General features: G+C 55.3%; 55 protein-coding genes (1 of these 55 only partly in view). 23 read left to right on the forward strand and 32 right to left on the reverse strand.

Annotated features, from left to right (window positions below; genetic code table 11):
* Window positions 1–518: the 5' portion of a prolyl aminopeptidase gene (pip, locus tag Q8W32_RS09200; RefSeq protein WP_305414643.1), read on the reverse strand. The gene continues 451 nt to the left of window position 1, outside the view; the window shows 518 of its 969 coding nt (coding positions 1–518); its start codon is at window positions 516–518; its stop codon lies beyond the left edge, outside the window.
* Between the two features lie 473 nt (window positions 519–991).
* On the opposite strand from pip, the gene Q8W32_RS09205 reads away from it, so the two are divergent.
* A complete protein-coding gene (locus tag Q8W32_RS09205; RefSeq protein WP_303434147.1) occupies window positions 992–2,389 on the forward strand; it encodes a uracil-xanthine permease family protein in 1,398 nt (465 codons plus the stop codon).
* A 115-nt stretch (window positions 2,390–2,504) separates the two neighbouring features.
* On the forward strand, window positions 2,505–3,239 hold the full coding sequence (locus tag Q8W32_RS09210) for a TetR/AcrR family transcriptional regulator (RefSeq protein ID WP_303434148.1): 735 nt from the start codon (window positions 2,505–2,507) through the stop codon (window positions 3,237–3,239).
* Here Q8W32_RS09210 and Q8W32_RS09215 read toward each other — a convergent pair.
* The 9 genes from Q8W32_RS09215 to xdhA all read right to left on the reverse strand — a co-directional run bounded on the left by Q8W32_RS09215 (window position 3,181) and on the right by xdhA (window position 14,104).
* Window positions 3,181–5,001: a hybrid sensor histidine kinase/response regulator gene (locus Q8W32_RS09215; protein WP_305414644.1), complete on the reverse strand. Its 1,821-nt coding sequence runs from the start codon at window positions 4,999–5,001 to the stop codon at window positions 3,181–3,183. The genes Q8W32_RS09210 and Q8W32_RS09215 overlap by 59 nt on opposite strands.
* A 2-nt stretch (window positions 5,002–5,003) precedes the next feature.
* Complete coding sequence (locus Q8W32_RS09220) at window positions 5,004–5,636, reverse strand: response regulator transcription factor (RefSeq protein WP_303434150.1); 633 nt, start codon at window positions 5,634–5,636, stop codon at window positions 5,004–5,006.
* 214 nt (window positions 5,637–5,850) lie between these two features.
* Entirely contained in the window at window positions 5,851–7,038 is a 1,188-nt protein-coding gene (locus Q8W32_RS09225) for a urate hydroxylase PuuD (RefSeq protein ID WP_303434151.1), read from the reverse strand.
* Between the two features lies 1 nt (window position 7,039).
* Window positions 7,040–8,365, reverse strand: coding sequence for a guanine deaminase (guaD, locus tag Q8W32_RS09230; RefSeq protein ID WP_303434152.1), 1,326 nt, complete (start codon window positions 8,363–8,365; stop codon window positions 7,040–7,042).
* Window position 8,366: 1 nt separating this feature from the next.
* On the reverse strand, window positions 8,367–8,702 hold the full coding sequence (gene uraH, locus Q8W32_RS09235) for a hydroxyisourate hydrolase (RefSeq protein ID WP_305414646.1): 336 nt from the start codon (window positions 8,700–8,702) through the stop codon (window positions 8,367–8,369).
* 27 nt (window positions 8,703–8,729) lie between these two features.
* Window positions 8,730–9,254 (reverse strand): 2-oxo-4-hydroxy-4-carboxy-5-ureidoimidazoline decarboxylase, encoded by a 525-nt coding sequence (uraD, locus tag Q8W32_RS09240; protein WP_305414647.1) that lies wholly within the window; start codon window positions 9,252–9,254, stop codon window positions 8,730–8,732.
* Window positions 9,251–10,162, reverse strand: a complete 912-nt coding sequence (gene xdhC / locus Q8W32_RS09245; protein ID WP_305414649.1) for a xanthine dehydrogenase accessory protein XdhC — start codon at window positions 10,160–10,162, stop codon at window positions 9,251–9,253. Before xdhC ends, uraD begins: the two co-directional genes overlap by 4 nt.
* Entirely contained in the window at window positions 10,159–12,558 is a 2,400-nt protein-coding gene (gene xdhB / locus Q8W32_RS09250; RefSeq protein ID WP_305414650.1) for a xanthine dehydrogenase molybdopterin binding subunit, read from the reverse strand. The genes xdhC and xdhB overlap by 4 nt, the downstream gene beginning before the upstream one ends.
* A complete protein-coding gene (xdhA, locus tag Q8W32_RS09255; RefSeq protein WP_305414651.1) occupies window positions 12,551–14,104 on the reverse strand; it encodes a xanthine dehydrogenase small subunit in 1,554 nt (517 codons plus the stop codon). Before xdhA ends, xdhB begins: the two co-directional genes overlap by 8 nt.
* A 441-nt stretch (window positions 14,105–14,545) precedes the next feature.
* Here xdhA and Q8W32_RS09260 point away from each other — a divergent pair, with 441 nt between their 5' ends.
* The 4 genes from Q8W32_RS09260 to Q8W32_RS09275 are packed head-to-tail and all read left to right on the forward strand — an operon-like array spanning window position 14,546 to window position 19,517.
* Window positions 14,546–16,111, forward strand: coding sequence for an ABC transporter ATP-binding protein (locus Q8W32_RS09260; RefSeq protein WP_303434158.1), 1,566 nt, complete (start codon window positions 14,546–14,548; stop codon window positions 16,109–16,111).
* Window positions 16,108–17,211 (forward strand): ABC transporter permease, encoded by a 1,104-nt coding sequence (locus Q8W32_RS09265; protein ID WP_303434159.1) that lies wholly within the window; start codon window positions 16,108–16,110, stop codon window positions 17,209–17,211. The genes Q8W32_RS09260 and Q8W32_RS09265 overlap by 4 nt, the downstream gene beginning before the upstream one ends.
* Window positions 17,212–17,215: 4 nt before the next feature.
* Window positions 17,216–18,142 carry an ABC transporter permease gene (locus Q8W32_RS09270; protein ID WP_305414652.1) on the forward strand — a complete coding sequence of 309 codons (927 nt, stop codon included), beginning with the start codon at window positions 17,216–17,218 and terminating at the stop codon, window positions 18,140–18,142.
* Window positions 18,143–18,149: 7 nt separating this feature from the next.
* Window positions 18,150–19,517 (forward strand): 8-oxoguanine deaminase, encoded by a 1,368-nt coding sequence (locus tag Q8W32_RS09275; protein WP_303434161.1) that lies wholly within the window; start codon window positions 18,150–18,152, stop codon window positions 19,515–19,517.
* A gap of 126 nt (window positions 19,518–19,643) precedes the next feature.
* Here Q8W32_RS09275 and Q8W32_RS09280 read toward each other — a convergent pair whose 3' ends face one another.
* On the reverse strand, window positions 19,644–19,817 hold the full coding sequence (locus Q8W32_RS09280) for a hypothetical protein (RefSeq protein ID WP_305414654.1): 174 nt from the start codon (window positions 19,815–19,817) through the stop codon (window positions 19,644–19,646).
* On the opposite strand from Q8W32_RS09280, the gene Q8W32_RS09285 reads away from it, so the two are divergent.
* Window positions 19,816–20,094 (forward strand): hypothetical protein, encoded by a 279-nt coding sequence (locus Q8W32_RS09285; protein WP_305414656.1) that lies wholly within the window; start codon window positions 19,816–19,818, stop codon window positions 20,092–20,094. The two genes, Q8W32_RS09280 and Q8W32_RS09285, sit on opposite strands and share 2 nt — an antisense overlap.
* Window positions 20,095–20,304: 210 nt before the next feature.
* Window positions 20,305–21,918, forward strand: a complete 1,614-nt coding sequence (locus Q8W32_RS09290; RefSeq protein ID WP_303434164.1) for a BCCT family transporter — start codon at window positions 20,305–20,307, stop codon at window positions 21,916–21,918.
* A 163-nt stretch (window positions 21,919–22,081) separates the two neighbouring features.
* Here the strand turns inward: Q8W32_RS09290 and Q8W32_RS09295 are convergent, their stop codons facing one another.
* Window positions 22,082–22,372: a DUF1330 domain-containing protein gene (locus Q8W32_RS09295; RefSeq protein WP_303434165.1), complete on the reverse strand. Its 291-nt coding sequence runs from the start codon at window positions 22,370–22,372 to the stop codon at window positions 22,082–22,084.
* A gap of 89 nt (window positions 22,373–22,461) precedes the next feature.
* On the opposite strand from Q8W32_RS09295, the gene ribBA reads away from it, so the two are divergent.
* Window positions 22,462–23,568: a bifunctional 3,4-dihydroxy-2-butanone-4-phosphate synthase/GTP cyclohydrolase II gene (ribBA, locus tag Q8W32_RS09300; RefSeq protein WP_303434166.1), complete on the forward strand. Its 1,107-nt coding sequence runs from the start codon at window positions 22,462–22,464 to the stop codon at window positions 23,566–23,568.
* Between the two features lie 68 nt (window positions 23,569–23,636).
* Here ribBA and Q8W32_RS09305 read toward each other — a convergent pair whose 3' ends face one another.
* From Q8W32_RS09305 to Q8W32_RS09335, 7 genes are all read right to left on the reverse strand, one after another.
* Window positions 23,637–24,371, reverse strand: a complete 735-nt coding sequence (locus Q8W32_RS09305) for a GntR family transcriptional regulator (protein ID WP_303434167.1) — start codon at window positions 24,369–24,371, stop codon at window positions 23,637–23,639.
* 76 nt (window positions 24,372–24,447) lie between these two features.
* Entirely contained in the window at window positions 24,448–24,867 is a 420-nt protein-coding gene (pcaC, locus tag Q8W32_RS09310) for a 4-carboxymuconolactone decarboxylase (protein WP_303434168.1), read from the reverse strand.
* Window positions 24,868–24,948: 81 nt separating this feature from the next.
* A complete protein-coding gene (locus tag Q8W32_RS09315) occupies window positions 24,949–26,397 on the reverse strand; it encodes an NAD-dependent succinate-semialdehyde dehydrogenase (RefSeq protein ID WP_305414657.1) in 1,449 nt (482 codons plus the stop codon).
* On the reverse strand, window positions 26,397–26,903 hold the full coding sequence (locus Q8W32_RS09320; RefSeq protein ID WP_305414659.1) for a flavin reductase family protein: 507 nt from the start codon (window positions 26,901–26,903) through the stop codon (window positions 26,397–26,399). The genes Q8W32_RS09315 and Q8W32_RS09320 overlap by 1 nt, the downstream gene beginning before the upstream one ends.
* Before the next feature lie 11 nt (window positions 26,904–26,914).
* Window positions 26,915–28,393, reverse strand: coding sequence for an aldehyde dehydrogenase (locus Q8W32_RS09325; RefSeq protein ID WP_305414661.1), 1,479 nt, complete (start codon window positions 28,391–28,393; stop codon window positions 26,915–26,917).
* Complete coding sequence (locus Q8W32_RS09330) at window positions 28,390–29,226, reverse strand: alpha/beta fold hydrolase (RefSeq protein ID WP_305414663.1); 837 nt, start codon at window positions 29,224–29,226, stop codon at window positions 28,390–28,392. Before Q8W32_RS09330 ends, Q8W32_RS09325 begins: the two co-directional genes overlap by 4 nt.
* Window positions 29,227–29,241: 15 nt before the next feature.
* On the reverse strand, window positions 29,242–29,841 hold the full coding sequence (locus tag Q8W32_RS09335; protein ID WP_303434173.1) for an amino acid synthesis family protein: 600 nt from the start codon (window positions 29,839–29,841) through the stop codon (window positions 29,242–29,244).
* Window positions 29,842–29,988: 147 nt separating this feature from the next.
* Here Q8W32_RS09335 and Q8W32_RS09340 point away from each other — a divergent pair, with 147 nt between their 5' ends.
* Entirely contained in the window at window positions 29,989–30,798 is an 810-nt protein-coding gene (locus Q8W32_RS09340) for a helix-turn-helix domain-containing protein (protein WP_305414665.1), read from the forward strand.
* Window positions 30,799–31,113: 315 nt separating this feature from the next.
* Here the strand turns inward: Q8W32_RS09340 and Q8W32_RS09345 are convergent, their stop codons facing one another.
* Window positions 31,114–32,148, reverse strand: coding sequence for an LLM class flavin-dependent oxidoreductase (locus Q8W32_RS09345; protein ID WP_305414667.1), 1,035 nt, complete (start codon window positions 32,146–32,148; stop codon window positions 31,114–31,116).
* A gap of 369 nt (window positions 32,149–32,517) precedes the next feature.
* Between Q8W32_RS09345 and Q8W32_RS09350 the strand changes: the two genes are divergently transcribed.
* The 3 genes from Q8W32_RS09350 (at window position 32,518) to Q8W32_RS09360 (ending at window position 35,341) form a co-directional block, all read left to right on the forward strand.
* Window positions 32,518–33,477 carry a glycine betaine ABC transporter substrate-binding protein gene (locus Q8W32_RS09350; protein WP_305414669.1) on the forward strand — a complete coding sequence of 320 codons (960 nt, stop codon included), beginning with the start codon at window positions 32,518–32,520 and terminating at the stop codon, window positions 33,475–33,477.
* A 201-nt stretch (window positions 33,478–33,678) separates the two neighbouring features.
* Window positions 33,679–34,176: a xanthine phosphoribosyltransferase gene (gpt, locus tag Q8W32_RS09355; RefSeq protein WP_303434177.1), complete on the forward strand. Its 498-nt coding sequence runs from the start codon at window positions 33,679–33,681 to the stop codon at window positions 34,174–34,176.
* Between the two features lie 436 nt (window positions 34,177–34,612).
* Window positions 34,613–35,341 carry a hypothetical protein gene (locus Q8W32_RS09360; RefSeq protein WP_303434178.1) on the forward strand — a complete coding sequence of 243 codons (729 nt, stop codon included), beginning with the start codon at window positions 34,613–34,615 and terminating at the stop codon, window positions 35,339–35,341.
* 67 nt (window positions 35,342–35,408) lie between these two features.
* Here the strand turns inward: Q8W32_RS09360 and Q8W32_RS09365 are convergent, their stop codons facing one another.
* The gene (locus Q8W32_RS09365) at window positions 35,409–35,885 is read right to left on the reverse strand and encodes an NYN domain-containing protein (protein ID WP_303434179.1); all 477 of its coding nucleotides are present in this window, start codon (window positions 35,883–35,885) and stop codon (window positions 35,409–35,411) included.
* A 144-nt stretch (window positions 35,886–36,029) separates the two neighbouring features.
* Complete coding sequence (locus tag Q8W32_RS09370; protein WP_305414671.1) at window positions 36,030–37,058, reverse strand: AraC family transcriptional regulator; 1,029 nt, start codon at window positions 37,056–37,058, stop codon at window positions 36,030–36,032.
* A 275-nt stretch (window positions 37,059–37,333) separates the two neighbouring features.
* Between Q8W32_RS09370 and Q8W32_RS09375 the strand changes: the two genes are divergently transcribed.
* From Q8W32_RS09375 to Q8W32_RS09385, 3 genes are all read left to right on the forward strand, one after another.
* Window positions 37,334–38,473: an aldo/keto reductase gene (locus tag Q8W32_RS09375; RefSeq protein ID WP_305414672.1), complete on the forward strand. Its 1,140-nt coding sequence runs from the start codon at window positions 37,334–37,336 to the stop codon at window positions 38,471–38,473.
* Between the two features lie 298 nt (window positions 38,474–38,771).
* Complete coding sequence (locus tag Q8W32_RS09380) at window positions 38,772–40,109, forward strand: YHYH protein (RefSeq protein WP_305414674.1); 1,338 nt, start codon at window positions 38,772–38,774, stop codon at window positions 40,107–40,109.
* An 87-nt stretch (window positions 40,110–40,196) separates the two neighbouring features.
* Window positions 40,197–40,751, forward strand: a complete 555-nt coding sequence (locus Q8W32_RS09385; protein WP_305414676.1) for a hypothetical protein — start codon at window positions 40,197–40,199, stop codon at window positions 40,749–40,751.
* Window positions 40,752–40,758: 7 nt separating this feature from the next.
* Here the strand turns inward: Q8W32_RS09385 and Q8W32_RS09390 are convergent, their stop codons facing one another.
* The 5 genes from Q8W32_RS09390 to doeB2 form a co-directional block, all read right to left on the reverse strand.
* A complete protein-coding gene (locus Q8W32_RS09390; RefSeq protein ID WP_305414678.1) occupies window positions 40,759–41,178 on the reverse strand; it encodes a PH domain-containing protein in 420 nt (139 codons plus the stop codon).
* Window positions 41,179–41,406: 228 nt separating this feature from the next.
* On the reverse strand, window positions 41,407–42,780 hold the full coding sequence (locus Q8W32_RS09395; protein ID WP_305414680.1) for an NAD-dependent succinate-semialdehyde dehydrogenase: 1,374 nt from the start codon (window positions 42,778–42,780) through the stop codon (window positions 41,407–41,409).
* Between the two features lie 63 nt (window positions 42,781–42,843).
* Window positions 42,844–44,106: an ectoine hydrolase gene (gene doeA, locus Q8W32_RS09400; protein ID WP_305414682.1), complete on the reverse strand. Its 1,263-nt coding sequence runs from the start codon at window positions 44,104–44,106 to the stop codon at window positions 42,844–42,846.
* Window positions 44,103–45,341 carry an aspartate aminotransferase family protein gene (locus Q8W32_RS09405; RefSeq protein ID WP_303434187.1) on the reverse strand — a complete coding sequence of 413 codons (1,239 nt, stop codon included), beginning with the start codon at window positions 45,339–45,341 and terminating at the stop codon, window positions 44,103–44,105. The genes doeA and Q8W32_RS09405 overlap by 4 nt, the downstream gene beginning before the upstream one ends.
* Window positions 45,342–45,396: 55 nt before the next feature.
* A complete protein-coding gene (gene doeB2, locus Q8W32_RS09410; RefSeq protein ID WP_303434188.1) occupies window positions 45,397–46,566 on the reverse strand; it encodes a N(2)-acetyl-L-2,4-diaminobutanoate deacetylase DoeB2 in 1,170 nt (389 codons plus the stop codon).
* A gap of 391 nt (window positions 46,567–46,957) precedes the next feature.
* Here doeB2 and Q8W32_RS09415 point away from each other — a divergent pair, with 391 nt between their 5' ends.
* Both Q8W32_RS09415 and Q8W32_RS09420 read left to right on the forward strand, forming a co-directional pair.
* Window positions 46,958–47,281, forward strand: a complete 324-nt coding sequence (locus Q8W32_RS09415; protein ID WP_305414685.1) for a hypothetical protein — start codon at window positions 46,958–46,960, stop codon at window positions 47,279–47,281.
* Window positions 47,282–47,393: 112 nt separating this feature from the next.
* Window positions 47,394–47,567 (forward strand): hypothetical protein, encoded by a 174-nt coding sequence (locus Q8W32_RS09420; RefSeq protein WP_303434190.1) that lies wholly within the window; start codon window positions 47,394–47,396, stop codon window positions 47,565–47,567.
* Window positions 47,568–47,764: 197 nt separating this feature from the next.
* Here the strand turns inward: Q8W32_RS09420 and Q8W32_RS09425 are convergent, their stop codons facing one another.
* The 4 genes from Q8W32_RS09425 to Q8W32_RS09440 all read right to left on the reverse strand — a co-directional run bounded on the left by Q8W32_RS09425 (window position 47,765) and on the right by Q8W32_RS09440 (window position 50,717).
* Window positions 47,765–48,154: a hypothetical protein gene (locus Q8W32_RS09425; protein ID WP_305414687.1), complete on the reverse strand. Its 390-nt coding sequence runs from the start codon at window positions 48,152–48,154 to the stop codon at window positions 47,765–47,767.
* Window positions 48,155–48,616: 462 nt separating this feature from the next.
* The gene (locus Q8W32_RS09430) at window positions 48,617–49,282 is read right to left on the reverse strand and encodes a cysteine hydrolase family protein (RefSeq protein ID WP_303434471.1); all 666 of its coding nucleotides are present in this window, start codon (window positions 49,280–49,282) and stop codon (window positions 48,617–48,619) included.
* Between the two features lie 13 nt (window positions 49,283–49,295).
* Window positions 49,296–49,694: a RidA family protein gene (locus tag Q8W32_RS09435; RefSeq protein WP_303434472.1), complete on the reverse strand. Its 399-nt coding sequence runs from the start codon at window positions 49,692–49,694 to the stop codon at window positions 49,296–49,298.
* Between the two features lie 111 nt (window positions 49,695–49,805).
* A complete protein-coding gene (locus Q8W32_RS09440) occupies window positions 49,806–50,717 on the reverse strand; it encodes a LysR family transcriptional regulator (protein ID WP_303434473.1) in 912 nt (303 codons plus the stop codon).
* A gap of 106 nt (window positions 50,718–50,823) precedes the next feature.
* Between Q8W32_RS09440 and Q8W32_RS09445 the strand changes: the two genes are divergently transcribed.
* From Q8W32_RS09445 to Q8W32_RS09465, 5 genes are read left to right on the forward strand one after another with little or no spacing between them, the layout of a single operon-like run.
* Complete coding sequence (locus tag Q8W32_RS09445; RefSeq protein WP_303434474.1) at window positions 50,824–51,564, forward strand: 5-oxoprolinase subunit PxpA; 741 nt, start codon at window positions 50,824–50,826, stop codon at window positions 51,562–51,564.
* Window positions 51,561–53,345 carry a branched-chain amino acid ABC transporter ATP-binding protein/permease gene (locus tag Q8W32_RS09450; protein ID WP_303434475.1) on the forward strand — a complete coding sequence of 595 codons (1,785 nt, stop codon included), beginning with the start codon at window positions 51,561–51,563 and terminating at the stop codon, window positions 53,343–53,345. The genes Q8W32_RS09445 and Q8W32_RS09450 overlap by 4 nt, the downstream gene beginning before the upstream one ends.
* A 34-nt stretch (window positions 53,346–53,379) precedes the next feature.
* Window positions 53,380–54,537: an ABC transporter substrate-binding protein gene (locus Q8W32_RS09455; protein WP_305414689.1), complete on the forward strand. Its 1,158-nt coding sequence runs from the start codon at window positions 53,380–53,382 to the stop codon at window positions 54,535–54,537.
* Window positions 54,538–55,269: an ABC transporter ATP-binding protein gene (locus Q8W32_RS09460; protein WP_305414690.1), complete on the forward strand. Its 732-nt coding sequence runs from the start codon at window positions 54,538–54,540 to the stop codon at window positions 55,267–55,269.
* Window positions 55,269–56,156, forward strand: a complete 888-nt coding sequence (locus tag Q8W32_RS09465) for a branched-chain amino acid ABC transporter permease (protein WP_303434478.1) — start codon at window positions 55,269–55,271, stop codon at window positions 56,154–56,156. The genes Q8W32_RS09460 and Q8W32_RS09465 overlap by 1 nt, the downstream gene beginning before the upstream one ends.
* Window positions 56,157–56,295: 139 nt before the next feature.
* Here Q8W32_RS09465 and Q8W32_RS09470 read toward each other — a convergent pair.
* Window positions 56,296–56,881 (reverse strand): DUF3127 domain-containing protein (locus Q8W32_RS09470; RefSeq protein ID WP_305414691.1); only part of this gene is annotated, 586 nt, incomplete at its 5' end.

A 56,881-nucleotide genomic window follows, 5' to 3' on the forward strand; every position in this document is an offset into this window, starting at 1 on the left:
GCCTGGAATTTCTCGAATTTTTCCGGGTGCATTTCCGACACGCCATACTGGTAGTACCAATCCAGCTCGGCTTGAGTCAGCGTATAAATGCCGCGTAATACCAGTTCAGACACCCGCTCAGGATGGGTTTCAGCATAGGCCAGTGCCAGGGTCGATCCCCAGCTGCCACCAAACACCTGCCACGTTTTAATGCCGAATGTTGCTCGCAGCCGCTCGATATCAGCAACCAGATGCCAGGTGGTATTGGCTTCCAGACACGCATGAGGGGTGGAGCGTCCGCAACCACGCTGGTCGAACAGCAGCACGTCGTATTTGGCCGGATCAAACACCCGACGATGGTGATCACTGCAGCCTCCACCCGGCCCACCATGCAGAAACACCGCCGGTTTTGCCCCTGGTGTCCCCACCCGCTCCCAATAAATCTGATGGCCATCACCGACGTCGAGCATGCCGCTGTCATAGGGTGCAATGGCGGGGTAATAGCCGCGCAAGCTGTTGTTTGCCGAAGAGATGGTCATAGTCGTCCTTCCGTTGGGGTCAGCAGGCTAAACCTGGCATGGCCGGAGGTTACAAAAAAAGGCCCGGCAAGATGTCTGGCATCGATGCTGCAAGCCCTGGTACTTACAAGATTACCGCAGCCAGCGGCCCCAGCCAAAGCGGCGAGGTCATATGAAACCACGGCCCAAAGCCCATTTCTGTGCGCTTTTGGGGACAGTGTCTTCTCTCAGGGCATAGTGCGGAAGATCAGCCTGTATGTCTGCGGATACGCGGTTCTTGCCGGGTGCGGCAATATTTTGCTAACTGATTGTTTTTAATGAAATAAATGATTTTTACCCACAATTCTGACCGATTGGCCAGTTTTTTGCTTTTTATTCAGCAACTTGACCGATTGGTCAGCAAAGTATTCCGACAGTATGCATCTTTACCAACATCTGCTCCTTCAGCCCGGTTCTGCCAATGGCTGACGGCAATCATCCTCAGGGAGATAACCATGTCCGACCATCAATCCAATGATCTACTGTATCCACTGGATGCCAGGCCTGGCGCTCTGGAATCCAGCTTCGCCGCCATCCAGCATGTACTGGCCAGTTTTGTCGGTATTATCACGCCAACGCTGATTGTCGGTGGTGTTTTGGGGCTGGGTGAACATATTCCGTACCTGATCAGTATGGCGCTGATGGTCTCCGGCGTTGCCACGGTGATCCAGGCACGTCGCCCATTTGGTATTGGTGCGGGCATGATCTGTGTACAGGGAACCAGTTTTGCGTTTTTAAGCTCGGTACTGGCGGCCGGTTTTATTGCCAAGGGCAAGGGCGGCGGCCCAGAAGAGATTCTGTCGCTGATTTTTGGCGTGTGTTTCCTTGGTGCCTTTGTTGAAATTTTCCTGAGCCAGTTCCTGCACAAGCTGAAGTCGGTGATTACGCCGCTGGTGACGGGGATTGTTATTACCATCATTGGTGTCAGCCTGATCAAGGTTGGCATGACGGATTTGGCCGGTGGCTTCAAATCACCGGATTTCGGTAGCCCGGCGAACCTGGCATTGGGTGGACTGGTGCTGCTGAGTATTATTGTGCTGAACCGCTCTTCCAACAGCTGGATTCGCTTGTCGTCTATTGTAATCGGCCTGGTTATCGGGTTTGTCGCCGCCGCATTTATGGGCAAAATCAGCTTCGACAACCTGGCCAGTCTGCCGGCTTTCAGTATTCCGGTACCGTTCAAATATGGCTTCTCATTCGACTGGACGGCGTTTGCTCCTATCGCACTGATTTACCTGATCACCGCCATTGAATCCACCGGCGACCTGACCGCCAACTGCATTGTGTCGCATCAGCCTATCAAGGGTGAGAGCTACATCCAGCGAGTCAAGGGCGGCGTCCTGGCCGATGGTATTAACTCCTTGCTGGCAGCTCTGTTTAACAGCATGCCCAACACCACTTTCAGCCAGAACAATGGCGTGATCCAGCTGACCGGCGTTGCCAGTCGCTACATTGGTTATTACATCGGTGCGGTACTGTTTATTCTGGGTATGTTCCCGATTATTGGGGGCGTGCTGCAGAATATTCCCAAGCCGGTACTGGGTGGCGCTACGCTGGTGATGTTTGGCACCGTGGCTGCCGCAGGGGTCAAGATTCTCGCCACCGAACACCTGGATCGCCGCAAAATGCTGATCATGGCGGTTTCGTTTGGCATGGGTCTGGGCGTGATCATGACACCTAACCTGCTGGCTGAAATGCCCAAACTGGTGCAGAGCATCTTTGGTTCTGCCATCACCACAGGTGGTCTGGCCGCAATTATCATGAGCGCCCTGCTGCCGGAAGAGAAAACCACCGCTGCAGCGCAAGCCACCATGACAACCGCAACAGAGAAAACCGCTGGCACTGTGTCCTGATTCGAAGATATCGACGACATGGACTGTTAAGATAAGGCCGCCTCTGGGCGGCTTTTTCAGCTCTGCCGCATTTCAGGCTACAATGCCGACACTTTCGATAGAATCAGATAATCTCATGTCTTTAAATATTACGTCCCACGGCCATGAAAAAACCGCCGGTGACATCCGCCAGCGTAACGAGAAAATGATCCTCGCCGCCGCCGAGCAAGAATTTGCTGCTTTCGGTTTCAAAGGCGCCAGCATGCGCGAAATAGCCAATCGTGCCGAGCTACCCAAGGCCAATATTCACTATTATTTCAAAAACAAACTGGGCCTGTATCTGGCGGTCCTGAGTGACATCATCGATCTTTGGGATGGCACCTTCAGCAAAACCATGAATGCCGACGATAACCCGGCCGAAGCGTTGCCAAACTATATTCGCAAGAAAATCGAGTTTTCCTACCAGTATCCACTGGCGTCCAGAATCTTCGCCACCGAGATCATCAGCGGCGGCCCCAATCTCGAGGATTATTTCAGCAACGGCTATGCCGAATGGTTTGAATCCAGGGTGGAAGTGTTTCGGGAATGGCAACGACGCGGCAAAATAAGCGCCAATATCGACCCGGCGCATCTGATCTTTTTACTCTGGTCCAGCACCCAACACTACGCTGATTTCCATATCCAGATCGCCTCGGCCCTGGGTAAAAGCGAACTCACCCCGGCCGACTTTGATGCCGCAACCGATACCCTGACGCATATTATTCTGACAGGTTGCGGGGTCAGCGAGCCGGGAACAGCCACACTGGGCAAGGTCAGTCTTCCTGCTGGGCCAGCCGTTCCTGATGCCGTGCCAACACCCGGGATGCCTTGATTCTCAGCCTTGGCGGTTTGATTGGCTTGTGCAGAAAATCCAGCTGTTGCCAGATAATCTCCTGGGCCACTTCCTCACTGGTATCGCCAGTGATGATCAGTGCGGCAACCCCGGGCAAGGTTTGCCAAACCCGCTGTACCAGCTCACAACCGCTGTATGACCCAGGCATCCGGTAATCAACCAGCATTAACGCAGGCTGATAACCCTGCTCGATGGCTGCCAGGGCATCCTCTGTCGTCACAAAACCGGAACAGTCACTGCCCCAGGATTGCAGCAAATCGGTCATGGCATTAACAATGGCGGCCTCGTTATCCACCACCATAACCGCCAGCCCCTTGAACACATCCTGATTCAGAGCACTGGATTCGCGGTTCTGATCCAGCACTGCGTCTTCCGGTAACGACTCCGCCAGCGGCAGCGTTACCACAAACTCCGTCCCGGCACCCAGTACCGAGTGCACCTTTACTGGCAGTTCCAGCAACAACAGAATCCGCCGGACAATCGCCAACCCCAGCCCCAGGCCTTGATGCCGGTCGCGCTCCTGATTGTGTACCTGAAAAAATTCATCAAAAATACGGCGGCAATTCTCGGCGGTAATACCGATGCCGGTATCCCGGACATGTAACTGCAAGTGATCTTCTGGCCCAAGGGTACAATAGATATCGACCTTGCCCTGTTCGGTATAACGGAACGCATTCACCAGCAAGTTGGTTAATACCCGCTCCAGTAAAACCGGATCGGTCCTGACGGCACAATGGCGACAACCAATCTGGAACGCCAGGCCCCGGATCTGCGCTTCAAGCTGGAACTGGGGTTCCATCCTTGCCAATAATTCATCGAGATAAAATACCACCGGATTGACTGCCACCACCCCGGCATCAAAACGGGAAACGTCAAACAAGGCATCCAGCAACTCATGCAAGGAAGCCACCCCCTTCTGGATATTGGCCAGCCCTTGCTGCTGCTGTGGGGTAGTAACCAGAGCAGCCAGCGATTCACTGTACAGACTGACCGCCTGCAGGGGCTGGCGCAAATCGTGACTGGCAGCGGCAAAAAAATGGGACTTCTCGCGGTTGGCGGTATTGGCGCGCTCGGTTTCCTGCTGCAGGTCTTCGATCAGATCAAGGTTTTCGTATTTCAGCTGGATCGACTGATCAATCACCCGGTGAACAGTACTGCTGAAGCTGAACGTTGCCAGCAGGTAAACAACCCCGCCAAACCCCATCCAGCCGTAAAACCATTCGTCCTCCAGAAACATGCGCCCCAATAACGGCAGCATCAGAGGGGAGGCGAACAAGCGGTAAGACACTGGCCGCGATGACAGCGACACCAGACTGCCTGCAATCATGCTGACAAACGTCAGAATCAGAAATGCGACATTCTTGATCTCCGTGCCATCAAAAAAATGCCAGCCCCCGGCACCCCAGATACAGCCTGTCAGAAAGATCAGCAGCATTTGCTGACGGTCGTAATTCCTCAGTCTCTGGCTATTGCTATTGACCTTGTCCGGCTTGTACAAGCCAAAATGCAGCAGCCGAATCGCCAGGATCGCAACCAGGGCGCTTTCCCACAGCAGTAGTGAATTACTCTGGCGGTCGGCCCAGAAAATAAGTAGCAAGGGCATGCTGCCGAACAGGTTGCCGATCAGAATCATCGGCGTGTTACGCCGGACGATCAGAATTTTTTCGGCTTCAACCTTGATGTTGAGCGCGTTGTCGTTGTTTTCGGCATCATCGACAAAGGGATGGGTGTGGAAAAACATGTCTAGTCCAGGCCCAGTTGTTGAGCCTTCTTGATGGATTCGGAACGGCTTTTGGCACCCAGCGCCATAAAAATAGCGCTGATATGGCTTTTGATGGTGGCCACACTCAGACTCAATTGAGCAGCGATTTCGATATTGGAAAGCCCCTTGCACACCAGTCGCAAGACCTCGAGTTGACGTGGTGTCAGGTTGTGCAGCGAGGCCCATTGTTGATCCGACAGCGAGGCCAGATCCTGTTCGGCATCGATCTCGGTGCAATACACCAGCTTGCCATCGAGCACATCCTGGATGGTTTCGATGATTTTTTTGCCCGAAGAGGATTTTGAAATAAAGCTCATTGCTCCCAGCTGTTTGGCCCGCTGGATATCTGCCGGGTCTCGGGAAGCGGAAACAATAATAACAGGGGTCAGGTTGCTCTGGTCCCGCAGGGCTTGCAGCAGATCAAAGCCATCAATAATGGGTAAGCGCAGATCAATCAGGGCAATATCGTAATCCCCCTTGCGCAAGTATTTAAGGGCATCCTGACCATTGTGCACTGACTCAACATCGGCCTGCAGATCCGAACCCATCAAGACACTCTTGAGTCCATCCACAAACATTTGATGATCATCAACCAGAAGGATTTTTATACTCATATATTATAATTTTTACCCATGAGTACAACATTATGGGGTATTTGCTCGCTGAAGAACGGTATTGGCGGTCACTTTAAACATAACAAGCGGGAAAATGAACAGAGTGCCCAATGTTGCAAGCCATTGCAGAGACGACAAACAAAGGCACAACAAGGCAACAACGACACCCATGCCGAAGCACAGGTGCCGGTTTGTACCAGACGGATCAAGCCCGTTATTGCTGCTCCAGCCAGCGTCCCAGTACTTCCCGTTCGGCATCGGTCATCCCGCTTTTGTTCATAAACGGCATATCGTGGGTATGCACCGCCCGCGCCAGGATCCGGTCTTTCATGGCCTTGATCTGGTCGAGGTTATCGAACATCACTCCTCCCGGTGATACCTTGAAAATATCATCGCTCGGGTTGGCAGCATGACACGCGGTACAGTGCTGTCCGACAATGCCTAACGCCTGTACGTCGGTGACCGCTGGCCCTCCGGTTCCGGCACTGACACTCTGTTCAGAAGGCTTGCTTACCCAGGCAATGACCATACAGCCAGCCAGGGCCGACACCAGAATCATCGGTTTCACCACACCGTGATGGCGCAGGTTGAAAAAGTGTCTGGCCCAGGCACCCATCAGGGCCAGCCCTCCCAGGATCAACCAGCCGTATTCGTGGCCATAGGTCATCGGGAAGTGGTTGCTGAGCATGATAAACAGCACCGGAATAGTGGCGTAGTTGTTATGGGTAGAGCGCAATTTGGCCTTGTAGCCATATATCGGATCCGGCGACTGCCCTTTCTCTGCCGCCGCTACCATGGCCCGTTGTGAGGGCATGATGGTGGTAAAAACGTTGGCCGCCATACAGGTACCGATCAATGCCCCGACATGGATATAAGCCGCACGATCCCCCAGTACCTGGCTCAAGGCCCAGGCCATTGCCGTCAGCAAGACCAGCATCACCAGACCAAAGATCAGCCCGTTTTTGATCAGCGGAGTACGGCAGGCGACTTCGTAAATGGCAAAACCGATCAGCAGTGAACTGACGCCAATACCAATGGCCTGCCAGCTGCTCAGATCGGCTTTGTTACTGTCGATCAGATAACTTTGTGCACCCACGTAGAACACCACAATCAGCAGCAGCATGCCGGTGATCCAGGTGGAATAGGCTTCCCATTTGAACCAGTGCAGGGTCTTGGGCAGGGTTTCCGGAGCGTTGCGATACTTGGCGACTTCGTAAAAACCACCGCCATGAATCGCCCACAGGTCACCCTTGATGCCTTTGTCGAGTTTCCACTGCGGCGGATTTTCCAGCGAGTTATCCAGCCAGACAAAATAGAACGATGCGCCAATCCAGGCGATGGCGGTCAGCACGTGCAGAAAACGTATCAGCAGATGTAACCAGTCGATGATGTAAGCATCCATATCAGTTTTCCCCTTGAGGCACGTGATCCGAATCTCGTTGATGAGCCAGTTGGCCCAGAATATAAGTAGCGGCAATCACCCGATCGTCGCCCAGGGTGTTAAGCACAAACAGCTGCTCTTTCAAGTTGCGACAGTGCTGGCTGCGAAAAGACAGAAAGTCGGTCGCGTGTGGGTCCATCACGATAAAATCGGCCTCCATACCAGGCTGGAAGCTGCCGATCCTGTCATCCAGCGACAGCGCTCTGGCACCGCCCAGCGTGGCCAGATACAAGGCCCGGAACGGGTCAAGGTTGTGCTGGTTCAGTTGCTGGATCTTGTAGGCATCGGCGAGGGAATCAAACGCAGAGAAACTGCTCCCACCCCCGACATCCGAGCCAATGCCGACCCGGATACCGCAGGCGTCCATTTTTTTCAGATCAAACAGGCCGGAACCCAGGAACAGGTTGGACGATGGGCAATGGGCGATTACTGAATCGCTGTTGGCCATCCGCTGGCATTCGTCGTCACAGAGGTGAATACCGTGGGCAAAGACACTGCGTTTGCCCAACAACCCGGCTTGATCGTACACATCGAGATAATGCTCAGAATCCGGAAACAGGCTCTGGACCCAGGCCAGTTCATCGCGGTTTTCCGACAAATGCGTATGCAGATACACACCGGGAAACTCCTGCAGCAAACGTCCCGCCTGCTGTAGCTGCTCTGGGGTACTGGTGGGGGCAAAACGAGGCGTCACAGCGTAGCTGAGACGGTCAACGCCGTGCCATTTTTCAATCAGGGTTTTGGACTCCTGATAGCTACTGGATGCGGTATCGAGCACCGCATCCGGCGCGTTCCGGTCCATCATCACCTTACCGGCAATCATGCGTAGCTGGCGTTGCTGCGCCACGGTAAAAAAGGCATCTACCGATTGTGGGTGCACAGTGCCAAACACCAGAGCGGTGGTGGTGCCATTACGCAGCAATTCGGTGACAAAACGCTCGGCAATCCTGACGCCGTAGTCGTAATCCACAAACTGGCTTTCCACCGGAAAGGTATGGGTCTCCAGCCAGTCCAGCAGTTGTGTACCGTAGGCGGCGATCATCTCGGTTTGGGGGTAATGAATATGGCAATCAACAAAGCCCGGCATCAGGATCTTGCCACGGTAGTCGACGACGTTTGCGCCATCATCCCAAAGCCCGGGCAACTCGGAATACGCCCCGGCCTGAGTGATCAGCCCGGCATCGTCCACGGCCAGTAGCCCGTCGTCGATATATTGCCAGGCGTCCTCTCCGGCAAACTGCGGGTCGGCGGTAAAAAACAGCAGCGAGCCACGAAATACTGTGCTCATATCAGGAACCCCGGTACGTCGAGTAACTGAACGGACTCAGCAGCAGCGGAATATGAAAATGCTGCGCCGGGTCTTCAACGCGGAAAACGATTTCCGCAAAAGGGTAAAACGCGCTCTGCGACTGGCGGGCAAAGTAGTCGTCAAGCTCAAAACGTATACGGTAAACGCCCGCGACCAGAGCCGGTTTGTCGTCCAGCCAGCCGGGAATACGGCCGTCGTCGTTGGTCTGCCCTGCACTAACGGGTGTCCAGCTATCCTGCTCCTGACGACTCAGTGTGACCGGAATGGCGATACCCGGCTTGCCCAGCGCGGTATCCAGTACATGGGTGGTAATCATGATGTTGAATCCTGTTCGGTGTCTTGGTTAGTCGGTCAGGCCGAGTAATTTGTTAATTCGTAGCCGGGTAATCTTGGCTTGTTCATCCGCGGCATTCTGAATCTCGGTCCCGCGGTCGTTGTGCAAGCGGGCCTGTAACAAGGCCAGCATCTCGGCCGCACTTTTGCCGCTGGCACAGACGATAAAAATAAATCCATAACGGTCTTCATAAGCCTGGTTGCCACTGGCCAATGCGTTGATCACGCTGTCGTCGGCCTCGTCAACCCGGGATTGCTCCCCGGCGGCCAGGGTTTTGGTGCTGGCGTATTTCTGTTTCAGTGAGCTGACGTCACCGATTTTTGGGTGGCCTTCGAAGGCTTGCAGATAGTCGGCTTCTTCCAGCCCTTGCCAGTGATCGGCTGCAACCTGATGCAGCTGCTCGACAGAGGCAAAGGGACGGCTGGCGACCATGGCATCCATCCAGCGGGCGGCCACACAGCACTGGGCAAAGGCCAGCCGGGCGTCAGCGGCAGGTAACCTGTTCAGTTCGGTCAGGGTCAGTGTCTTACTCATTTGCTCGGTGCCTCATTGGGTGCCAGGGGCGTCAGAACGGTCACATCCTGCGTCTGTTTGTCCTTGCGCATCAGTTGCTTGAGGGTCGACAGTGGCACACCGGTGGCCCGTGTGTTCGGACGTTGCCCGGTCTGCAGGTCTGTCTGGTACTGCTGAATCAGCTGCCCGGCAATCGACACCGCCACTTCCATGGGTAACTTGCCAGCCACTTCCTCCAGCCCGACCGGGCATTGCATGATTTCCAGCTGTTGTTCCGTCATGCCGCTGTGTGTCAGGCGATAACGGAAGCGGTTGGCCTTGGTTGCCGAGCCAATCACCCCGATGGAAGCGCAATGGCCAAGCCGCAGGGCCGTCTCGGCCAGCCGGTAGTCCAGCGCGTGATCATGGGTCAGAATCAGTATCCGGCTGCCAGCGGGGGCATCGACCAGCAAGGCTTCCGGGGTGTCTGCGACCACGCATTCAATATGGGGGGCCAGACTGTCAGCCGCCGGAAACAGCTCCGGGCGGTTATCGATCCAGCGGGTTGGCAACGGCAGCTGCTGCACTATCTGCATCAGTGCCTTGGCCACATGACCAGCACCAAACACCCAGAGTTCGGCTGCGCGGGCGGGGTAACTTTCAAACAGCAAGGTGGCGTAACCACCACAGCACTGGCCGGCATCGGCTCCCAGCAAAACCTGCCGGATAACCTGCTGTTGCTCTGTTTCCTGCAACAGCGCCCGGGCCTGTTGCAGCGCCTGATACTCCAGCTGGCCACCACCAATGGTGTCGATACTGCTATCCGCCAGCACCAGCATTTTGCTGCCGGCGGCTCGGGGAGTAGAGCCGCCGGTGCTGATTACCGTGACCAGCACATGGGGCTGGCCGCTGCGCTGGCATTCCGCCAGCGATTCCGACCAGTGTTTCATGGCTGATCCCCTGTGCCGGCTTGTAATGCCATAACCGCATCCAGTACCCGTTCCGGCGTCGCCGGGGTGTCGAGGTCAGGGCTGAGCTGGTAATCACTGAGGCTGCTGATGGCGTCGCGCAGTGCTGACCAGACCGAGATTGCCAGCATAAACGGAGGCTCTCCCACCGCTTTGGAGTTGTACACCGTGGCTTCGTTGTTGGCCTGTTCAAACAGACGGACGTTAAACACTGGCGGGGTGTCACCAATAGCGGGAATCTTGTAGGTCGCAGGAGAGTTACTGAGCAAACGGCCGTCGTCGTGCCAGACCAGTTCTTCGGTGGTAAGCCAGCCCATACCCTGGATAAAACCGCCTTCAATCTGGCCGCGATCAATGGCCGGGTTAATGCTCTGGCCGACGTCATGCAGGATATCCACCTGACAAACCTTGTATTCCCCGGTCAGGGTATCGATCACCACTTCTGATACTGCCGCCCCGTTGGCGAAGTAAAAGAACGGCCGACCGGAGGCGGTATGGCGGTCGTAGTGAATTTTTGGGGTGCGGTAATAACCGGTGGTCGAGAGTGACACCCGACTGACATAAGCGGCCTCAGCCAGCTCGGCAAAACTCATCGACATGCCCTCAGCCCAGAACACCTGGCCATTGGCAAACACAATCGCCTCAGCCGGTACGCCCTTGTCGGCGGCAAGAAAGTCCACCAGCCGCTGCTTGAGAATCAGCGCGGCATTTTGCGCCGCCTTGCCGTTCAGGTCGGTGCCACTGGAAGCCGCCGTTGGTGAGGTATTCGGTACCTTGTCGGTACGCGTGGCGGTCACCTGAATGCTGTCGAGGCTGACACCCAGCGTCTGGGCAACAATCTGGCCGACCTTGGTGTGCAAGCCCTGGCCCATCTCGGTGCCACCGTGGTTTACCTGTATCGAACCGTCGGTGTAGATATGTATCAGCGCACCGGCCTGGTTGAGATGCTGCAAGGTAAAGGAAATACCGAACTTCACCGGCGTCAGCGCCAGACCACGTTTCAGCACCGGACTGGTCTTGTTCCATGCGGTTATGGCACTGCGGCGCTGCCAGTAATCGCTGCTCTGTTCCAGCTGCTCAATAATGTCTGGCAGGCTGTTGTGCTCAACCGTCTGGTGATATGGCGTCACGGTGCAGTCGGGTTTGTGCTCCGGGGTGCCATACAGGTTACGTTTACGAATGGTCAGCGGGTCCTGGCCAACCTTGCGGGCAATATCGTCCATCGCCCGTTCAATAATCATCATGCCTTGTGGGCCACCAAAACCGCGATACGCGGTGTGGGATACCTGATTGCTGAAGGCCCGGTGGCCGTCGATCTGGGCGGCGGGCAGATAATAGGCGTTATCGGCGTGGAACATGGCACGGTCGACAATGGCATCCGACAAATCGGCCGAGTTGCCGCAGTTACCGATCACTTCCAGCTCTGCCGCCAGCAGTTGGCCATCCGGGTCGATGCCGATGCGATAGCGGTTGGCAAACGGATGACGCTTGCCGGTCATGACCATATCGTCCTGGCGCGGCAAGCGCATTTTAACGGCACGACCGGTACGGGTTGCCAGCAATGCGGCCAGACACGCCCATTGACCGGCCTGGCTTTCCTTGCCACCAAAACCACCCCCCATCCGGCGCATATCGACCGTGATGCGGTTCAGCGGCACGTCCAGCACTTCAGCCACCAGCTTCTGGACTTCGCTGGGGTGTTGGCTGGAGGTGTACACCAGCATGCCGCCGTCTTCCGCTGGCATTGCCAGGGAAACCTGGCCTTCAAGGTAAAAGTGCTCCTGACCGCCCACGGCTTGCTCGGCTTCCAGAATATGGCTTGCGGTAGCCATGGCGGCCGCCAAGTCTCCGCGTTTCATGCTGTGGCTCGGGCGCACCAGTCGCGACTGTGCCAGCGCCTCACGCGGATCAAGCAGCGGGGTTTGCTGCTGGTATTCCACCACTGCCAGCTGTGCCGCCCGGCGGGCGGCCAGTTCGGTGGTTGCCGCCACCACGGCGATACATTGACCCATAAACTTGACCTCGGTCGAGGTCATCAGTGGGTCGCCCGGGAATACCGGGCCAATGTCGGTGTGGCCGATCACATCTTCGACGGTCATCACCGCCACCACTCCCGGGCTGTTGCGCACGGCGGCAAGATCCAGCCGGGTAATCTGTCCGGCGGCAATGGTGCTGCGGATCACCGCGGCATGCAGGCAGTTGCCCGGTTCGATCATGTCATCCACATAACGGGCGCTGCCGCTGACGTGGGCCACGGCACTTTCATGGCGGGACGGTTTGCCAACACCACCGGTAACGATATCCAGCCCGGCCTGACCGTTCTGGGTCGGTGCTTGTGCTGTCGCGGTATTGTGTTCGGGAAGTGTCACATTACGCATAGTCGACGACCTCCAGCGTGGTTTCAGGTTGGTTGTGTTCCAGCACTGCCCGCGCCAACAGGTTCTGGACCAGTTGCAGGCGGTAGTGGGCACTGGCACGGACATCGGTCAGCGGCGTCAGGCTTTGTTGCAAGACCGCCTGCGCGGCCCGGATCCCCTCCAGAGTCGGCGGCTGGCCAATCAGGGCCTGCTCGGCAGCGGGTACGCGTAACGGCGTCGCGGCGACCCCGCCAAAGGCCAGCCGGGCCGCACAAATCTGGCCGTTCTCAACCTTGAACATCAGCGCTGCCAGTACCGCGGAAATATCGTCTTCCTGACGCTTCGAAACCTTGAATACCCGACGGTGCCAGTCCTGTTTATCAAGCGGAATCTCGATCCCGCTGATCACGCCCCCGGCTGGCAAGCAGGTCTGGCGATAACCAGTGAAGAAGTCGTTAATGGCAATCTGTTCGGCTCCGGCGGGGCTGTCGATATGCAGAATGGCATCCAGCGCCAGCAAGACCGGCGGTGTATCTCCGATCGGTGAGGCGTTGGCAACATTGCCGGCCATCGTGCCCTGATTACGTACTTGCAACGCACCAAGGCGGGTCATCATGGTGGCGAATTCTGGCAAGTGCTGCGCGATGGTGCTCATGGCGTCGCTGTAATTCACCCCGCCACCGATTATCAGGGCGCTGTCTGAAACCTCGATATGCTTGAGTTCAGCGACCTGGCCGGTATAGATCAGCACGTCCAGCGGCTTGAGCTGCTGGGTGTATTCCAGTGCCAGGTCGGTGCCTCCGGCCACCAGGCGTGACTCGGGGTACTGGCTGCGTAAATCAACCAGTTGTTGCACGCTGGTAGGAACAAAAAAGTGACGATCGCCCTGTGTCAGTCCGTCGATGGTGGTGCTGGCCCGGGATTGTTCTGCCAGCGTTATCAGCCGCTGCCAGGTCTCGGCTTCAGCCGCGCTGAAGGCGTCCTGGCGCTCCCCTGCCAGCACCTGTCCGGCCGCTTCAATAATCGGCCGATACCCGGTACAGCGGCAGAGATTGCCGCCCAGAGCCAGATCGATCTCGTGGCGGGTATGGGCATCCGGGTTGGCCGGATCAAATTCGTTGACGGTCTGCACCGGGGCATTTTTGCCCAGCGCAAACAATGACATTACAAATCCAGGGGTGCAGAAACCGCATTGGGAACCATGGCAATCCACCATCGCTTGCTGGGCAATATGCAGCGCGGGTGCCGGGCTGCCCGCTGCGTCTGCAGGTGCTGTGTGCGACTCAGGGACGGGCGCTACGGGCTTCAGTGCTTCAACGGTGATCAGCTGTTTACCCTGCAAACTGCCCACAAAGGTAATGCAGCTATTCACGCTTTTATAGCGTAATCTGCCTTGAGTCGTGTCCGGTTCTGCCACCACCACCGTGCAGGCACCGCAGTCGCCGGAGGCGCAACCTTCCTTGGTTCCGCGTTGCACTTCGACGGTGCGTAAATACTCCAAGATGGTCAGGTCTGGAGCAAGATCATCTACTTCGCGCAGTTGATCATTGAATAAAAAGCGAATCAATGTTCCTTCCTCCGGTGAGCTATCCTTGTCGGCAGATAACTTTATAACTTTATGATTTTTAAAGGAATTTACGATTAAATCAGCACATTCCCCGAATTTGTTGGCAGAATTTCCCGAGTAGGCTTCAAGGCCCCGAAAAACCTGACCGATCGGTCATATTAAGCATTTACTATACCAGCCACTCTGACGACATAACAAAAAAATTCTGACCAGTTGGCCAGCTTTTTGCTGGCTCGTTAAAGATTCGTAACCATACCTGCAACCGGAAGGGAGTCCCTGGCCAATATTTGTCAATCGCTCAAGCCTGTGAATACTCTGCCAATATGTCCCCAAACAACCCTCTGGCGATGTCCGCCGTTCGTTGTTTGAAGCCATATTCAGACCAATACCGCAGCGCCTGACGTTTTCCAGTGTTTGCCAGGCTCCATAGAGGAACAGCCCGTGCCCAAGCAACCCGTACCCCCCAGGCTCAGCCTGCGCGGCATTACCAAGCAGTACCCAGGCTGCATTGCTAATGACGACGTACACCTGAGCATCGCGCCCGCCGAAATTCATGCCCTGTTGGGAGAAAATGGCGCCGGTAAAAGCACCCTGATGAAAGTGATCTACGGTCTGGTCAAGCCCGATCGTGGTGAACTGCTCTGGGATGGCTTGCCATTGGAAGTCAAGGACCCTGCCCACGCCCGTAAAATGGGGATTGGCATGGTGTTCCAGCATTTTTCCCTGTTCGATACCCTGACCGTCACGGAAAACATCGCCCTCGCACTGGGAGACGATGCCGGAGAATTGGGGCCACTGGCCGAAAAAATCCGCACCGTTTCGGAAAAATACGGCATGGCCATCAACCCCGAGCGTGAAATTCACACACTGTCGGTGGGTGAGCGTCAGCGGGTCGAGATTGTCCGCTGCCTGGTACAGGACATCCGATTGCTGATTCTCGATGAGCCAACCTCGGTGCTGACACCGCAAGAAGTTGAGGTACTGTTTGTCACCCTGCGCCAGCTTGCCAGTGAAGGCTGCTCGATCCTGTTTATCAGCCACAAGCTGAACGAGGTCAAAGCCCTCTGCCACAAGGCCACCGTATTACGTGGCGGACGTGTATCCGGTGCCTGTATCCCGTCGGAACAAGACACCACCAGCATGGCCAAGATGATGGTGGGGGACGATACTCCGGTCAGTACCACCTACCCGAAAGTACTGGGCGACAAGCCTGTGCTGGAAATCACCCAGCTGGATCAGCCCAGTCATGATCCCTTTGGTGTCCATCTGAAAAACCTTGACCTGACCGTCAATGCCGGGGAAATCGTTGGCATCGCCGGTGTCGCCGGTAATGGTCAGGAAGAACTGCTGGCCAGCCTCAGCGGCGAAGCGTTGAGCAAAGCAGGGACGGTATTTTTTAACACCAGCAGCGCCGGTAAAACCGATGTGGCGCTGTTGCCGCCAGACCAGCGCCGCGCGCTGGGGTTGGGTTTTGTCCCGGAAGAACGCCTCGGCCGCGGCGCTGTACCGGAAATGAGCCTGACCGAAAACGCCTTGCTCACCGGCTTTCTGACCGGACTGGTCAAACAGGGAATGGTCGGCTGGCAAAAAACCGAAGCCTTTGCAGATAAGATCATCAAGGACTACAAGGTCAAAACCGCAGGCCGTCACGCCCAGGCGGACAGCCTCTCTGGTGGTAATTTGCAAAAATTCATTATTGGCCGGGAAATCCTGCAAGATCCCAAAATCCTGATTGCTGCCCACCCCACCTGGGGCGTGGATATCGGTGCCGCCACGGCGATCCACAAAGCCCTGATTACGCTACGGGATCAGGGTGCTGCCATTCTGGTGGTGTCGGAAGACATTGATGAGCTGTTCCTGATTTCCGACCGCATCGGCGCGATTTGTGACGGCGAGCTGTCACCGATCAAGCCCACCCCCCAATCCTCCATTGAAGAACTGGGCCGCATGATGGCAGGCGACTTCAGTCCCCAAGTACAGCCCGCAACCGAGGGAACTCACGCATGATCAAACTGGAACCTCGGGGCGAGCGCTCCAAACGGATGGCCTATTTGTCGCCGGTACTGGCGGCGGTTCTGACCATGCTGACCGGCGTTATCCTGTTCACCTTGCTGGGGGTTGATCCCTGGGAAGCGCTGGTGACGATCTTATACGTGCCGATTTCGGATACGTATGGCATTGCCGAACTGTGCGTTAAAGCCACGCCGATCCTCTTGTGTGCCATTGGTCTGTCGGTGGTGTTCAAGGCCCAGATCTGGAACATCGGCGCAGAAGGCCAGCTGTTGATCGGCGGTCTGTTTGGCAGCTATATGGCGCTGCAACTGATTGACGTTGAGTCCGCCTGGGTATTGCCGACGGTACTGGTCTTTGGTGCTCTGGGTGGCCTGGTATGGGCCGGTATTGCCGCACTGCTGAAAGTGCAGTTCAACACCAATGAAATCCTGACCACCATCATGATGAACTACATTGCCCTCAATATTCTGCTGTGGGCGGTGCACGGGCCATTAAAAGACCCCGATGGCTACAACTTCCCGGAATCCGCCATGTTTTCCGATTCGTCGCTGTTGCCACTGCTGATTGAAGATACCCGGATTCACTTTGGTCTGGCGCTGGCGCTGCTGGCGGTCGTGGCCATCTGGGTACTGATGAGCCGCAGTTTTTACGGCTTCCAGATCAAGGTAATGGGGCTGGACGCCAGTGCCGCACGACTGTCCGGTTTCAAGGAAAAACGGCTGGCCTATTTTGCGCTGATGCTCAGTGGTGCTCTGGCAGGGCTGGCTGGCGTCAGTGAAGTCACCGGCCCGATCGGACAATTGATTCCCAATATCTCACCCGGTTATGGCTACGCTGCCATTATTGTGGCCTTTTTGGGCCGCCTGCATCCTGTCGGCATTCTGTTGGCCTCACTGTTGATGGCACTGTTGTATATGGGTGGTGAAATGGCGCAAATCAGCCTCGGCTTGCCACTGGCACTAACCGGCCTGTTCCAGGGCATGTTGCTGTTTTACCTGCTCGCCTGTGACGTATTGATCAGCTTCCGTGTGCGCTGGATCAGTCGCCAACCCACCACCGCTCCTATCCAACCCACCACCAATACACAGGGATAACACCATGGATATCGATCTGATCAGTAATATTCTTTATGCCATGGTCCGTACCGGCACCCCACTGTTGATTGTGGCGCTGGGCGAACTGATTTGTGAAAAAAGCGGTGTGCTGAACCTCGGCCAGGAAGGCATGATGTTGATGGGTGCGGTGGTCGGTTTTGTCGTCGCCTTGCTGTCCGGCAGCCTGTTGCTGGGCTTTATGCTGGCCATTGTCGCCGGTATGTTGATGTCGATAATCTTTGCCGTTATCACCATGGAGCTCAGCGCCAACCAGGTCGCTACCGGGCTGGCACTAACCATTTTTGGTACCGGGCTATCCGCCTTTGTCGGTGCCGATTTTGTTGGTAAACCGATTGATGGCCTGGACCCGATTTTTATCCCGGTGTTGACCGACTTGCCCATTATTGGCCGTATGTTGTTTGGCCAGGACTTGATTGTTTACCTGTCGTTCGTGCTGTTTGGCGGCGTTTACTGGTTTATCAAATACTCCCGTCCCGGCCTGATTCTGAAGGCGGTTGGGGAAAACCCGCACTCCGCCAATGCCATTGGCCTGCCGGTTTTAAAAACCCGCTATCTGGCCATTATCTTTGGTGGTGCCATGGCCGGATTGGCAGGCAGCTATCTGTCACTGGCCTATACGCCACTGTGGGCAGAAAACATGTCCGCCGGACGTGGCTGGATTGCACTGGCGCTGGTGGTTTTCGCCAGCTGGAAAGCAGAGCGGGTATTACTGGGTGCCTGGTTGTTTGGCCTGGCCAGCATTCTGCATCTGGTTTTCCAGGGGCTTGGCTTCTCGGTATCGCCGAACCTGCTGGCCATCCTGCCATACCTCGCCACGGTAGTCGTACTGGTGATATTGTCCAGCAACCAAAGCCGTAGCCGCCTTGTCGCGCCGATGTCTCTCGGCAAACCTTTCTACGCCAAAAGTTAATCTGACCATGAACAGCACCACGACACCTGCACGACTCTGGATCGCCAACCCGTTGGCGATCCAGACCAACAGCCCGGAAGACGCCCGTGGCGGACTGGTTATCCAGTCCGGCACGATCGTCGAAGTGGTCGCCGCCGGGCAACAGCCCGAGCGGTACGACCAGCTCTTCGACGCCAGCCGTCATGTGCTGATTCCGGGCCTGATCAATACCCATCACCACTTTTACCAGACCCTTACCCGTGCCTTGCCTGCGGCCCTGAACAAAGAGCTGTTCCCCTGGCTGCAGACTCTTTATCCTGTCTGGGCCGGTTTGCAGCCGGACATGCTGCATCAGGCCACCCGCCTGGCCCTGACCGAGCTGTTGTTGTCTGGCTGCACCACGGCGGCCGATCATCACTACCTGTTTCCACAAACCCTGACCGATGCCATTGATGTACAGGCCGACGCCGCCGCTGATGTCGGCTTGCGCGTCACCCTGACCCGAGGCTCCATGAGTCTGGGACAGGACGACGGCGGCTTGCCGCCACAATCGGTGGTGCAAAGCGAAGCAACAATTCTGGCCGACAGCGAGCGGCTGATCCGTCGTTATCACGACGCTGCCCCAGGCTCGATGATGCAAGTCGCACTGGCCCCCTGCTCTCCCTTTTCGGTTACTCGCGACATCATGATCGCCAGTGCCGAGCTGGCTGCCCGGCATCAGGTGCGTTTGCACACGCATCTGGCCGAAACGCTCGACGAAGAAGCCTTCTGCCAGAAAATGTTCGGCTTGCGTACGGTCGACTATCTGGAAAGTGTCAACTGGCTACATAACCGCACCTGGCTGGCTCATGGCATTCATTTTGATGCCAATGAAATCCAGCGACTGGGAACGGCGGGGGTCGGTATCTGTCACTGCCCAACCTCCAACATGATGCTGGCGTCCGGCATCTGTCCGGTACAGGATCTCGAAGCGGCCGGTAGCCCGGTGGGCATTGGTGTGGATGGTTCAGCCTCGAACGACTGTTCGAACATGATTCAGGAAACGCGCCAGGCCATGTATCTGCAACGACTGAAATACGGCTCTTCCAAAGTAACGCATCAGGATGCGCTGCGCTGGGCCACCCAGGGTTCTGCCAACGTATTGGGCCGTGATGACATCGGCACCCTCGCGGTGGGCAAACAGGCCGACCTGGCTTTGTTTGGCCTCGACGAACTGCGTTTCTCCGGCAGCCATGATCCGCTAGCCGCACTGCTGCTGTGTGGCGCCCATCAGGCGGACTATGTGATGGTGGCGGGACAATGGAAGGTCGAAAAAGGAGAAGTGGCAGGGGTCGATATTGGCGAGCTGCGTCATAGTCACCAGCAGGCCGCCAACGCCCTGGCAGCACTGGCATAACCACAGCTCCGTTGATAACGATGGAGTGATCGCCTCAGGCGCATGTCCCCAGGCTGGCCAGACAAGCGCCGGATACAATCAGGGAGTCAATCAATGCGTTTTGACTGTCGTTACCGGTATCGGGCTTTATTCTGGCACTGACGCCATGCCGATGATCGGCGTGGTGGCCGGTTTTGCCATCCTGGCTGCTATCATGGCGACTATTCCAATCGCTATCACAGCAGCCATCCCTATCAATATTACAGCGATTATCACGACCACTATCTGAACGGTCGCCAGCAGGATGATGGTGATATCCATGGCGATGGTTCTTGATACGGCAATCCACCATTGCTCTCCTCTTTTTCAGCTCAAACAACTTTTCAGCTCAAACAATGCGGACAACGTCAGGCGTAGCAACGCAGGGTGTCTGGTCGCTATTTCAAATATGTCTGGATGCGTCGGCCAGAACGACCAAGACATCGGGCTTCTAAATCAATACAACATCGCTGCTCTCTACGCTAAAGGATTCTGCCAGGCCGTCTTGCTACAGCAGCGCCATCTGATGACGTTATCGCGCCCTTTAGGGCAATTGTGACATCTATAAACCGGGCACTGAAAAGCATTGTCGGCATCGATGTATCAATAGCGGACAAACAAGCCAAATGGCATTGAACCCTTATCATGTAAGTTGGTATACCATAATACACAACATCGCCAAGCGTATATTCATGAGCCTGGAAGAAATAACCGACAGGGCCTCATGAATGATTCCGTCACTCTTCACATATCAAGGGAGCATGAAATAATGCAACCCAAGAAAATGTTAGTCAGCAAGGGCCTGTTCGCCGGGATACATCCAGGAATGGGTATTGCCTCAAAAGCGATGATTCTGGCCTTCGTTCTGTTCACGGTTCTGAATGTCGATCTGGCCAACGGTGTATACACCGATGTCAAAAGCTGGATTCAGACCACTCTGAACTGGTACTACGTTATGGTCGTCAGCGTGGTGCTGTTTTTCTGCGTATGGATGGCTTTCAGCCGCCATGGATCGATCCGGCTGGGTGCTGATGATGAACGCCCCGCGTTCAGTTTCTTTGTCTGGTTTTCCATGCTGTTCAGCTGCGCCATTGGTGTTGGCATTCTGTTCTGGAGTATTGCCGAGCCGATATTCCACCTGCAGGGCAACCCCTTTATCGAGATGGCCGGTATTGAACCCGGCAGTGCCGAGGCGGCCCAGGTTGCCTTGCGGATTACCCTGTTCCACTGGGGCTTGCATGGCTGGGCGGTGTATATCGCGACCGGAATGATGATTGCGTATTTCGCCTGTCGTCGAGGTTTGCCGATGACCATTCGCTCAACACTGTATCCGCTGCTGGGGGATCGTATTTATGGGCCTCTGGGTCATGCTGTCGACTTGCTGGCCATTTTCAGCACCCTGTTTGGTACTGCAACCGCCCTCGGCCTTGGGGTATCCCAGATCAATGCGGGACTGAACTATCTGTTTGGGGTCGAAATATCCACCACCGTCCAGGTCGTGTTGATTGCAGTGATTTCCATTATTGCCACCCTCTCGACCATGTCCGGTCTGGAACGGGGAATTCGCTGGTTAAGCGTCTGGAATATCCGTATCAGCCTGGTACTGATCGGCTTCTTTGTGATCGCTGGGCCAACCGTGTATTTATTGGGCATGTTCACCACCAGCGTGGGGGATTACGTCTGGCATATGATTCCCATGGGCTTCTGGACCGATCCGAACCCTGAAGGTCAATGGCAGGGCTGGTGGACGCTGTTCTACTGGGGCTGGTGGTTGTCCTGGGGTCCTTTGGTGGGGCTGTTTATTGCCCGTATTTCCCGTGGCCGTACCATTCGTGAATTCCTGCTCAGCGCTCTGATCATCCCTCCCCTGGGTGGCTTTATCTGGATTATTGCCATGGGTGGTACCGCCCTGCATATCGAACTGTACGGGGCTGGCGGTATTGTTGAAGCCGTCAATGCTGACATGACCATGGCGCTGTATCACACCATTGAAGCCATCGGGGTCGACTCCCTCACCTGGCCAATGTCCTTGTTGGCGACCATCATGATTATTACCTGGTTTGTCACTTCGGCAGACTCCGGCACCCTGGTGATTTCCACCATCCTGTCGATGGGCAGTGAGCCTTCGTTAGCCATTCGTGGCATCTGGGGCACCATTCTGGGTGCCGTCGCGGCGGTACTGCTGCTGGCCGGGGGACTGACGGCATTACAATCCGCCACCATCGCAGCAGCCCTGCCATTCTCCGTGGTGCTACTGCTGATGTGTGTGGCCCTGATAAAAGGGTTACGGGACGAACGGGACGGTATTTCTTACGGTCCGGGCGACCTGGCCCAGACCGGCAAGTCTGCCAGTTCCGACAAGCTGGCCCGCTCTACTTCCTGATAGCGCCCAAGCCTCCCGGCACTTGCCGGGGGTTTTCAAGCTGTTCTGTTCTGCCAAAGCCGCTCAGTACCGAGCGGCTTTTGTATTTCAAGCGGTCATGCAGACAAGGGCCTGTAAAGCCGTGCGACCGGTCAAGGCGGATAGATACACCACGCTTTGACCTTTATTGCCCCTTGAGTATCACGATATGGGCGCTGGCCACTTCCAGCCGATGCTGGCGAGCCTGCTGATAGGCATCAGAGTGATAACAGGCCAACGCCTGTTCATAACTGTCAAATTCAAACACCACCGCCCGGTCCGGGGTTTTATCAAAACCTTCCAGTGCTGTCATTTCACTGCCCCGCGCCAGGATTCTGGCACCATATTGTTGCAGCGCTGTCGGTGACTGCTCCATATATCGGGCATATTGCCGAGGGTCATCAATATCAACAAAGGCAATCCAATAAGCTTTCATACAATTCTCCAAATTATTTGTGGTATACCATAATACAATATCGTATTTTAGAATGATTAAAAGATATTGAATAGCATGGGAGATGGGCGATGAACATCGATAGCACGGCGGATATTATCGAGGATATCCGTAACGGCAAAATGGTCATTCTGATGGATGACGAAGACCGTGAAAATGAAGGCGACCTGATCATCGCTGCGACAGCCGTAACACCGGAAGCGATTAATTTTATGGCGTCCAAAGCGCGTGGACTGATTTGCCTGACACTGGACGAACAGCGCTGTGAGCAACTGGGCTTGCACGCCATGGTTGCCGATAATGGCTGCACTTACGGCACCGCATTTACCGTTTCGATTGATGCGGCCCAGGGCATCTCAACCGGTATTTCTGCCGCCGACCGTGCCCACACCATCCAGCTAGCGGTAGCCGCCGATGCCCAACCTGCCGATCTGGTACAACCGGGTCATATCTTCCCGTTACGGGCGCGCAAGGGAGGGGTGTTAACCCGGGCAGGACATACCGAAGCCGGTTGCGACCTGGCACGACTGGCGGGCTTTGAAGCCGCGGCGGTCATTGTCGAGATCATGAATGAAGACGGCACCATGGCACGCCGTGACGACCTGCTGGCATTTGCCGCCCAGCACGATCTGCGTATTGGCACCATCGCCGACCTGATCCAGCATCGGATGAATACCGAAACCACCGTTACCCGGATCGGCGAGCAACCCCTGCCCACTGTCCACGGCACCTTCCGGATGGTGACTTACGAAGACCGCCTGTCCAATGCCGTTCATATTGCTCTGGTGGCCGGTGATATCAATCCGGAACAGCCGGTTCTGGCGCGGGTTCATGGCATTGATCCTCTGCGCGACCTGATTGGTGCCAATTACCACGGCCCGACACACTGGAGCCTGTGGTCAGCACTGGAAGCCGTAGCCCGCGAGGGCACCGGGGTGGTGGTACTGGTGGATAACGAAACCTCTGCCAGCGCACTGCTGAATCGCGCACCACAGCTGATGGTGCCAAACACCAATAACCAGCGGGTGTTCAGCGACGTTGGCACCGGCGCGCAGATTTTACGGGATCTGGGTGTGCGGAAATTCCGGCATCTGGGAGCGTCCTGGCGCTTTGTCGGGCTGGAAGGCTATAACTTGCAGCTGATCGACAGCATTCCGTTCAACCCTTGCCAGGACTAAAAAAAACCGCCAGAGACACGGGCATGTCTTTGGCGGTTGATGCCACCAGCAGATGGCCAATAACCGGTTCAGTTCGGGGCAATATATATGGCTTGCAAGGTTGCCGGGTCGACATCGTTCTGCTTGGCCATCACCGCCAAGGCCACGGTAGCGGCCTTGTGGATATGATCGATACTGGCTTTGCGCGCCCGCACCGGATCACGGGACTGGATCGCTTCAAAGATGGCCGCCATTTCCTCACTACTGTCGAGGTAACGATCATTCTGGCTGACTGTCGTCGCACGCAAAAAGCTGATCCGCGCCTGCAACTGGCGCAACAGACTGCACGCGGTATGGTTACCACAACCCTGAAACAGCACGTTGTAAAAATCACTGACGGCTTCCAGTATCAGCACCACATCGCCGCTTTTGAGCCGGGATTGCAGTTTGCGTAACGAGTATTCAAGGTCCAGCAGCTGGTCTTCACTGGCACGCACGGTAAACAGTTCCACCACCAGGCTTTCAAGCGAACAGCGCAGTTCGTAGATTTCCAGCGCCTGCTCCAGGGTGATGACCGAGACTCTCGGGCCTTTGCCATCGAGGTATTCAACCAGCCCTTCGGATTCCAGATGTCGCAGTGCTTCCCGGACAGAAGTCCGGCTTACCCCCAGCAGGTCGCACAAGTCCCGCTCTACCAGGCGGTCTCCAGGCAGGAACTTGAAGCTGAGAATGGCACTGCGCAAGGCGTCCAGTACCTTTTCCCGCAATGTTACGGAGGTTCGTTCTATCTTCCCCAGATCTTCTCGGGAGTGTTTCTTCAGCATACCCTTTATCCAACTGGTCAATCATGAACCGAGGCAAGCCCCGGTGGGGCGCCGCACAGTGTAACGACGATGGTTGTCAGGCAACCGGCGTTTGATCTTGCTGGTCGGCGTCGAGCTCGGCCAGCACTTCACGCGCAATTCTAAAGCTATCGATCGCTGCAGGCACACCACAATAGATCGCGGATTGTAAAAAAACCTCACGAATCTCTGCAATGGATACCCCGTTATTCAGCGCACCACGGACATGCACCCGGATCTCGTGGGGACGATTCAGGGCCGTTAACATGCCCAGATTGATCAGCGAGCGCTCCCGGCGGCTGAGTTCTTCCCGCGTCCAGATTTCGCCCCAGCAATATTCTGTCACCAGCTCCTGCATTGGCCAGGCGAATTCGTCCCGGTTGTTGTTCAGGCTCTGGTCGACGTAGGCGTCACCCAACACTTCACGGCGGACTTTCAATCCGGCATCGAAGCGGTTTTTTTCAGCAGAATCAGTCATAACATTCTCTCTATGCGTGGCTTGTGCGTTGGCTTGTACTTTGACCTGTGCGTTAACCTGTACCTTGACCAGGCCAGTATCTTAGCGGCCCAGTCCGCCCATCATCATGTATTTGATTTCCAGGTAATCATCCATGCCGAAGTGTGAGCCTTCACGCCCCAGCCCCGAGGTCTTGACCCCACCAAAGGGAGCTACCGCGGTAGAAATCAGCCCTTCGTTGATACCCACCATGCCATACTCCAGCGCTTCGCCTACGCGCCAGCAACGCGCCATATCCCGAGTATAGAGATACGCCGCCAGGCCAGAGTCGGTGTCATTGGCCAGGGCAACCGCCTCGTCTTCGTCATCAAAGGCAAACACCGCAGCCAGCGGGCCAAAGGTTTCTTCCTGGGCCACGGCCATGGTGCTGGTCATACCCGACAGCAGGGTGGGAGCAAAAAAGTTCTCACCGGCGGCGTGTGGTTCGCCACCACAATGCAAGGTCGCGCCCTTGTCCAGCGCGTCACGCACATGGCGCTGTACTGTGGTTAACGCTGCCTGGTTAATCAACGGTCCTTGATCGACACCGGCCAGCAAGCCATGACCAACCTGTAGTGCCTCAATCTGCTCTTGCAAGCGTCGCACAAAGACATCATGGATGCCACGCTGTACCAGAAAACGGTTGGTGCAGACACAGGTTTGCCCGGCGTTACGGAATTTGGAAATCATCGCCCCCTGAATCGCGGCGTCGATATCGGCATCATCAAACACGATAAAAGGTGCGTTGCCTCCCAGCTCCAGCGAGACTTTTTTGACGGTATCTGCACACTGGCTTAATAGCAGTTTGCCGATCCGGGTCGAGCCGGTAAAACTCAGCTTGGCGACTTTCTGGCTGCTGGTCAGAACATTGCCGATGGCAATGGCATCACCAGTCACAACGTTAAAGACACCATCGGGAATACCGGCCTGTTGCGCCAGTGCTGCTAGCGCCAGCGCCGAAAACGGTGTATCCGGTGCCGGTTTGACGATAAAGCTGCAACCCGCTGCCAATGCCGGGCCACACTTGCGCGTAATCATGGCGCAGGGGAAATTCCATGGGGTAATCGCTGCCACAACACCGATCGGCTGTTTCACCACAACGATACGGGCATCCGGGTTAGGACTTGGAATCACCTCGCCGTACACCCGCTTGCCTTCTTCGGCAAACCATTCGATAAAACTGGCGCCGTAAAGAATTTCACCGTGAGCTTCGGCCAATGGCTTGCCCTGCTCCATGGTCAGAATACGGGCCAGTTCATCGGCATGAGCCACAATCAGCTCATACCAGCGGTAGAGAATACGGCTGCGCTGTTGTGCCGTCATGGCAGCCCAGCCCTTGCGGGCCAACTCGGCGGCCAGAATAGCGGCATGGGTTTCGGCTTCCGCCATCAGCGGCACCGTACCAATCACATGGCCATTGGCCGGGTCATAAATGGTCTGGGTTTGCCCGTCATCGGCATCGCACCAGCGACCATTGATAAAAGCCTGTTGTCGGAACAATTGCGCCGTCATCAGCAAGCCTCCTCAATTACCGGCATTGGCCAGCTGCCCATATCCCCTCGGCAATACACCATTGGACTGCGACCGCTGTCATTGGCCATATGCTGCACTTCTCCCACCAGAATGGCGTGATCGCCGCCTTCGTATTGACGCCAGTGGCAGCATTCCATCACCGCCACGGTCGAGGCCAGTACCGGCACCCCGGTGACGCCTTGCTGGATATCCAGCTGCGCCAGTGCGGCCACCTTGTCGGCCCCTTTTTTGGCAAAAGCCCAGGCTTCCGCACCCTGATCCGCAGCCAGAATATTGACTGAAAAATGCGTGGCTTCACTGAGCACCTGATAGGATTCGGAGCGGTACTGCGGACACACCAGAATCAGCGGCGGATCCATCGACAGGGCACTGAATGCGCTGGCGGTCAGTCCGGTTACCCGGCCCTCGCGATCGTAGGCCATCACCACGGTGACCCCGGACGGAAACGAACCCAGAGTGGCTTTATACAAATCTTGGTTAATCATGTTGCTGCTCCTCAACGCATCACAAAGGGGTCGCTCATTGGCTCGCTGGAGAGGTTGACCCAGACGGTTTTTTTCTCGGTATAGGAAAGCACGGCTTCGATACCGCCCTCGCGCCCGTAACCGCTGTCACCAAAACCACCAATCGGTGCCATGGCGGACACCACCCGATAGGTATTCACCCAGATAATGCCGCTGCGGACGGCCTTGGAGAGTCGATGGGCGCGGGCGATATCCCGCGTCCAGATACCCGCCGCCAGGCCGTAACGGGTGTCGTTGGCCAGCGCCAGTGCTTCAGCTTCTGTATGAAAACGAATTGCTGCCGTGACCGGACCAAACACTTCTTCCTGCATCAGGCTGTTCGACGATGAGTCACATTCCAGCAAGGTCGGTTGGAAATACCAGCCGCCATTACATTCAACCCGCTGGCCGCCGTAGCGCAAGACGGCGCCTTCGCTGATCGCCTGCTGCACCATATTGTCGGCGATATCCAGCTGGGCCAGAGTCGTCATCGGTCCCATTTCGGTCTCTTCTGCCAGTGGATCACCAATACAGATACGGCTGGCGCGTTCGCAAACCCTGGCGACCACTTCGTCGTAAATACTGTCGTGAATCAACAGCCGGGAACCGGCCACACAACTTTGCCCTGATGCGGCAAACACACCGGCAACAATGCCGTTAACAGCGCTGTCGATATCGGCATCCGGGAAAACGATTTGCGGCGACTTGCCCCCCAGTTCCAGCGACAAATGAGCGAAGTTTTCAGCACTGGAGCGCACAACATGGCGCGCGGTGGCGGCACCACCGGTAAAGGCAACATGGCGCACCAGCGGATGACAGGTCAGCGCCGCACCGGCGGAAGGGCCATAACCGGTAATAATATTCACAACACCGGCCGGGAACCCGGCTTGTTCAACCAGTTTGCCCAGCGCCACAATGCTGGCCGAGGCGTGTTCTGACGGCTTGATCACCAAGGTATTCCCCGCCGCCAGCGCCGGTGCCATCTTGATGGCTGTCAGGTACAGCGGACTGTTCCAGGGCACAATCGCGGCCACGACACCCATTGGCTCGTGCAGGGTGTACGCCATCATGTCGGATTTATCGACCGGCAGGGTTTGCCCTTCGATCTTGTCAGCCAGCCCCGCCATATAATAGAAAAACTCTGGCAAATACCCCATCTGGCCACGGGTTTCGCGGATCAGTTTGCCGTTTTCCCGGCTTTCCAGTTCCGCCAGCAGCTCACGATGATCAGCAATCAGGTCGCCCAGCGTCCGTAACAGCTTGCCTCGTGCTGTGGCGGTCAGCCCCGCCCAGGCCGGACTGACAAAAGCCTGATGTGCCGCCGTGACGGCGATATCGGCATCCACCTCGGTGGCATCCGGAAAACTGGCCCATGGCTGTGCCGTGGACGGCGTCAGGCTGTCAAAGCGATTGCCGCTCTGGGCTTCACAATAACGGCCATTAATGTACATCTGGTAAGGAGTCAAATTCACAGACAGGTCTCCGATGAGGTAGCAGGACAAGTACTGTTACAGCTGCCAAGAAACAGCTGCAAGGCGTGATTAATCAGTTGCGGGGATTCCATTGCCATCATGTGCCGTTGCCCGGCCATAATCTGGCAGCGGGCAGAAGGTATCTGGCAAGCCAGTTTCTGGGCCATTTCCGGGGTTGAGCCGGGGTCCAGCTCACCGGCCATCACCAGTGTCGGTACCCGGATATCAATCAGCCGGTCAGCCAGGTAATTGTCACTACCGGCGAACAGGCGATAGGCACGCAAATAACCCTCCGGGTTGTTGGCACAGACCAGATCCCGGATTCCCTGTATCCGGGCAGTGTTGGCAGCCCGGTATTCCGGGCTGAACCAGCGCTCCAGCGCAGCATCGATATTGGCTTCAGGTCCATGCCTGGCCACATCCAGTGTACGAGCCAGAATTGCCTGCCGGGCGTCTTCTGTACGGTCAAACACACTCCCCATGATCACCAGCGAGCGTAATAGCTGCGGCTGCTGAATCGCAAATACCCGCGCTACCAGCCCGCCCATGGAAAAGCCGATCAGATGCACCGGCCCGCAGTCCAAGTGTTGCAGCAACCGCTGCAATTGCCCGGCGTAGTCATCCAACGAGGCCACTTTGGGCGGCAACGGACTGTGCCCATGCCCCAACATATCGTAGGTAATGACCTGGTAGTGCTGCGCCAACCCTTGCACCTGAGCGTTCCAGATTGACTGGTCCAGCCCGACGCCATGAATCAGCACAACCGCGTCACCGTTACCGCAGACCTGATAGGCCGTGCCGTCCGGAGTTTTGCCTGTCAGCTTGGTTGTCATGAGTCGTGTCCTTGCTTACTGGTTAGCGAGAGTGGCTTCTTGCTCCAGATCTTTCAGATCCTGGTAGCGGTTACCAATACGAGGGTGCAGACGCCCAGCGGTAGAACCACCCAGACAGATCACCAGCTCGTTGGCTGCCGGCGCATCTTCAATCGACATTTCCATGGTGATGTAATGCGAGCGGAAGCCAGCATCATCCTTGTGCATCATTGGAATCTGGATAGAAGTACCCGGGCCACCGCGCTTGTTGGTGAAGGCCAGATAGCTCTGTGCATTCACGGCGTTACGGTAGTGATTGCCAAACCGCAACGTATGCACCACGGCCGAGGCGTGTTCGATTTCACCATCCATGCCGACAACGGCAGCCTTGCCATACGCTTCAATTTTATCCGCGCCACCGATGGCACGGCTGACGTATTCCACGATCAACGCACCCAGGTCAGAACAGTGCGCCTTGATTTCCGGGCTCAGGTCTTCAACAAAACCACGGCCAGCCCACGGGTTACGAATAATTGCCGCGACACCGACCATGGTGACCGGCTGCTCTGCCGCTTTGCCACCTTCAATAAACGTTTCTTCAATCGTAGTAATCATCTTGCGTATTTCAAAGCTCATCGAGTGACTCCTCGCTACAGAACGTATTTTCAAAAACTGTATATTTAATGGATTGTTTTCGTTTCAATGAAACATGGTATACCATAATACACATGCTTTTAAATGACACAAGAAAATAACAGCCGACACATGCTTCAGGTGATATCCATGCCAATAGAAACCACCAGACAACCGTGTTTGAACAACCTTACTGTTTTGTTACGCCCGGGATTCAGGCTAGCCGATCTGGGGCGTATTAATGAATGGCTTACTGCCTGCCAGGGAGTGACGCCCCATCATATAAGCTGGTCGATTTGTTCGTTATCCGGCGACCTGGTTCGCTCGGATGCCGGACTGATGATTACGGCATTACCCAGCCTGAATCATCAACAGCGTCAGCAAGGCAACCTGCTGGTACTCAGTGGCCACTCCAGCCCGGAGCATGATCAGGAAATCGCCCGTCTGCCCATGCCGTTAAATGACACACTGGTCTGGATTGGCGCCGACTACTACCATGCCAGTGCCTACCTGTTTCATCGCCACGCCAGCCGAGAGGCACTGGATGAATTGATGATCACCCTGTGTATGTCAGACCTGTCGGCCGATCAGGGGGATCAGGTGATACAACAGCTACAGCAAGGCAATATCCCGGCCCACAGCCAGGATAGCCGCTTGCAGCGGGCCTTGGCCGAGATGCGCAAGCATATCGACCAGCCATTAGACCGCCATCAACTATCCCGGGCGGCCTGTCTGTCGGTACGCCAGCTGGAGCGATTATTCCAGACGCATTTCAACCAGACGCCAGGCAAGTACTATACTTGCCTGCGCCTTGAAACCGCCCGCGAACACCTGCAACAGAATCACTCATCTGTCACCGACGTCGCCTATTCCTGCGGTTTCAACTCCGTCTCGCATTTCTGCAAATTGTACAAATCCCATTTCGGCGTCAGCCCTGCCCGCACGCCCATCGTGATTTGAGCGCCAGCAAATCGAGTGATGAGCAGGCAGGACAACCGCTGCAGCATCACTCAGCTGATCGTCATAACGACAAAGCAACCAACTAAAAAACACATCAAAAAGAAAAGAAGCGGGAGACCGGCAAGAACTGGGGCAGGCGCACTGAACCGCTGGCAATCTTTTATTTACCAGTGATCCAGCACCATCGAAAAACAGGATTACCCTATCTTTGCGATAACACAAAAATATCCAATAAAATCACAACATTTCAGACAAAAATAAAACCAAATAAATCATGGTATACCATGATTTATTGATTTCGGATAACCCTGACAATCAGAACGAAGGCATGACCTGATTAATAAACAATTGCAGGGATTCCTTTTTCTGCTCATGACTCAGGCTGTTATCACTCCAGAAACTGTATTCCGTCAAACCACTGGCTTCGTAATATTTCAGCCGTTCAACCACCTCTGCTGGTGTACCAATCACCAGATTGTTGCGCAACTGCTCTGGCGCCAAGGCCTCGAACGCCTCCAGCTCGTCTGCCGAAATCGGATGACAGAAGCCACTCACCGGTTGCTGGTCATTACGTGCCCAGCCCTGGAAGTAGGAGTACCAGCGACGAATGCCTTCTACCCCAACACGCCAGTCTTCTGGATCTTCATGGACATAGGTATGACGCAGACACATAATCTTGGGCCGTGCTTTTTCCGGGTGTTTGGCACAAGCAGTTTCAAACTTGTCCATCAGGGAACCCACTTCAGCATCGGACTTGAACAGCGGCGTCACCATAACGTTGCAGTTGTTTGCAATGGCAAAATCATGTGACGCCTGCTCCCGTGCAGCCACCCACATCGGCGGCCCACCGGACTGCAGCGGTTTCGGTACTGATGTTGAGGTCGGGAACTGCCAGCACTCACCATCATGGGCATAATCTCCCTGCCACAGCTTGGGCAAGATCGGCAGCATTTCACGCAAATAACGCGCACCATCAGCGGCTGGTATACCACCAGCCATTCGATCAAATTCACACTGGTAGGCACCACGGGCAATACCGAACTCCAGCCGTCCGCAGGACATTTGATCCACCAGCGCCGCTTCGCCTGCCAGTTTTATCGGATGCCAGAAAGGCGCAATAACGGTTCCCAGACCCAGCCGGATCGTGGAAGTCTGAGGCGCCAGATACGCCAGAAAACTCAATGGGTTAGGGCCAATGGTGAATTCCATTGAGTGATGCTCACCGACCCAGACCGTTTCCATACCACCTTGTTCAGCGATCTGAACCAGCTCAACCAGCTCATTCAGCAGCTCCTGATGCGTTTTGTCAGGGCTATAACGCTCCATTTGCAGGAACAGGGAAAATTTCATACTACGTAACCTTTTTGGGAGTTCAGGTTTTGTTTTGTTCACGAAATCCACTCTTCTGTGGATTGATCTGTATTACGGTATACCATAATACATACACATAAAAGATCATCGAATACCAAGCAGTGGCAGTACAACCAATTGACCGGTTTGGGTACATTTATCCGGCTTGCGCCAAACCGATCATAGTTTCAATACATATCCATCATGACTCCCCCAAATAAAGCCAAAGCGTCACAAGATGACGCTGAGACACCATCATCCACCTTCTGCCCTTTTGATAATGACCGCACCGAATGACGTCATCTGTCCATCCCTTGTCCGGGTCGGACACTGACCATTGTCGCTCTCTTTCTTTGGGTGCCCATCAAGATGAAACACTTTTCGACTGCTTTATTATTGCTACTGTTCCTGGCACATCCCGCCATGGCAGAACCAGCAAGCTGCAAAACCCCCACGCTGGGAGAAGTGGACTGGACCGATTTGCGGGTCGCCACAGCCACCGCCAGCATCCTGCTGAACAAGCTCGGATACGATGCCAGCATTACCCGAATGCCTTCCCTGCAGGATGTTTACAAAGGCATGGACAAGGATCAGGTTGATGTTTTTATGGGCTACTGGATACCGGCACAACGTCACGTGGCCGCACCGTATCTGCAACGCGGATCGATAAAAACCCTGACAACCAACCTCGACGAGGGCCGTTACACCCTGGCTGTGCCGGACTATGTTTACGACCAGGGAATACGCAGTTTTGCCGACCTGGCCCAACACGGTGACAAGTTCGACTGGCGGATTTATGGCAGCGGCAAGGGCAGCAGTGGCAATATCTCGGTACAAAACATGATTGATTCCAACGCTTACCAGCTGCAATCGTTCAAACTGATTGAAACTTCAGAGCTGCTGATGCTGGCACAGGTCAAAGGCCGTATTCGCAAGGGTGAATGGATCGCCTTTCTGGCCTGGACACCCCACCCCATGAACCAGAATTTTTCCATTCGTTACCTGTCTGGCGGTGAAGAATACTTTGGCAAGGATTATGGTCACGCCACTATTAATACCAATGTTCGCGATGGCCTGACTGCCCGCTGCCCCAATCTCGGCCGCTTCTTCCGCAACCTGACCTTCGAGGCCAGCGAGCAGGAACAGATCATGGATCAGGTCAGCAACTACTTCGTACCGCTGGACCGGGCCATTTATATGTGGCTGAACCAGCACCCGGAAGTCATTACCCGCTGGCTACAGGGAGTCACTCGTTTTGACGGCCTGCAAGCCGACGCCACGGCCATTGCAGAGCAGCTTGCTATTGGCTGGGGACGGATCAGGGATTAGTGGCGTGTTTTGGGGCGACGCATCACAGCGCCATAAAAGAGCAGAACGGCCCCGGATCTTTATTGTGTAATGGCTCTTGATCCCCACTGGCCAAGCCGACATTCTCTGTATTGCCAGGAAAACCGGGGCTTGATCCTGCTCGCACCTCCGAATAAAGTGACCGCCCGGTCAGTTTTTCATTTTATTCACAGGTTCCTGCTCATGTCCGATCACACGTACTCCATGGATTACCCCGTCAGCTGGGAAGAGCTGCATCGCAATGCGCGCACGCTTTCCTTGCGGCTGTTAGACAAAGGCCCCTGGAAAGGGTTGATTGTTATTACCCGTGGCGGTCTGGTTCCGGCAGCGATTCTGGCACGAGAGATGGACATTCGCCTGATCGATACCGTGTGTGTCACCAGTTATAAAAGTACCGGGGATTCCTCGGTGCAATCGGTACAGGGCGAGTTGCAAATCCTCAAGGGTGTCGAGGGAGATGGCGACGGCATGCTGTTGATCGACGATTTGGTCGATACCGGCAAAACTGCTCGTTGTGTACGGGAAATGCTGCCGAAAGCACATTTTGCCACGCTGTACGCCAAACCCGCCGGTGTCCCTCTGGTAGATACTTTTATTACCGAGGTGAGCCAGGATACCTGGATTCGTTTCCCCTGGGATATGGAGTACACCTTCTCGACGCCTCTGGCTGATCGCACATAACGTACCCAAGCCCGTATCCAAGCCAGCCATCATTACTGGTCGCCCCATGTGACAAACAGGTGGCGACCAGATCTTCTCGGTTCGGCCAGCACACTCTTCCCGACAAGACCAGGTTGGCCTGATTCAACCTTATTCTGCCTGCAACATTTAGGTGCCTACTGGTCCATTCAGCGCACTATCGCCAAGCATTAGCGCAACCGCTGAATCGGATATCGCGCCCTTAACACCTCATATTTCCTCCCTTAGTGCCGATAAAACGGTCATTTGAAATTAAAACGGTTATTTCTGGCCAGTTGGTCAGGATTTTGCTTTTCATCAATTGCTGTCCGAACGGTCAAGTTATAGGCCGGCGACATAATGCTGCATCAGGAGGCTCACAGGCCTTTGAAGTCAGCCAGACGATTTCCTGAATTATTAATCTGAAAGAGAGAGTGTGATGAAAAAACAACTTCTAGCCCTGGCCGTTGTCGCCGTAGCAACCATTCCTGCAGCACATGCCGAGCGTTATTTTGCTGATAACAGCATCTCTGTACTGGTTGGTGGTGATTTCAAAATTGATTCCAACGACTGGCCACAAACCGACAAGGACTACGCTCTGAACACCTACACCGTTGAGCACGTGTCGGGTTACAGCTGGGGTGGCCTGTTCTTCTTCCTCGACCGTGACCAGGGTGACAATAACTTCCGCGCCAGCTACAGCGAGTTCTCACCCAAGTTCTTCGTCACCAAGTTTGACGATGGCATCGTTAAAAACATCAACCTGGCCTTTACGCTGGAATCCGGTTCAACCTCATCCGGCTTCAGTCAGGATAACTACCTGTACGGTATTGGTGCCGACCTGGCGATTCCAGGCATGAACTTCGCCAGCGTCACGTATTTTTACAGCATGAACGACAATGGTCTGGACGACGATCACCAGATCACTCTGACCTATGGTGCATCCTGGGGCCAGGTTGAACTGGGTGGCTACATCGACTATTCAACCGGTAGTGATGATCACAAAGCCAGCTTCAACTTCAACCCGCAGCTGACCTATAACGTTGGTCCGATGCTGGGTTACGACAACAAGATCAAGCTGGGTCTTGAGTACAGCGCATGGCACAACAAATACAGCAGCGAATTTGACGAAAATACCGTCAGCGCTCTGATCAAGGTACATATGTAAACAGTAGCAAGAAGTGCAGTGCGGGCAAGGAAGCTCGCACTGCGCTACTCCGTCACATAAAAACCGCTTAGCCCAGCAACAGATCACCATCGATTGGAAAATACTCGCTGGCCGCATGGATCAGTGACGATGCCGTCAGTTTTGCCACCCCGTACACCTCCACTCGTTTACCCCTGCCCACTCTCAGCTTATTGGCCAGCAAATCAAAATCACCGTCCCCGGAAACCAGCACCACCACATCGGCCTGCTCGCCATATTCCAACGCATCAATGGTGATGCCTACATCCCAATCGCCTTTGGCCGAACCATCGGCCCGTTGAATAAAGGGCTTCAGTCTTACCTCAAAACCGATCGCCCGCAGGATATTCTGGAATTCCCGCTGTTTCTGGTCGCCACGATCAGTGGCATAAGCAAAGGCTTTCACCACATCCCGCCCTGCCGTCGCGCGCGCCCAGAAGCGGTTGTAATCGAAATGACGCCGAAACGTACCACGGGTGGTGTAGTACACGTTTTGCACATCCACAAATATCGCTACTTTTTGCACAGGCGCTTCCTTACGATGGATTAGTGTCAGACAACAGCGGCCATGCAGTTGCCCGCCTTGTCATGACTGGGAAGCATACCAGTCGGTCCACCAATAAGCAGACACTGCCGCGTTATTGTCGTGTCCCGATACAACCGGCCGACGCTAATCGATACTTTCCAGCACCAGACTGGAGCGCAGCTTGGCCTTGTCCCGGCCTGGAGGCGCACCAAAGACCTTGTGATAGTCGCGGCTGAATTGCGACGGACTTTCGTATCCGACCCGATACCCGACACTGGCCACTTCATGATCGGTCAGTAACAGCCGCCGGGCCGCTTGCAGCCGTATCTGCTTCTGGAACTGGACCGGTGTGAATTGGGTAATCGCCTTGAAATGACGATGGAACGACGCCGGGCTCATGCTGGCCATGGCAGCCAGATCGGCGACTTTGAACCCTTGCTGATAATGGCTGCGCATCCAGGCCGTTACCCGACCAATCCGCGCGGTATCGCTATCTTCCATACCGATTTGTTGCAATGCCGCCCCCATTGGAGAGCGTAACAAACGCCAGCAGATTTCCCGCCGCAACAGAGGCTCCAGCACCGCCAGGTCTTGCGGCTGATCCAATAACTGCAATAAACGCAGCAAGGGATCGATAAGGCCGGTGGGTAATGCCGCCGTCGACAAGGCCGACGGCCGTTCAGCCAGTGGCGGGCACGGAGCTTGTCGTGGCGCAGTCGCTAATGCCGACGCCGGGGCGTGCAGCAATAACTCCGCCACCATTTCCGGGTCAAGCGCGACACTGAAAGCCACATACGGACAGTCGGGACTGGCCTCCATGATCCGGGAATTGACCGGTACATTCACCGATGCCAACAGGCATTGTCCCTGCCGGTAATGGAATCGGGTGTCTGCCAGCTCACTGAGCTTGCTTCCCTGCAGCACCACACAAAAGGACGTCGGATAAATGGCGCGCATCGTCCCGCTGGGCTCGGTGGCTCGGGTCAGTCGCAAGCCATCGATGGCGTTCTCCTGTCCATGGCGATGCCATTGCCGTTCGGCCAACGCGGTCAACGCATCGAGCGATGCAGAGGGCATGGCTTGCTGATGAGCCATCTGACCGGCCTGAGCAGGAACCCCCTGGTCTGCCTGCGCTGACGCCTGGCATAACGGGTTTGCGGATGGTGTTTTCATATCGATCTTCCTTCGCTTCTGTCAGCGTAACGGCCGCCGCCAGGCAACCGGTGTATACCGGGCGCAGCAGATTGGCCACGTGAATCACTGTACCCCGACAGCCATTAAAAAGTAGCTCCCGCTTGTCATTTGAGAGGATCAGGCAAGAGTCTGCGAGTTTCTGCCAGCGGTTTTTCCGCCCGCTGGCCATAGCATGGCCTTCTGTCCTGGCTAGCGAATTCAGACAACGACATCGCCAGCCAATCGTCAATGATGCACTCCCGAGGTACGCTGTTATGTCGAGCTCTTCTCCTGTTACCCCCAACACAAGCCCTAACACAAGCCCCAACGTCACTGCTGGCGCACCCCCGAACATCACCCACTCAGCCACGGCTCCGGGCACTATGCGGATGCGCCAGCTGGGTCACTCCGGCTTGTTTGTTTCGGAGTTGTGCCTCGGCACCATGACCTTTGGTGGCAGCGATGGCATCTGGGGCATGATCGGTCAGCTGCAACAGCAACAGGTGGATGAACTGGTGGCCGCGGCGCTGGCTGCGGGCATTAACTTTATCGATACTGCCAACATGTATGGCGGAGGTGCCAGTGAACGCCTGTTAGGTCAGGCGCTCAAAAATCTGGACGTAAAACGCGATGAAGTGGTTATCGCCACCAAGGTACTCGGCCCCATGGCTGCCAGCCCGAATACCCGTGGCGCCTCCCGTGGCCATATTATGAGTCAATGCCAGGCCAGCCTGCAGCGCCTGCAACTGGACCATATCGATCTTTACCAGATTCATGGGTTTGATAAGGCCACCCCGATCCGGGAAACCCTCGAAGCCCTGAACACTCTGGTACAACAGGGGCTGGTGAATTACATCGGCTTGTCGAACTGGGCCGCCTGGCAGGTGGTCAAGGCGGTCGGGATTGCCGAAGCGCGCCAGCTGTGCCCAATTATCTCACTGCAAGCCCATTACACGCTGGTCAGCCGGGATCTCGAACGCGAGGTCATACCGATGCTGCAGTCGGAACAGATTGGTTTGATGGTCTGGAGTCCGCTGGCCGGTGGCTATCTGTCGGGCAAATACGAAGGCCCGGAGGCATCGGCAGACAGTCGCCGCACCAAACTTGACTTCCCTCCGGTAAACCGTGAACGGGGCAGTGAGGTGATTGCCGTTATGGCTGGTATCGCGGCGGAGCAACAAACCAGTATCGCCCGGATTGCCCTGGCCTGGTTGCTCCATCAGTCGGCCGTAACCAGTGTTATTGTGGGTGCCAAACGCATCGATCAGCTGACCGATAATATCGCGGCCACCCAGGTGCATCTAACGACCGATCAGTTGGCCTTGCTGGACGCCGTCAGCCGCTTGCCGGAAGAATACCCGGGCTGGATGCTGGAACGGCAGCAAGAATACCGCGCTCATATGGCTTCGAACTAAGAGCCCGCCGCTGCGGATACCGGCGGGATTAACCAGCTGGCATCATGGTTTCATTTCATGGAATGGCATGAGACCTGCCAGCGCCCCTGCCATTCTGGAGCGTATAAACCCTGACTGGCCGCCGTCATGCGACGGCCAGTCAGCCCAGGAAACACGTAACCTGTTGCCGCTTGCGCGAATGACAGGTGAAGTTCCATAAAACCAGCCTATATTTTCAAATCCTTACCGAACACCCACCATTACTTTGCATTGCGATCGCTACACTGACTGCCTACTTTATGACCCGGATCACTGCACTATGGAAACCAACCGTATAACACCGTTATTAAGCGCATTACTGTTGGCTTTTGCGGCTGCCAACCTGACCGCCTGTGGCGGCAGTGCTTCTGGCGATAGCACTTCGGATGACAGTTCAAGCAGTGATGTATCGGACTCGGACTCGGACTCGGACTCGGACTCGGACTCGGACTCGGACTCGGACTCAGTATGGCTCCTGAATGAAACCGGGGCAGTATCCGCACATATTCTGAGTTCCGAAACCGGCCTGGGTGTGGAAGTCAACGTTCAATCCGTGACGGAAACAACCGTGGACGGGGAAGATTACGTCGTCGTCAACTCGCAGGGGATTCCCGATTACAGCGTCACCATCACGCAGGACATCCTCGACACACTGAACAGCCGTCCCAAGGCCGACACTGACTTTGTCACCGGAGAACCAACCGTTGCCGTCGGCGACGTGATCGCCTTTGGTGAAGACATCGGCTACGACAGCAACGACAATTGCTCCATGGATTACGGCTTTGGCTACTGGCCCCCAGGACCGGAATGTCCCACCCAGGATGAACGCACCGTCTATGTGCCCGTCGAGCCATCCGCCGCCACGGAAGAATGCGACAGCGGCCTCGACAAGATCGGCATCATGGTCAACGGCGCTTCCATTTTTAACTGGGAAGATGGCTTTACCTACAACGAAGAAGGTGTCTGGTCCAACCTGGCACCAGAAGCCGAAGTGTATGACATCGATATGTGTGGCGGCCATGCCGCGGGCACCGATTATCACCACCATCTGTATTCTTCCTGCCTGGCTGAGCTGTTGGGTGATGATGGCAGCGGCCACTCCCCCATCTGGGGTTATGCCGCCGATGGTTATCCCATTTATGGCCCCTGGGAAGACGATGGCGTGCTGGCAGTCAGCAGTTGGGTCACCCGCGACTATGACGATGCCAACACGGGTTGCTCCGATGGCGCTCGCAGTTGCGTCCTGGTCGATCAGTACGACACCACACAAGGCACGGTTGACGTTGATTACCCCGGCCCGGACTTTGATGACGTCGTCACCTCGCTATCAGACAACGAATTTGTTGCCGTCAACGGCTTCTATTTTGAAGACTATTATTGGGACAGTTCGTTGACGGACCAGGGCGGGGAATATCTCGACCAGCACAACGGCCATACCGATGACGAGCACGGTTACCACTACCACATCACGATTACCATGGACGACGAAGGCACCATCAAAGCGGCCTTCCCCTATATTCTCGGCCCACAATATGCGGGCGAACTACACGACAATGCCGTGGCCAGTTGCACCACCAGCAGCACCGACCTGCCAACGGACCTGCCTCCCGGCCGATAATGATGAAATCCGCAAGGCTGGCATGACGCCGTATTGCGGGGACTGCTGGCCTGACTCATAAATGATTTGCATAACAGGTGATCGACGGTGAATCGCAACCACAAACGCTTACTGCTGGCAGCGCTGCTGTTGGGTCTGACCGGCTCGGCCAATGCCGCAAAAGAGATGCACATGCATGCCAGCCGCAATATTCTGGCAGATGCACCGGTTCCGCAAATAGAAATCCAGGTATTCCGGGACGCGATGGATGGCGTCAACGTACACGTCAAGGTCAAACATTATGAGCTTGGCGCTCCAGACATGGTCACCACCGCCGGTTATCAAAATGCCGAGGGGATTCTGCAAGGCCATGCCCACGTCTTTGTGAACACCCATAAAGTGCAACGACTCTATGGCCCGGATATCCATATCCCGGCCAGCCTGTTGCAAGACGGCGTCAATCAGGTCGCGATTTCCCTTAATACCCATCAACATGAAAACTGGGTAAACAACAATCACAACATCATGAGTTCGGTATTTTTTGATCTGGCCAACGAGCCGATCACCCTGAACCGGTTCAGCTCGCAGCCCGTGACGATGCCTCATTCAGAGGCGGCGCATGCAGCCCCGCAAACCACCGGGCAACACACCATGCCGGAGTAACACCCGGTCAGTCTGACTCGGTGGCAGAGACCGGGTAATCGGCACTTTCAATATCACGCTTGGCCTGCACGGGCCGAGCCATCCATTTCATCACAACATCCCCATCGCCACGCCCGTAGATCGTTAACGTGCCGAACCCCAAGATACGTCCCCAGATACCTTGATTGATCTCGATGGCTTCAATGGCCCCGAGTTTCATTTCATCGGTTTTGCGGGCAATAATGCCGCTCTTGTGAATCACTCGTTTGTTGGTGACACCCTGCTCGGTACAGCGCCAGGTCAACCAGTAATACAAGGCCACCGGAATCCAGATAAGGGTAACGCACAGAATCACATGCAGCACCAGGAAGAACCGGATGATCCAGTGAAATTCGAACACTCGATAGATGGTTTCGCCTTTAGACAGCGAGTCGTCAATATAAGACACCCGTTCACTCCTGCATAACCCGTCGGACCGACATACCCAAAACCGCTGGGCATATCTGATAAGCCGCCATTCAGCCAGAAACAGGACGCCGTTACCATGCTTAAACGGCGGATAACCCATTGAGTGCCATCAAAAACCGGCTCGAGACAGGGTCAGGAGCCGGTTTGAGGTCGAGCAATATATGGAGAGAGGTGCCGGGCACTATCAACAACTCGCTAACAAAACCCCTCAGCCAATCCAGACTTGCTTGGCATTGGTGAATTCCCGGATGCCATGTGGCCCCAACTCGCGGCCATAACCGGACTTCTTGATGCCACCGGAAGGCAGCCGTGGGTCGGTTTTAACAATTCCGTTGATCGCCACCTGCCCGGCTTGCAAACGCAAGATGGCCTGACGTTTCTGACGCGGGGTGTTGGTCCAGATACTGGCTCCCAGGCCGTAGTCTGTTGCATTGGCAATCTTGATGGCGTGTTCAAAATCGTCGACCTTCATCACCGCCATCACCGGCCCGAAGGTTTCTTCTTCAAACGCCACCATGCCCGGCTGCACATCCACCAGCAATGTTGGCGGGTAATAGAAACCGGGTCGATTAAGCGGCTCGCCACCCAACAGGCAACGGGCACCCGCATTGATAGTATCGCTGACCTGGCGATGCAGATTGGTTAGCAAATTCTGCCGGGCGATCGGGCCAACCTGGGTATCGTCCAGCAATGGATCGCCAATCACCAGCTTGTCCATCCGGCTGGCGAGCTTGTCGATAAATTCATCGTATATCGGTGCTTCGACCAGTATCCGTTTGGCGGCAATACAAGACTGGCCAGCATTAATCATACGCGACAGCACCACAATATCGGCCGCCTTGTCGAGATCAGCATCAGCCATCACGATACAAGGATCGGAGCCGCCCAGCTCAAGCACCGCCGGTTTGATTTCCGCGGCGGCAATGCTGGCAACCTGGGCACCGGCGGCACTGGAGCCGGTAAAGGACACCGCCTGAATTGCCGGGTGACGAATCGCTGTTTCGATCTGTTCGGTGGCCAAGGTCAGGTTCACCATAATATGCGCAGGTACCTTGTTCACCGCACAAACGTCGTCAAAAATGGTTTCGATCAGTCGGGCACAACCTTGTACGTTCGGGTCGTGTTTCATAACACAGGTGTTACCGGCCATCAGCGCCGGAGCCAAAAAACGAAAAGCCAGCCACAACGGAGCATTCCAGGGCAGAATCCCCAACACCGCTCCCAGCGGCTGATAGGTGACATAACTTTGTGTCGCATCCGACTCAATCGATTCACTGTTGAGGTAGGTTTCGGCCTGCTCCGCATAGTGTTCGGTACACCAGGCGGCTTTTTCGACCTCGGCCACCCCTTCCAGAATCGGCTTGCCCATTTCCAGCGCCATCATTTCGGCCAACGCCTGCTTACGCTCGCGCAGCTTGGCCGCCACGCCCAGCATGACCTTGCTGCGCAGGCTCTGTCGGGCACTGCCCCAATCGTGATACGCACTGGCCACCAGCTCGATGCACTGGTTCATCTCATCCGGGGTATGGGTGGCATAAGTTTCCAGCACCATCCCGGTGGTCGGGTTTGTGACTGTCAGCATACAATCTCCTGAGGCGGCCGTTGTCGGTATCAGACACGGCAGCCCGGTTGGTTCAAGGTCGGTTCAGGCGTCGGCGGTTTTCTTTTTCGGCGCCGGTTTGTCGGTTGCGGCCAGCTCGGGTTTGCGGTTCACAGCACCCAGATCCACCAGGTTACTGCTGGTTTCCGGCTTGACGACAAAATTCCGATCCATATCGAAAAAGGACTGACAGCCCTGATCGGTTATATAAATGGTGTCGGAGATGCCGCAGGTTTTATCGCCATCAACGCCCCACATCCACGGAATAATATGGAAGGTCATGCCTTCTTCCAGAATCGCAGAGTCGCCCTGGTTGAGACTGACAATGTAGCCTTCATCCCAGCTTGGCGGGAAGGCAATACCGATCGAGTAACCGGAGCGGGTCGCCAATCGGGCGCCTACGTCGTTATCGGAAATAATATTGCGGATCATATTGTCCGCATCGGATACCGTCATGCCGGGCTGGACAAACTCATGTACCGCATCTAACGCCTGCTTCATTTTTTCCTGGGCTTTGTACATCGAATCGCTCAGTTCGCCAAGTACGACCGTACGCATCATGGCGGTGTGGTAACGCCGATAGCAGCCGCCGACTTCCAGAAAAATATGTTCGTTGGGCTGCACTACCCGGCCTTCCCAGGTCGCATGGCCAATCATTGAGCGCGGGCCAGAAGTAACGTATGGCATCACCGCCGGGGTTTCTCCTCCGGCGCGGAACATGCCGGCACTGATGGCAGCACCAATTTCGTTTTCGCTGGCTCCCGCCATACAGGCTTCGATACCCGCCGTCATACCGGCTTCGGTGGCGATGGCCGCCCGCTTCATGATCTCGATTTCGTGCACCGATTTACGAATCCGGCCCTGCTCGACGATACCAAAGCAGTCCAGCAGCTTGGCATTGCGCATACGAGTGTGGATAAAGTCCTGATGGTAGGCCGGGAAAAAATAGGAGTTACGTTCGTAACCAATACGCTTGTTGGCCAGACCAAACTCCGTCAGGGCATCCACCAGCATCTGAATGGCATCACCCGTGTCCGGGTACGGGCGGGTGACTTCCACCCAGGTACGATGGATCACATTGGATTCTTCCATCGCCCGCGTGATCATAAAGGGCTCGCCTTCCAGCGGCACAACCAGCGCCTGGAAAAAGCTGTAGCCAGTGGTCTGGTAGTCGGTCAGGTACATGATGTTTTCCGGGTCGGAAATCACCACGGCATCCAGTCGCCGGTACGCAATACGCTGGCGCAGGTCATTCATGCGACGTACGTATTCATCGTGCGGAAAAGTCATATCATCACGTTGTCTCATTGGGCGGCCTCCAGTGCGTTGTCGGTGGCACGGACCAGCACCGTCAGTCCTGCCTTCAGATCACTTTCAGGGATGGTTAATGGCGGAATCAGTTTCAGAACCCGGCCGCCGGTGCCACAACTGGCAATCAGCAAGCCGTTGTCGAAACATTCCGCCACAATGGCTTTGGCGTGGTCGCTATCGGCCACATCCAGCGCAACGATCAGGCCTTTGCCCCGAATCGCTACCTGTGGATATTTGCGCGCCAGCGGTGCCAGAGCCTCGTGTACGATATCGGTGTAACGGGCAACCTGATCCATCAGTTCGCTGTCGCGGAAGTAGTTCAGCGCCTCGACACCGGCCACAAATGACAGGTTCTGGCCACGAAAGGTGCCGGTATGCTCACCCGGCGACCAGTGTTTGTCGTGTTCCGGTTTGACCAGGTTCATGGCCATCGGCGTGCCCATGCCGCCAATGCCTTTGGCCAGGCAGATGATGTCTGGATCGATACCGGTGCCATCAAAGCTGAAGAACGAACCGGTGCGGCCACACCCTACCTGGATTTCATCCACAATCAGTAGCGAGCCATGGTCATGAGCAAGGGATTGCAGCGCTTGCAGCCACTCCTGGCTGGCGACGTTCACGCCCCCTTCCGCCTGAATGGTTTCGACGATAAAGGCCGCCGGTGGCTCAATGCCGCTGGAGGCATCTGCGTATTGTTCCCGTAACAAATCGAGGGTGGCCATGGCGGCAAAGGGTTGATGGCTGACGTTATCCAGCGCAACCCCGGCAGCCCCCCGGAAGTAGTTGTTGGCGGTGCAGGCCAGTGCCCCCAGGGTCATGCCATGAAAGCCTTTCGAAAACGCCACCACCTGACGACGACCAGTTACCCGGCGCGCCAGCTTGAGGGCGGCCTCTACCGCATTGGTGCCGGTTGGCCCCATAAACTGCATGCGGTGATCCATGGAACGTGGCGCCAGAATCACGCTCTCGAACGTTTCCATATAACGGCGCTTGGCGGTGGTGTGCATATCCAGACTGTGCAGCACGCCATCCTGCTGAATGTAGTCAATCACCGCCGCTTTCATGCGTTCATTGTTGTGGCCAAAATTCAGTACGCCAGCCCCGGCAAAAAAATCGATGTATTCATTGCCCTGCTCATCAATCTGACGGGCATTGGAGGCTTTATCGAACACCACGGGATAAACACGACAGTAGGCACGAATATCCGACTCACGTTGCGCAAAAATGCTCATTAATTACTCCTTCATCAAACGAATCTGGCTATACCGGTTGAATATGCCGGGTTGCTCAGGGTTGGGGGGCATGCACCAACTGGGCATACAAACGGGTCACCTGTTCAATCAGGCGATCGTTAAAATCGTAATGGGGGCTGTGACAGGGCCAGGCAGGTGCCGAGCCGTCATCGGAGCCGACCAGCGCAAACGCACCGGGTATCTCGTTGAGGTAATAACTGAAGTCTTCCGATGCCATGATGGGCAAGCGCACACCGTGCTCCAGCATTCGGGCACCAAACAGCTGCTCCCAACCCTGGCGCATCAGCCGCGCTTGCTCCGGGTGGTTGATCGTCGCCTCGTAACGGGGTTGATGATCCACTTCTGCGGTCACCCCATAACCGGCGGCGGTGTGTTGGCAGATTTCATCGATCAGGGCATTCACCTGCAAGCGGGTAGCGCTGTCGGGTACCCGGATACTGCCGGAAATCACCGCGTTCTGGGCGATGACGGTTGGCGCACTGATGGCATCAATCGATGTCACGCTGACCACCGCGGCCTGCTGTGGCGCCAGACGCCGACTGACAATCTGCTGCAATGCCACCACCAGGGCGCTGGCAGCCAGTACCGGATCGCGACACTGTTCCGGCTGGCTGGCATGACCACCACGGCCACTGACCCGAATCTGGAAAGTGCCGTTACCACACATCACAATGCCATTCGGGCAGGCCATGTGACCAAACGGGATAGCGGGCCAGTTGTGCCAGCCAAAAATGGCGTCGACACCTTCCAGCGCGCCGTCGTCGATCATCGCCCTGGCCCCATGGCCACCTTCTTCTGCCGGTTGGAACACCAGCGTTACCGGAGCTGGCAAAGCCGCTTCGTGGAGCTTCAGCCAGTGGGCTGTTGCCAACAAGGTCGCACTGTGGCCATCGTGACCACACGCATGCATGCAGCCATCCTGGCGTGAGCGCCAGGCGACGCTGGTTTGCTCCTGAATAGGCAAGGCATCCATATCGCCACGCAAGGCAAAATGAGGGGTATCTGAAGCAGGTGCTGCCGATCCACCCAGCCAGGCGACGGTGCCAGTACGGGCGCAGGCACGCCAACGGATACCTAAATCATCCAGTCGTTGGCGCACCACCCGGGCGGTGTGCTCTTCTTCCCAACTCAACTCCGGCTGCTGGTGCAATTGACGCCTCAGCACCGTGGCTTGGCTGATTACTTCAGACCAGTTATTCGCCATCACACATCCTCCGGTTCATTCATTAGCTTCAGCACAGGCCGTTCCGCTTCAGCGTCTGATGGCTCCAGATTGTCGTGATTGCGCCATACCAAAAAATTAAATTCTTTAAAAACAATGTCTTACGACGCACAAAAAAGTGACACTGAATTTCAGAAACGGCCTGATCCGATGCTCTATCGCTATAAGCCAAAACCAATAACCACAGGCAAGCTATCAACCAAGTGGACAATACAAAGCTGGTTTGACCAGAACGACAGGTTTTAAACGCCAAGAGAAATTAAAAGAAAAGCGGACAGACCCTAAAGAGCTATACAAAGACCACTTACAAGACTAACGGCCGATAGAATATTATTTGTGCATCAAAATAATACACAAGGATCTATATCGGTGCGTGAAAATTCACAATTCCACTCTTAAGGCAAGGCTAAGGCAGCCATTGGATAGCAGCAGGAAAAACAAAACAGAAAAGCAAGCAAGACAAAACCATGGCATGGCCAGAGTCTTGCCACTTGCTGCAAGCCATAATTTGCTGGCGATGTCACGAAAGCGTCAACAAGCTAAATATTATTCACGCTTTTCAGGAGAAAAACTGATGCTTAAACAGCGTACAAAAAACAGAAAATTGACATCAAGCTACTGTTTTAAAAGGACTTTTATACAATACACAAGCATCTGTGCTGCAACAGGACAAATTACATTCAACACAAATGATTAGTTTTTTTCATCTTTTTGGTTAGAAAGCCTCGCTTTTTTAGCCACCAGGAAGCTACTACTATGGTCTTACTTTCAAGGCACAACCCAATCAGACAAAACCAAGGAGTTCTATTATGAACAACCAAGACCAAGCCGCTAACATCTGCAGCAAAGAAGAAATCGATATGCATATCGCTGCTGCCAAACAAATGCGTTCTGACTATATCTCTGCACTGTGCAGCGATCTGATCACCAGCATCAAACATGCATTCCACTTCAAATCCCACAAAATGATTTCCAGCCACTAAGCAGAAATCAGCCGTACCGCACCAAGACAGTATTCAGGCACCACCGGCACAAGAATAAGTCGCCGGCATTTGGCCTGGGTCTGATCACTTTTTTGCTTCATTTTATTCGAAGACGTTATGGGGGCCAGATGGCTACCCAATTGTCTCGGGTAACCCTCCTCGCATGACCTCCCTGCTTTTTTACTTATTGTTGTTACTCAAAATACGCCCAGCCGGCTTCTGTGTGCCAGCAGACAAACCCGACCCCAGGCAATCCCCAGCAACAGTTCGGTAACTACTGCCAGCAAGATGCCATAGCCGGCATAGCCGCGTAATAATTCAAACAGTCCCAAAGCCGCCAGCCCCAACAGCATCACCAGCAGCCCCATAGCGATCGCTTTATGTACATCGGCGGAACGGCAATCCCGGTTTAACCAGCAAATCAGCGTCAAACCCAGAAACACCATGGCCATACGGCGAGCGACAAAAGCAGCAGACTCCGACTCACTGACCCCCATCAACCACAGCAGCAGTTCCGGTGCCCCCAGCGATATCAGAAACAGCAATCCGGTCACAACGGCGGTCAGCGTACTCAGCATGAAAAACATGATCTATCTTCCCTGATTGTTTTGAAATGAACCCATTATTCAATAAGCCGCGCTCCCTGAATAAAACCGTCAGATTTCACAGCAGACTGGAGCGACCAAAAATCGTATCACAATGATGAATACGCCACTGCATCGGCATTAGGATGAGATGAGATGAGCCAAAGCGGGCATGAGTCGGCGGGAGCGACAGTAACGGGGTTTACCCTGATGCCTGCACACCAGAAACGCGGCAACACAGAAGCCCAGACACAAGAGAGACACAAGAGAGACACAAGAGAGACACAAGAGAGAAACAAGAGAGAAACAAGAGAGAAACAAGAGAGAAACAAGAGAGAAACAAGAGAGAAACAAGAGAGAAACAAAGAAGTAAAAATGCCTGGGCCGGGTTTTCAACCCGACACCAGGCAATCAGGATCAGTCTCCCCCGGCATCATGTCAGCCCAGGCAGAGCCTGATTAAAAATCAGACAGCAGCCAATACGTCGGTGCTATTGGCGATCCAGCCAAACAAATGGCCTTCACTCTGAATCGTGGTCAATGTCCCACGCTGCAAGCTCTCTTCGAAAGCACCACAACTGTCAGCCAGAGTCAGAACAAAATAGCCGCGATCAACCGCCTCCCGCAAAGTGCCTTCAACGCAGCACTGTGTCGTCACGCCACAGATGATAACGTGCGTTACCCCTTTGCTACGCAAGATAGAATCCAGCTCGGTGTAAGTGAATGCACCAAAAGTGGATTTATCAATGATCGTTTCACCTGGCCGAGGCTTCAGTTCAGGAACAATCTGAAAACCGGGTTCGCCTTGCGTCAGAATGCGCCCCAAAGGACCCGCGGTACCATACTCTCCACCCGCTTCCTTGCTTTGTAACCGGACAGGCTCTGGCAGATCCGACATATCGGGTTTGAATCCATACCGTGTATGAACGACAGGAGCTCCCTTTTCACGGAACAGCTGCAACATGGATTGCACATGGGGAATAACGGCTTGCAGCGGTTTTACGTCAGCACCGCCAGCACCACAAGCGCCACCGTCTTCAATAAAGTCGCGCTGCATATCCACGATAAGCAGTGCCGTGTTGGCAAAATCGAAGGTGAATTGGCGTTCACCAAAAGCATTAATGGCCAGCATATGATTAATCCTGTTATTCAGCCGGTGCGGCAGCAATGGCGTCAATTTCGATCAACCAGGTAGGTTCAATCAGAGCCGGAACCGTAATAGAAACCGAAGCCGTGCGATGAGTGCCGAGCATCTTGGCGCGTACGGCATTGGCTTCCGGGTACATAGAGGCATCCGTCAGATATTGGGTAGTCCGTACAATATTCTCGATACCAAGACCTGCGGCCTTGAGAGTCGCTTCGATGTTTTGCCAGCAAACCGTTGCCTGACCTTCCATTGTCTCAGGCACGGTGCCATCGAAGGCAACGGGGATTTGTCCTGAAACGAAAACCATACGTGAACCGACCGGCGGCTCGATACCGTGTACGTAAGTGCCATAAGGATCGGAAATGCCTTCAGGCTTGTAGGTTTTGTACTGAGTCATGAGAAGTTCTCCATCGGTTGTCGTTCCCCAATAGAACGACGCCCGCGGCGAACTTGCAATTTTCAAATACTTAGCCCCTGGTATTTAAAAAACTTATACCAGGATAAAGCCTTATTTGACGATGCCTACCGAGGCCGCCTTGATAAAGCTCTGAAACTCCTGGGCACTGGGCGACAGCGTGGCCCCCAGCCGCCAGGACAAGCCGATATCCATCGGTGGCACCCGGGTGGCGAGATCCCGGGCTTCGATCCGGTCCCCTTCCAGCGACCAGGTCCGGAACACCATATCTGACAGGATAGTCACGCCCAGACCGCTGGCGACCGCCGTGCGAATGGCTTCGACGTTGGCGCTGCGTAATACGATGCGAGGTTCCTGGGGCAGATGACTCCAATAGTTCAAGGCGCTTTCTTCCGCTTCGTCTACTGTCAACATCACCATTGGCTCTTTGGCAACATCGGCCAGTGTAATGGACTGCTTCAACAGCAATGGATGACGTGACGGCAGCCACAAACGCCGCTGTGACGGGCGCAAAACGGACGCCGCCAGCTCATCCTGTCGCTGCAAATTGGACACCAGCATAACGGCAATATCGAGCGTACCGGCGATCAGGGCATCCTCAATCTGCTGCCGTCCCATCTCGATGATATTAACGTCGATATGTGGAAACCGTGATTTGAAACGTGCCAGATGCGGCATCAGAAAATAACCCATCACCGTATCGGTGGCCCCCACCGTAATCGAGCCACTGTGTTTGCTGGCTTCTGATTCAACGCTGGAAATCGCTGCATTGGAGACCAGCGAGAGAATTTCGCGGGCTTTGCCTAAAAAACGCTGTCCTTCAAAGCTGAGATTCACGCCGTGGGCGGTGCGCTCGAACAGGTCAAAACCGATCTGCTCCTCAAGGGATTTGATCGACAGCGTAATGGCCGATTGCGTCACATTACACATCGACGCTGCCGACGACATCATGCCCGACTCCGCTGCGCTGACGAAATACCGGAGTTGACGTAGCGTTATAGACATAAATTTTTCTCATACAAGTTTGGAAGTATAATAAAATTGATTAATCACCTGCCGTCAACCCTAATACCTCCTGAACACACTTCACTGAGTTTAGGAGACATTAACGATGCGGCCACTGATCAACTGCGACATGGGCGAGGGCTTCGGCAAATACCGCCTCGCCAATGATGAGGCGATCATGCCCCTGATCGATCAGGCCAATATTGCCTGTGGTTTTCATGCATCGGACCCGGTCATCATGCAGCAAACCGTCGATATGGCGATTGAGCACGGCAAGCAAATCGGCGCACACCCGTCACTGCCAGACCTGCAAGGCTTTGGCCGCCGAGAAATGAAGATTGCACCGGCTGAGCTGCTCACCATGATCAAGTATCAGGTTGGTGCGCTGGACGGCATGCTGCGCGGACGCGGTGTCACCCTCTCCCATATCAAACCGCACGGCGCCTTATACGGCATGGCCTGCCGCGATCACCGCATTGCAGAAGCCATTGCCGATGCGGCACTGGCATTCAACTTGCCGGTGCTGGGTTTGGGCGGCACCTGCCAGGAAACGACCTATAAGGCCAAGGGAGTCACCTTTGTTGGTGAGTTCTATGCCGATCTGGACTACAACGAGCATGGTCATCTGCTCATCGTTACAGACCCGGGTTCCCTCGATGCAACACAAGCCGCCGCCCGGGCCCGTCAGGCCATCGCCAGCGGCTATACCACAGCGGTCAACGGTGCCACTGTGCGCGTCGACGCAGAGTCGATTTGTGTCCACTCCGACAACCGCGGAGCCATTGATTTACTCACCGCACTGCGCAAGGCCTTCCGCCTCGATGAAGCGATGGAGGTGCTCTCATGAGACTGGGCAATATTACGCTGGCCCTGATCCTGCTGGCCATCGCCACCACAGCAACGGTGTTTGGCAGTACCGCCATGAACAATACGGTGAGCTACTTCTTTATTCTGGTTGTACTGGTGGTGGCTCTGGGTATTTACGTCGGCAACACCGGAATTGTCAGCTTTGGCCATCCGGCTTTTATGGCCATTGCCGCGTATCTGACCGCGATTCTGGTCATGCCAGCGGCACGCAAGAGTGCCTTGCTGCCCAATTTGCCGGATTTTCTGAGTACTTTCAGCGCCCCGCCACTGCTGGGTATCGTGATCACTGTATTCGTGGTTGGGCTGATTGGTGCAGGTATCGGTCTGGCGATCTCGCGCTTGAACGGTGCTTCGGCCACCATCGCCACTCTCGGCTTGCTGATTGTTGCCCATAGCCTGCTGGTTGGCGGCACAACATTCACCCGGGGAGCACAAGCGCTCTATGGTATTCCGAAACTTGTCAGCCCGATATCCGCGGCCATCGGAGCCATCATCACCATTTTTGTTGCCGACTGGTTCAAGCACAGTCGCTGGGGCCTGGCTGCCCGGGCAGTCCGGGAAGACGAAGCAGCGGCGGCGGCATCCGGTATCTCGATCAAGCGCAACCGCACCATTGTGTTCTGTTTATCCATCGCCTTCACCGCGCTTGGCGGAGCCATGTTTGCGCTGCACCTGGGGGTATTCTCTCCCAAGGAATTTTATTTCACGCTGACCTTTTCCTTGCTGGCCATGTTGATCGTTGGTGGTGCCTCCAGTACTGCCGGTGCCGTGGTCGGCGTTGCCGTGATCACCATGATTACTGAAGTGCTCCGTCAGGCTGAGCCAGGTTTCAGTCTGGGGCCGATCCAGATTCCGGCGCTATTTGGCCTGACAACGATCGGTATCAGTGTCGCCTTGATCCTGACGCTCTACCGTCGCCCCGAAGGTATCTTTGGCCTGAAGGAGCTGGATGATTTTCTGCCGTTTGACATCAAGCCACGAGTCTACAAACGCTCCGTTATCAACACGCCTCGTCCCACAGCCAGTCAGACACCCAAATCAATCCGGGTCCAGTCACTGACCAAGCGTTACGGTGGCGTAACAGCACTGGATGCCGTCTCTATTGATCTTCAGCAGGGTGAGATTCTGGGCCTGATTGGCCCGAATGGCTCCGGCAAGTCGACCTTTCTGTCCTGTGCCTCCGGTATCCAGCGGTTTGATGAGGGCGAAGTATGGGTACATGACACCCAAATGGCACAGGGCAATCCGGTTGCCTATGCTCATAACGGGGTAGCCCGCACCTTCCAGAACATTCGCCTGTTCGCTCGCCTCAGTGTTGCAGAGAACGTCTCCGCAGCCATGGTATCGGTTCCCGGCCCGGCCAACAGTCCAACGGTCGCAGACATCCTGACACGGGTGGGTCTTGATGGCATGGCGCTGCGCACAGCCAGCACGCTGTCTTATGGCCAGCAGCGTCGTCTTGAAATTGCCAGAGCCTTGGCTATTTGCCCGGACTTTCTGCTGCTCGATGAGCCTGCGGCGGGTATGAACAGTACCGAAACAGATGATCTGGCCGCACTGATCATGTCACTGCGTGATGAGAATGGTCTGGGGATTCTACTGGTCGATCATGACCTGCCCATGATTTTGCGCCTGTCCAACCGGGTCGCAGTACTCAATGAGGGAAAACTGATCGCGCTCGCCTCGCCGGAACACATTAGAGAAAACCCCGAAGTCGCTGCGGCGTACTTCGGCGAAGGTCAATCCACCCTGTCCGAATAAACCCACAACCTCGCATAACAGAAAGGAAAAGCAGATGAAACAGTCTCAGATGATCCGCCATTTTGCCCTCTCGCTTGCCGTCTCCATGACAGCGGCACCCGCATTTGCCCAGGACACGTTGAAGATCGGATTCGCCGTTTCTCTGACCGGCTATCTTGCTCCTTACGACACGCCGACCGTTGAAGGCGCCAAGATTGCCATTGCCGACATCAACGCCAGCAATGGCCCCTATAAAGTTGAAGCCATCATCCACGATGTACGTTCCGACACGGTACAAACATCCGTGGTCGTGCAGGAAATGATCGATGACGGCGCCAACGTCATTGTCCTGCCTTGCGACGATGATCCGGCCATTGCCGGTGGCCTGATTGCCCAGGATGCCGGTATCCCATCGTTTTCGACCTGTGCAACCAACGCCAGCCTGACCCAGGCCATCGGTGAGTTCTACTTCGTCAACTACGCCGCCGACATTGTTCAGGGCGCAACGCTGGCCCAGTACGCCCACGAGCAAGAGTTGGAAACCGCCTATTTGCTGGTTTCTCCAGAAACTACCTACACCGGTAACCTGCCGCTGTATTTTGGTGAAGTTTTCGAAAAACAGGGCGGCAAGGTCGTCGGCAAAGGGACTTACTCCTTGGGTCAGCAAGACTTTTCCGCCGAAGTAACCCACATTACCAACCTCGATCCACAGCCAGATGTGGTCATGACGTCGGCCTATGAACCTGACTTTCCGGCCTTTTTGCGCCAGTTGCGTTCCGCTGGTGTTACCTCAGCCGTATACGGCAGTGATGGCATTGACTCTCCCACCACGGTATCACTGGGCACGATTTCCGAAGGCGTGGTGTTCACCAATGCGGGTTATCCAACACCAGGAACCCGGTTGGGTGATTTCTTTGACCAATACGAGGCCTTTTACGGCAAAAAGTTAAGCAACAGTTTTGCCGCCACCGGTTACGACATGATTCAGGTTATCGAAGCAGCGGCTATTGCAGCTGGCAGTGTTGATGGACGTGCCTTGCGCGATGCCATTGATGCCATTGATGGTCTCGACGTAGTAACCGGCAAGATCAGCTATGCCGGTCGCGAACGGGTTCCTGCACGATCGGTTTCGATCAACCAGGTATCAGACGGTGCCGTGATCCATCTGGATACCCGTGTGATTGACGCCGCCATTCTGCCACGGAGCAAATAAATGGAAGCCCCGACCCAAAGACACACACAGCCCGCGCTCGAGGTGCGCGGGCTGGACGTCAACTACAGTGGCATCAGAGCCGTTCGCCAGCTTGACCTGACAGTCAACGCCGGGGAAATCGTCACGCTGATCGGGCCAAACGGGGCAGGGAAGTCATCAACGCTGATGGCCATTGTGGGGTTGGTGCAGCGCTCGGGCCAGATATCTCTGGATGGACAGGATGTGTCCGGCTTTTCGACGGAACAAATGGTACGGGCTGGGCTGACCTTGAGCCCGGAAGGTCGCCGGGTGTTCTCCGGGCTGACAGTGGCAGAAAACCTGCGACTGGGCGGTGCTTCCAACAAGGATCGTGCGGCCGAGCAGGTACGCCTGCTCGACACCTTTCCGGTGCTCAAGGAACGCTATCACCAGCGAGCGGGCACTCTCTCCGGCGGTGAGCAGCAAATACTGGCCATCGCCCGGGCGCTGATGTCCAGGCCCAGAATACTACTGCTTGATGAACCGTCGCTGGGACTGGCTCCGAAGATCGTCGATACGATTTTTCAGGTTATTGCCGAGCTGCGGCAATGGGGCATTTCTGTACTACTGGTCGAGCAGGATATCGAGCGGGCTTTACGCGTATCCGACCGCGGTTACGTGATGAGCCATGGTGAGATCCTCGCCACCGACACCGCCGCTAATATGTTGAGCGACGCCAACCTTAAAGATCTCTTTTTTGGAGCACACCAATAATGGAAGTGTTTGCACAACAGGCCCTCAATGCCATTGCTCTGGGTGGTGTTTATGCGCTGCTGGGGCTGGGCTTGGCGATGGTTTTTTCGGTACTGGGAATGATCAATTTTGCCCACGGCGAAATCATGACCTTGTCTGGCTACGCGCTGGTATTTGTCGCCACCACATTGGGCTGGCCATTTGGCCTGGCAGTCATCAGTGCTTGTCTGCTCGCCGGGGCGGCAGCGGCGATGACCGAACGCATTGCCTTTCGTCCCGTACGGGGTGCGTCGTTAACAACCATGCTGCTGACGACCTTTGCGGTCAGTTCAATCCTGCATGTGGTGTTCCAGAACTTTATCTCGCCCCGACCGATTGCGGTCCCGGTTCCAGAATGGCTCACCCAGTCATTGAATGTGGGCGGGTTACAAATAGGTACATTGCAAGCAATCTCAATTGCCGTCTCTCTGGTGGCACTTATTGGTCTGGTCGGCTTTTTACGGTTCTCAACCTTGGGGCTGGCGATGCGATCGGCTGCGCAGGATTTTTCGGTAACGCGTCTGATGGGAATTTCTGCCGATCGGGTGATTATCGGCGCCTTTGCCATTTCAGGCCTGCTGGCTGGGCTGTCGGGCTTTTTATGGGTGGCACAACGCGGTTCGGTTGATCCACTGATGGGGTTTGTACCGGTACTCAAGGCGTTTACCGCTGTTGTACTGGGCGGTTTGGGCAGCCTTAACGGTGCCGTTCTGGGAGGATTCTTGCTCGGCATTCTGGAGGTCAGCTTGCGGGCTTCTTTGCCTCAGGAGCTACTGCCGTTCCGCGATGCCATCTCGCTGTCGATCGTGATTGGTCTGCTGGTGATGCGCCCTCAAGGCCTGATTGGTCGCGCTGAAGCAGTACGGTGATTGGGTTCTTTGAAATACCACCAGAAAACAGGATGACAGATTCAGTCCTGACCCCTGCCGGATCAGGAATCTGACCCGGCAAGTGGGCATTCAGGCACTTGCCAGTGGAAGTGTCTGAAACCTTCGCCAGCAATATCGCTCAGAACGGCACATCATCATCGTAATTGGGCATGGTCTGGGCAAACGGAGAGCCGCCACCTGACTGCACCGCATCTCCGACACGCTCAACCCGCCAGGCTTGCAGGCTGGTAAAACATTTTTCCGGCTTGCCTGCCGCACTCCATAAACGACCCGACAGGTTGAAACTGACCTGCACTTCATCACCTGGGTTATAACTGTCCATCAAGGCACATTTATCCTTGATCAGCTCCAGCGCGATATAGTTCGGGTATTCTGGTTTCTCGCCATCACCGGTCAGCTTGACCACAAATTCCCGCTTGGTGAAGCCGTTCTGGCCGTAGGCTTTGGTTTCGTCAATGGAATGTACGATCCCCTGTAATTCAAATGCTTTCGACATAATGATCCCCTCAATATTGATGGCCAAATTATAACATTGAATCAATCGGAGGTTTTCTGCTGATGGCACAACCGCTGCCGGTTGGTTTATCGACGACAACACAGCTTCGGAATAAGGGTTCTGAGCAACGAAGAAGCTGGAGAAGCTGGAGAAGCTGGAGAAGCTGGAGAAGCTGGAGAAGCTGGAGAAGCTGGAGAAGCTGGAGAAG

Origin of the sequence: Oceanobacter sp. 3_MG-2023, from assembly GCF_030688925.1 — a bacterium.
Classification (GTDB): Bacteria; Pseudomonadota; Gammaproteobacteria; order Pseudomonadales; family Oceanobacteraceae; genus Oceanobacter.

Excerpts from the sequence above, each read along its gene's own strand:
- Q8W32_RS09205 (WP_303434147.1), top strand. The coding sequence starts at position 992 with ATGTCCGACCATCAATCCAATGATCTACTGTATCCACTGGATGCCAGG.
- Q8W32_RS09210 (WP_303434148.1), top strand. The coding sequence starts at position 2,505 with ATGTCTTTAAATATTACGTCCCACGGCCATGAAAAAACCGCCGGTGAC.
- Q8W32_RS09215 (WP_305414644.1), bottom strand. The coding sequence starts at position 5,001 with ATGTTTTTCCACACCCATCCCTTTGTCGATGATGCCGAAAACAACGAC.
- Q8W32_RS09220 (WP_303434150.1), bottom strand. The coding sequence starts at position 5,636 with ATGAGTATAAAAATCCTTCTGGTTGATGATCATCAAATGTTTGTGGAT.
- Q8W32_RS09225 (WP_303434151.1), bottom strand. The coding sequence starts at position 7,038 with ATGGATGCTTACATCATCGACTGGTTACATCTGCTGATACGTTTTCTG.
- guaD (WP_303434152.1), bottom strand. The coding sequence starts at position 8,365 with ATGAGCACAGTATTTCGTGGCTCGCTGCTGTTTTTTACCGCCGACCCG.
- uraH (WP_305414646.1), bottom strand. The coding sequence starts at position 8,702 with ATGATTACCACCCATGTACTGGATACCGCGCTGGGCAAGCCGGGTATC.
- uraD (WP_305414647.1), bottom strand. The coding sequence starts at position 9,254 with ATGAGTAAGACACTGACCCTGACCGAACTGAACAGGTTACCTGCCGCT.
- xdhC (WP_305414649.1), bottom strand. The coding sequence starts at position 10,162 with ATGAAACACTGGTCGGAATCGCTGGCGGAATGCCAGCGCAGCGGCCAG.
- xdhB (WP_305414650.1), bottom strand. The coding sequence starts at position 12,558 with ATGCGTAATGTGACACTTCCCGAACACAATACCGCGACAGCACAAGCA.
- Q8W32_RS09265 (WP_303434159.1), top strand. The coding sequence starts at position 16,108 with ATGATCAAACTGGAACCTCGGGGCGAGCGCTCCAAACGGATGGCCTAT.
- Q8W32_RS09270 (WP_305414652.1), top strand. The coding sequence starts at position 17,216 with ATGGATATCGATCTGATCAGTAATATTCTTTATGCCATGGTCCGTACC.
- Q8W32_RS09275 (WP_303434161.1), top strand. The coding sequence starts at position 18,150 with ATGAACAGCACCACGACACCTGCACGACTCTGGATCGCCAACCCGTTG.
- Q8W32_RS09285 (WP_305414656.1), top strand. The coding sequence starts at position 19,816 with ATGGCGATGGTTCTTGATACGGCAATCCACCATTGCTCTCCTCTTTTT.
- Q8W32_RS09280 (WP_305414654.1), bottom strand. The coding sequence starts at position 19,817 with ATGGATATCACCATCATCCTGCTGGCGACCGTTCAGATAGTGGTCGTG.
- Q8W32_RS09290 (WP_303434164.1), top strand. The coding sequence starts at position 20,305 with ATGCAACCCAAGAAAATGTTAGTCAGCAAGGGCCTGTTCGCCGGGATA.
- Q8W32_RS09295 (WP_303434165.1), bottom strand. The coding sequence starts at position 22,372 with ATGAAAGCTTATTGGATTGCCTTTGTTGATATTGATGACCCTCGGCAA.
- ribBA (WP_303434166.1), top strand. The coding sequence starts at position 22,462 with ATGAACATCGATAGCACGGCGGATATTATCGAGGATATCCGTAACGGC.
- Q8W32_RS09305 (WP_303434167.1), bottom strand. The coding sequence starts at position 24,371 with ATGCTGAAGAAACACTCCCGAGAAGATCTGGGGAAGATAGAACGAACC.
- pcaC (WP_303434168.1), bottom strand. The coding sequence starts at position 24,867 with ATGACTGATTCTGCTGAAAAAAACCGCTTCGATGCCGGATTGAAAGTC.
- Q8W32_RS09315 (WP_305414657.1), bottom strand. The coding sequence starts at position 26,397 with ATGACGGCGCAATTGTTCCGACAACAGGCTTTTATCAATGGTCGCTGG.
- Q8W32_RS09320 (WP_305414659.1), bottom strand. The coding sequence starts at position 26,903 with ATGATTAACCAAGATTTGTATAAAGCCACTCTGGGTTCGTTTCCGTCC.
- Q8W32_RS09330 (WP_305414663.1), bottom strand. The coding sequence starts at position 29,226 with ATGACAACCAAGCTGACAGGCAAAACTCCGGACGGCACGGCCTATCAG.
- Q8W32_RS09335 (WP_303434173.1), bottom strand. The coding sequence starts at position 29,841 with ATGAGCTTTGAAATACGCAAGATGATTACTACGATTGAAGAAACGTTT.
- Q8W32_RS09340 (WP_305414665.1), top strand. The coding sequence starts at position 29,989 with ATGCCAATAGAAACCACCAGACAACCGTGTTTGAACAACCTTACTGTT.
- Q8W32_RS09345 (WP_305414667.1), bottom strand. The coding sequence starts at position 32,148 with ATGAAATTTTCCCTGTTCCTGCAAATGGAGCGTTATAGCCCTGACAAA.
- Q8W32_RS09350 (WP_305414669.1), top strand. The coding sequence starts at position 32,518 with ATGAAACACTTTTCGACTGCTTTATTATTGCTACTGTTCCTGGCACAT.
- gpt (WP_303434177.1), top strand. The coding sequence starts at position 33,679 with ATGTCCGATCACACGTACTCCATGGATTACCCCGTCAGCTGGGAAGAG.
- Q8W32_RS09360 (WP_303434178.1), top strand. The coding sequence starts at position 34,613 with ATGAAAAAACAACTTCTAGCCCTGGCCGTTGTCGCCGTAGCAACCATT.
- Q8W32_RS09370 (WP_305414671.1), bottom strand. The coding sequence starts at position 37,058 with ATGAAAACACCATCCGCAAACCCGTTATGCCAGGCGTCAGCGCAGGCA.
- Q8W32_RS09375 (WP_305414672.1), top strand. The coding sequence starts at position 37,334 with ATGTCGAGCTCTTCTCCTGTTACCCCCAACACAAGCCCTAACACAAGC.
- Q8W32_RS09380 (WP_305414674.1), top strand. The coding sequence starts at position 38,772 with ATGGAAACCAACCGTATAACACCGTTATTAAGCGCATTACTGTTGGCT.
- Q8W32_RS09395 (WP_305414680.1), bottom strand. The coding sequence starts at position 42,780 with ATGCTGACAGTCACAAACCCGACCACCGGGATGGTGCTGGAAACTTAT.
- doeA (WP_305414682.1), bottom strand. The coding sequence starts at position 44,106 with ATGAGACAACGTGATGATATGACTTTTCCGCACGATGAATACGTACGT.
- Q8W32_RS09405 (WP_303434187.1), bottom strand. The coding sequence starts at position 45,341 with ATGAGCATTTTTGCGCAACGTGAGTCGGATATTCGTGCCTACTGTCGT.
- doeB2 (WP_303434188.1), bottom strand. The coding sequence starts at position 46,566 with ATGGCGAATAACTGGTCTGAAGTAATCAGCCAAGCCACGGTGCTGAGG.
- Q8W32_RS09420 (WP_303434190.1), top strand. The coding sequence starts at position 47,394 with ATGAACAACCAAGACCAAGCCGCTAACATCTGCAGCAAAGAAGAAATC.
- Q8W32_RS09425 (WP_305414687.1), bottom strand. The coding sequence starts at position 48,154 with ATGTTTTTCATGCTGAGTACGCTGACCGCCGTTGTGACCGGATTGCTG.
- Q8W32_RS09430 (WP_303434471.1), bottom strand. The coding sequence starts at position 49,282 with ATGCTGGCCATTAATGCTTTTGGTGAACGCCAATTCACCTTCGATTTT.
- Q8W32_RS09435 (WP_303434472.1), bottom strand. The coding sequence starts at position 49,694 with ATGACTCAGTACAAAACCTACAAGCCTGAAGGCATTTCCGATCCTTAT.
- Q8W32_RS09440 (WP_303434473.1), bottom strand. The coding sequence starts at position 50,717 with ATGTCTATAACGCTACGTCAACTCCGGTATTTCGTCAGCGCAGCGGAG.
- Q8W32_RS09445 (WP_303434474.1), top strand. The coding sequence starts at position 50,824 with ATGCGGCCACTGATCAACTGCGACATGGGCGAGGGCTTCGGCAAATAC.
- Q8W32_RS09450 (WP_303434475.1), top strand. The coding sequence starts at position 51,561 with ATGAGACTGGGCAATATTACGCTGGCCCTGATCCTGCTGGCCATCGCC.
- Q8W32_RS09455 (WP_305414689.1), top strand. The coding sequence starts at position 53,380 with ATGAAACAGTCTCAGATGATCCGCCATTTTGCCCTCTCGCTTGCCGTC.
- Q8W32_RS09460 (WP_305414690.1), top strand. The coding sequence starts at position 54,538 with ATGGAAGCCCCGACCCAAAGACACACACAGCCCGCGCTCGAGGTGCGC.
- Q8W32_RS09465 (WP_303434478.1), top strand. The coding sequence starts at position 55,269 with ATGGAAGTGTTTGCACAACAGGCCCTCAATGCCATTGCTCTGGGTGGT.